52 protein-coding genes and 1 pseudogene (1 of these 53 only partly in view) are annotated in these 57,671 nt (G+C 47.4%); 33 read left to right on the top strand and 20 right to left on the bottom strand.

From position 1 onward, the window contains the following. The 7 genes from H3H32_RS24160 to H3H32_RS24130 all read left to right on the top strand — a co-directional run. A protein-coding gene (locus tag H3H32_RS24160; RefSeq protein WP_182458162.1) for a M20/M25/M40 family metallo-hydrolase crosses the window boundary here: on the top strand, positions 1-745 show its 3' portion. Its footprint begins 188 nt before the window's first position; the window shows 745 of its 933 coding nt (coding positions 189-933); its start codon lies off the left edge, out of view; the stop codon is at positions 743-745. Between the two features lie 61 nt (positions 746-806). After that, on the top strand, positions 807-2,240 hold the full coding sequence (locus H3H32_RS24155; RefSeq protein WP_182458161.1) for an arylsulfatase: 1,434 nt from the start codon (positions 807-809) through the stop codon (positions 2,238-2,240). Positions 2,241-2,309: 69 nt separating this feature from the next. Beyond that, positions 2,310-3,233: an aspartate carbamoyltransferase catalytic subunit gene (locus H3H32_RS24150; RefSeq protein WP_142775283.1), complete on the top strand. Its 924-nt coding sequence runs from the start codon at positions 2,310-2,312 to the stop codon at positions 3,231-3,233. A 53-nt stretch (positions 3,234-3,286) separates the two neighbouring features. After that, on the top strand, positions 3,287-3,475 hold the full coding sequence (locus H3H32_RS24145) for a type II toxin-antitoxin system HicA family toxin (RefSeq protein WP_182458160.1): 189 nt from the start codon (positions 3,287-3,289) through the stop codon (positions 3,473-3,475). Positions 3,476-3,496: 21 nt separating this feature from the next. Then, on the top strand, positions 3,497-3,715 hold the full coding sequence (locus tag H3H32_RS24140) for a type II toxin-antitoxin system HicB family antitoxin (protein WP_182458159.1): 219 nt from the start codon (positions 3,497-3,499) through the stop codon (positions 3,713-3,715). 158 nt (positions 3,716-3,873) lie between these two features. Then, positions 3,874-5,745, top strand: a complete 1,872-nt coding sequence (locus tag H3H32_RS24135) for a CocE/NonD family hydrolase (protein WP_182458158.1) — start codon at positions 3,874-3,876, stop codon at positions 5,743-5,745. Between the two features lie 430 nt (positions 5,746-6,175). Next, the gene (locus H3H32_RS24130; RefSeq protein ID WP_182458157.1) at positions 6,176-7,279 is read left to right on the top strand and encodes a vWA domain-containing protein; all 1,104 of its coding nucleotides are present in this window, start codon (positions 6,176-6,178) and stop codon (positions 7,277-7,279) included. 85 nt (positions 7,280-7,364) lie between these two features. Here H3H32_RS24130 and H3H32_RS24125 read toward each other — a convergent pair whose 3' ends face one another. After that, positions 7,365-8,399 (bottom strand): phytanoyl-CoA dioxygenase family protein, encoded by a 1,035-nt coding sequence (locus H3H32_RS24125; RefSeq protein ID WP_182458156.1) that lies wholly within the window; start codon positions 8,397-8,399, stop codon positions 7,365-7,367. 198 nt (positions 8,400-8,597) lie between these two features. Between H3H32_RS24125 and H3H32_RS24120 the strand changes: the two genes are divergently transcribed. The 10 genes from H3H32_RS24120 to mgtA all read left to right on the top strand — a co-directional run bounded on the left by H3H32_RS24120 (position 8,598) and on the right by mgtA (position 24,790). Continuing rightward, positions 8,598-9,275, top strand: coding sequence for a uracil-DNA glycosylase family protein (locus H3H32_RS24120; RefSeq protein WP_182458155.1), 678 nt, complete (start codon positions 8,598-8,600; stop codon positions 9,273-9,275). A 287-nt stretch (positions 9,276-9,562) separates the two neighbouring features. Further along, the gene (locus H3H32_RS24115; RefSeq protein WP_182458154.1) at positions 9,563-9,970 is read left to right on the top strand and encodes a hypothetical protein; all 408 of its coding nucleotides are present in this window, start codon (positions 9,563-9,565) and stop codon (positions 9,968-9,970) included. Positions 9,971-10,565: 595 nt separating this feature from the next. After that, complete coding sequence (locus H3H32_RS24110) at positions 10,566-11,036, top strand: carboxypeptidase-like regulatory domain-containing protein (RefSeq protein WP_182458153.1); 471 nt, start codon at positions 10,566-10,568, stop codon at positions 11,034-11,036. Continuing rightward, on the top strand, positions 11,017-13,620 hold the full coding sequence (locus tag H3H32_RS24105; RefSeq protein WP_182458152.1) for a SusC/RagA family TonB-linked outer membrane protein: 2,604 nt from the start codon (positions 11,017-11,019) through the stop codon (positions 13,618-13,620). Before H3H32_RS24110 ends, H3H32_RS24105 begins: the two co-directional genes overlap by 20 nt. A gap of 12 nt (positions 13,621-13,632) precedes the next feature. Then, on the top strand, positions 13,633-15,210 hold the full coding sequence (locus tag H3H32_RS24100; protein ID WP_182458151.1) for a RagB/SusD family nutrient uptake outer membrane protein: 1,578 nt from the start codon (positions 13,633-13,635) through the stop codon (positions 15,208-15,210). A 285-nt stretch (positions 15,211-15,495) separates the two neighbouring features. Then, positions 15,496-16,950 (top strand): class I SAM-dependent DNA methyltransferase, encoded by a 1,455-nt coding sequence (locus H3H32_RS24095; protein ID WP_182458150.1) that lies wholly within the window; start codon positions 15,496-15,498, stop codon positions 16,948-16,950. Next, positions 16,947-18,158: a restriction endonuclease subunit S gene (locus H3H32_RS24090; RefSeq protein WP_182458149.1), complete on the top strand. Its 1,212-nt coding sequence runs from the start codon at positions 16,947-16,949 to the stop codon at positions 18,156-18,158. The genes H3H32_RS24095 and H3H32_RS24090 overlap by 4 nt, the downstream gene beginning before the upstream one ends. A 32-nt stretch (positions 18,159-18,190) precedes the next feature. Continuing rightward, on the top strand, positions 18,191-20,515 hold the full coding sequence (gene hsdR / locus H3H32_RS24085; RefSeq protein ID WP_182458148.1) for an EcoAI/FtnUII family type I restriction enzme subunit R: 2,325 nt from the start codon (positions 18,191-18,193) through the stop codon (positions 20,513-20,515). A gap of 734 nt (positions 20,516-21,249) precedes the next feature. Next, positions 21,250-22,068, top strand: coding sequence for a universal stress protein (locus H3H32_RS24080; protein WP_182458147.1), 819 nt, complete (start codon positions 21,250-21,252; stop codon positions 22,066-22,068). Positions 22,069-22,216: 148 nt separating this feature from the next. Next, on the top strand, positions 22,217-24,790 hold the full coding sequence (mgtA, locus tag H3H32_RS24075) for a magnesium-translocating P-type ATPase (protein ID WP_182458146.1): 2,574 nt from the start codon (positions 22,217-22,219) through the stop codon (positions 24,788-24,790). Positions 24,791-24,915: 125 nt separating this feature from the next. Here the strand turns inward: mgtA and glgP are convergent, their stop codons facing one another. After that, entirely contained in the window at positions 24,916-26,583 is a 1,668-nt protein-coding gene (gene glgP / locus H3H32_RS24070) for an alpha-glucan family phosphorylase (protein WP_182458145.1), read from the bottom strand. Between the two features lie 154 nt (positions 26,584-26,737). On the opposite strand from glgP, the gene H3H32_RS24065 reads away from it, so the two are divergent. Continuing rightward, a complete protein-coding gene (locus tag H3H32_RS24065) occupies positions 26,738-28,021 on the top strand; it encodes an acetate/propionate family kinase (RefSeq protein WP_240543477.1) in 1,284 nt (427 codons plus the stop codon). Then, on the top strand, positions 28,018-28,428 hold the full coding sequence (locus tag H3H32_RS24060) for a response regulator (protein WP_182458144.1): 411 nt from the start codon (positions 28,018-28,020) through the stop codon (positions 28,426-28,428). Before H3H32_RS24065 ends, H3H32_RS24060 begins: the two co-directional genes overlap by 4 nt. A gap of 121 nt (positions 28,429-28,549) precedes the next feature. On the opposite strand, the gene adhP is transcribed toward H3H32_RS24060, so the two are convergent. The 4 genes from adhP to H3H32_RS24040 form a co-directional block, all read right to left on the bottom strand. Next, complete coding sequence (adhP, locus tag H3H32_RS24055; protein ID WP_220472559.1) at positions 28,550-29,635, bottom strand: alcohol dehydrogenase AdhP; 1,086 nt, start codon at positions 29,633-29,635, stop codon at positions 28,550-28,552. Between the two features lie 107 nt (positions 29,636-29,742). After that, complete coding sequence (locus H3H32_RS24050) at positions 29,743-30,141, bottom strand: hypothetical protein (protein WP_182458143.1); 399 nt, start codon at positions 30,139-30,141, stop codon at positions 29,743-29,745. Between the two features lie 8 nt (positions 30,142-30,149). Continuing rightward, complete coding sequence (locus tag H3H32_RS24045) at positions 30,150-31,040, bottom strand: universal stress protein (RefSeq protein ID WP_182458142.1); 891 nt, start codon at positions 31,038-31,040, stop codon at positions 30,150-30,152. Positions 31,041-31,056: 16 nt separating this feature from the next. Beyond that, positions 31,057-31,557, bottom strand: a complete 501-nt coding sequence (locus H3H32_RS24040) for a hypothetical protein (protein WP_182458141.1) — start codon at positions 31,555-31,557, stop codon at positions 31,057-31,059. 197 nt (positions 31,558-31,754) lie between these two features. On the opposite strand from H3H32_RS24040, the gene H3H32_RS24035 reads away from it, so the two are divergent. After that, positions 31,755-32,582 (top strand): universal stress protein, encoded by an 828-nt coding sequence (locus H3H32_RS24035; protein ID WP_182458140.1) that lies wholly within the window; start codon positions 31,755-31,757, stop codon positions 32,580-32,582. Positions 32,583-32,681: 99 nt separating this feature from the next. Here H3H32_RS24035 and H3H32_RS24030 read toward each other — a convergent pair whose 3' ends face one another. The 8 genes from H3H32_RS24030 to H3H32_RS23995 all read right to left on the bottom strand — a co-directional run bounded on the left by H3H32_RS24030 (position 32,682) and on the right by H3H32_RS23995 (position 39,943). Then, complete coding sequence (locus tag H3H32_RS24030; protein ID WP_182458139.1) at positions 32,682-33,131, bottom strand: OsmC family protein; 450 nt, start codon at positions 33,129-33,131, stop codon at positions 32,682-32,684. Between the two features lie 28 nt (positions 33,132-33,159). Continuing rightward, positions 33,160-33,375, bottom strand: a complete 216-nt coding sequence (locus H3H32_RS24025; RefSeq protein ID WP_182458138.1) for a YgaP family membrane protein — start codon at positions 33,373-33,375, stop codon at positions 33,160-33,162. A gap of 46 nt (positions 33,376-33,421) precedes the next feature. Continuing rightward, positions 33,422-34,297: a universal stress protein gene (locus H3H32_RS24020; protein WP_182458137.1), complete on the bottom strand. Its 876-nt coding sequence runs from the start codon at positions 34,295-34,297 to the stop codon at positions 33,422-33,424. Positions 34,298-34,411: 114 nt separating this feature from the next. Beyond that, a complete protein-coding gene (locus H3H32_RS24015; protein WP_182458136.1) occupies positions 34,412-35,533 on the bottom strand; it encodes a DUF6544 family protein in 1,122 nt (373 codons plus the stop codon). A 63-nt stretch (positions 35,534-35,596) separates the two neighbouring features. Next, positions 35,597-36,586, bottom strand: coding sequence for a 2-hydroxyacid dehydrogenase (locus tag H3H32_RS24010; protein WP_182458135.1), 990 nt, complete (start codon positions 36,584-36,586; stop codon positions 35,597-35,599). Positions 36,587-36,709: 123 nt separating this feature from the next. Beyond that, positions 36,710-37,165: a pyridoxamine 5'-phosphate oxidase family protein gene (locus H3H32_RS24005; protein ID WP_182458134.1), complete on the bottom strand. Its 456-nt coding sequence runs from the start codon at positions 37,163-37,165 to the stop codon at positions 36,710-36,712. Between the two features lie 146 nt (positions 37,166-37,311). Then, positions 37,312-38,361 carry a response regulator gene (locus H3H32_RS24000; RefSeq protein ID WP_182458133.1) on the bottom strand — a complete coding sequence of 350 codons (1,050 nt, stop codon included), beginning with the start codon at positions 38,359-38,361 and terminating at the stop codon, positions 37,312-37,314. Continuing rightward, positions 38,339-39,943 (bottom strand): sensor histidine kinase, encoded by a 1,605-nt coding sequence (locus H3H32_RS23995; RefSeq protein ID WP_182458132.1) that lies wholly within the window; start codon positions 39,941-39,943, stop codon positions 38,339-38,341. The genes H3H32_RS24000 and H3H32_RS23995 overlap by 23 nt, the downstream gene beginning before the upstream one ends. Positions 39,944-40,208: 265 nt before the next feature. On the opposite strand from H3H32_RS23995, the gene H3H32_RS23990 reads away from it, so the two are divergent. After that, complete coding sequence (locus tag H3H32_RS23990; RefSeq protein WP_182458131.1) at positions 40,209-40,529, top strand: thioredoxin domain-containing protein; 321 nt, start codon at positions 40,209-40,211, stop codon at positions 40,527-40,529. Here H3H32_RS23990 and H3H32_RS23985 read toward each other — a convergent pair. Continuing rightward, a complete protein-coding gene (locus H3H32_RS23985) occupies positions 40,516-43,023 on the bottom strand; it encodes a cation-translocating P-type ATPase (protein WP_182458130.1) in 2,508 nt (835 codons plus the stop codon). The genes H3H32_RS23990 and H3H32_RS23985 overlap by 14 nt on opposite strands. A gap of 231 nt (positions 43,024-43,254) precedes the next feature. Between H3H32_RS23985 and H3H32_RS23980 the strand changes: the two genes are divergently transcribed. Both H3H32_RS23980 and H3H32_RS23975 read left to right on the top strand, forming a co-directional pair. Further along, positions 43,255-45,618 carry a phosphoketolase family protein gene (locus H3H32_RS23980; protein ID WP_182458129.1) on the top strand — a complete coding sequence of 788 codons (2,364 nt, stop codon included), beginning with the start codon at positions 43,255-43,257 and terminating at the stop codon, positions 45,616-45,618. 557 nt (positions 45,619-46,175) lie between these two features. Then, entirely contained in the window at positions 46,176-46,451 is a 276-nt protein-coding gene (locus H3H32_RS23975; protein ID WP_182458128.1) for a hypothetical protein, read from the top strand. A gap of 63 nt (positions 46,452-46,514) precedes the next feature. Here the strand turns inward: H3H32_RS23975 and H3H32_RS23970 are convergent, their stop codons facing one another. Continuing rightward, positions 46,515-47,636, bottom strand: coding sequence for a L,D-transpeptidase family protein (locus H3H32_RS23970; RefSeq protein ID WP_182458127.1), 1,122 nt, complete (start codon positions 47,634-47,636; stop codon positions 46,515-46,517). A gap of 282 nt (positions 47,637-47,918) precedes the next feature. Between H3H32_RS23970 and H3H32_RS37915 the strand changes: the two genes are divergently transcribed. Next, on the top strand, positions 47,919-48,047 hold the full coding sequence (locus H3H32_RS37915; protein ID WP_256432917.1) for a hypothetical protein: 129 nt from the start codon (positions 47,919-47,921) through the stop codon (positions 48,045-48,047). Between the two features lie 4 nt (positions 48,048-48,051). On the opposite strand, the pseudogene H3H32_RS23965 reads toward H3H32_RS37915, so the two are convergent. Next, positions 48,052-48,696, bottom strand: a pseudogene (locus H3H32_RS23965) (IS630 family transposase); the annotation flags it as partial. After that, positions 48,651-49,109 carry a helix-turn-helix domain-containing protein gene (locus H3H32_RS23960; RefSeq protein ID WP_182458126.1) on the bottom strand — a complete coding sequence of 153 codons (459 nt, stop codon included), beginning with the start codon at positions 49,107-49,109 and terminating at the stop codon, positions 48,651-48,653. The pseudogene H3H32_RS23965 and the gene H3H32_RS23960, both read right to left, overlap by 46 nt. A gap of 54 nt (positions 49,110-49,163) precedes the next feature. On the opposite strand from H3H32_RS23960, the gene H3H32_RS23955 reads away from it, so the two are divergent. Together H3H32_RS23955 and H3H32_RS23950 are read left to right on the top strand one after the other, a co-directional pair. Next, positions 49,164-51,248 carry an Ig-like domain-containing protein gene (locus H3H32_RS23955; protein ID WP_182458125.1) on the top strand — a complete coding sequence of 695 codons (2,085 nt, stop codon included), beginning with the start codon at positions 49,164-49,166 and terminating at the stop codon, positions 51,246-51,248. After that, positions 51,245-51,547: a hypothetical protein gene (locus H3H32_RS23950; RefSeq protein ID WP_240543476.1), complete on the top strand. Its 303-nt coding sequence runs from the start codon at positions 51,245-51,247 to the stop codon at positions 51,545-51,547. The genes H3H32_RS23955 and H3H32_RS23950 overlap by 4 nt, the downstream gene beginning before the upstream one ends. A 119-nt stretch (positions 51,548-51,666) precedes the next feature. Here the strand turns inward: H3H32_RS23950 and H3H32_RS23945 are convergent, their stop codons facing one another. Continuing rightward, positions 51,667-51,903: a hypothetical protein gene (locus tag H3H32_RS23945; RefSeq protein WP_182458124.1), complete on the bottom strand. Its 237-nt coding sequence runs from the start codon at positions 51,901-51,903 to the stop codon at positions 51,667-51,669. Beyond that, positions 51,882-52,274: a LytTR family DNA-binding domain-containing protein gene (locus tag H3H32_RS38305; RefSeq protein ID WP_182458123.1), complete on the bottom strand. Its 393-nt coding sequence runs from the start codon at positions 52,272-52,274 to the stop codon at positions 51,882-51,884. The genes H3H32_RS23945 and H3H32_RS38305 overlap by 22 nt, the downstream gene beginning before the upstream one ends. Before the next feature lie 759 nt (positions 52,275-53,033). On the opposite strand from H3H32_RS38305, the gene H3H32_RS23935 reads away from it, so the two are divergent. The 7 genes from H3H32_RS23935 to H3H32_RS23905 all read left to right on the top strand — a co-directional run bounded on the left by H3H32_RS23935 (position 53,034) and on the right by H3H32_RS23905 (position 57,587). Then, positions 53,034-53,420, top strand: a complete 387-nt coding sequence (locus H3H32_RS23935; protein ID WP_182458122.1) for a hypothetical protein — start codon at positions 53,034-53,036, stop codon at positions 53,418-53,420. Positions 53,421-53,700: 280 nt separating this feature from the next. Beyond that, positions 53,701-54,114 carry a hypothetical protein gene (locus H3H32_RS23930; RefSeq protein ID WP_182458121.1) on the top strand — a complete coding sequence of 138 codons (414 nt, stop codon included), beginning with the start codon at positions 53,701-53,703 and terminating at the stop codon, positions 54,112-54,114. 85 nt (positions 54,115-54,199) lie between these two features. Then, entirely contained in the window at positions 54,200-54,718 is a 519-nt protein-coding gene (locus H3H32_RS23925; RefSeq protein ID WP_182458120.1) for a Rieske 2Fe-2S domain-containing protein, read from the top strand. A 27-nt stretch (positions 54,719-54,745) separates the two neighbouring features. Beyond that, positions 54,746-55,189 (top strand): thioredoxin family protein, encoded by a 444-nt coding sequence (locus tag H3H32_RS23920; protein WP_182458119.1) that lies wholly within the window; start codon positions 54,746-54,748, stop codon positions 55,187-55,189. Continuing rightward, positions 55,186-56,139 (top strand): FAD:protein FMN transferase, encoded by a 954-nt coding sequence (locus tag H3H32_RS23915; RefSeq protein ID WP_182458118.1) that lies wholly within the window; start codon positions 55,186-55,188, stop codon positions 56,137-56,139. The genes H3H32_RS23920 and H3H32_RS23915 overlap by 4 nt, the downstream gene beginning before the upstream one ends. 6 nt (positions 56,140-56,145) lie before the next feature. Beyond that, positions 56,146-56,370, top strand: coding sequence for a DUF4266 domain-containing protein (locus tag H3H32_RS23910; protein WP_182458117.1), 225 nt, complete (start codon positions 56,146-56,148; stop codon positions 56,368-56,370). A gap of 11 nt (positions 56,371-56,381) precedes the next feature. Further along, positions 56,382-57,587 (top strand): DUF3570 domain-containing protein, encoded by a 1,206-nt coding sequence (locus tag H3H32_RS23905; protein ID WP_182458116.1) that lies wholly within the window; start codon positions 56,382-56,384, stop codon positions 57,585-57,587. Positions 57,588-57,671 lie beyond the last annotated feature (84 nt).

Genomic DNA, 57,671 nt, shown 5'->3' with positions numbered 1-57,671 from the left:
CCTAAAGCCGCTGGGTACTGATGGCTATTATCAATCGTTTACGGCTAAAGTTCGGCGGGTAGTTGTGCCGGATAGCCTTCGAAAAGCAGCCAATGTGATCGGTTTTTTAGATAACGAAGCGCCTTATACGATTGTCGTTGGAGCCCATTATGACCATCTGGGATTAGGGCGACAGGGGAGTTCGCTGGATTCATTGCCACAAGGCAAAATTCATAACGGGGCCGACGACAACGCGTCGGGTGTGGCTGGCTTGCTAGAGCTGGCTCAGTATTTCGCAAAAAACGGCGTAAAAGAGTCCTACAACATTCTATTCATGGCCTTCGGAGCCGAAGAGTTGGGCTTGCAAGGTTCCCGCTATTTCCTGAATAACCCGACACTACCACTCGACAAGTTAAATTTCATGGTGTGTATGGACATGATTGGTCGCTATAATCCCGAACGAGGTATTGGAATTGGTGGTTACGGCACCAGCGATACCTGGCCAATCGTGTTCAAAGGCGCCGAAAGTTCCATCAAGTTCTTCACCGATCGGGCAGGCAACGGCGGGTCTGATAACGCGGCTTTTTATGCCAAACAAATTCCGGTCTTGTTTTTCCATACAGGCGGCCATCCCGACTATCACAGACCCTCCGACGACCCCGAAAAAATTGACGCAAACGCAGAAGAAGCGATTCTTAAATTGGAAATCAAGCTATTAGAAAAGGCTATGCAACAACCTAAAATGACTTTTACCGCAGTCAAGTAAGGCAAGCGGCAAATAGGCTTTTAGGCAGTAGTAAGTGCCTTTTCTGCTTTACGGATACGTTATGAACAGACTTATTTTGCTTATCATCAGCACACTTGTTGCCCTATATAGCCAGGCACAAACACGTCCTGCCAATCGACCTAATATTGTCTTTATTCTGGCCGATGACCTCGGTTATGGGGACATAGGTATCAACGGGCAAAACCTGATTAAAACTCCAAACATTGACCGGTTGGCTGCCGAAGGCATGCAGTTTCCGCAATTTTATGCAGGTACATCGGTATGCGCGCCGTCGCGGGCTTCTTTGATGACGGGGTTGCATACGGGTCATACGTACATTCGGGGTAATAAAGAGATCAAACCCGAAGGCCAACAACCCATTGCCGATTCGGTTACGACAGTTGCCGAACTTCTGCAACGGGCGGGTTACGCAACGGCAGCCTTCGGGAAGTGGGGACTGGGACCCGTCGGCTCAGAAGGCGACCCGAATAAGCAGGGCTTCGATCAGTTCTATGGCTACAATTGTCAGGGACTGGCGCACCGATATTACCCCGATCATCTCTGGAACAACAGCCAGAAAGTTGTGCTGACGGCGAATGAGAATTTACGTCAGATGAAGGAATACGCGCCAGACCTGATTCAGAAACAGGCACTGGCCTTTCTGGACAATCGGAAGACCAGTCAACCTTTTTTCCTATTCCTGCCCTATATTTTACCTCATGCAGAATTGGTTGTTCCCAATGACAGCATCTTTCAACATTATAAGGGAAAGTTTGCCGAAAAGCCTTATGTAGGAGCCGACTATGGTCCTGATGCGAAAACCGGTGGGTATGCCTCCCAAGCGTATCCACACGCTACGTTTGCCGCCATGGTTGCCCGTCTCGACCTCTACGTTGGTCAGGTGATGGCTAAACTGAAAGCGAAAGGATTGGATAAAAATACCCTTGTGATTTTTACCAGCGACAACGGTCCACACGTTGAAGGCGGAGCTGATCCAACATTCTTTAACAGCAGTGGTGGTTTCCGGGGCGTCAAGCGCGATTTGTACGAAGGAGGTATTCGGGAACCTTTCATTGCTCGCTGGCCTGGCGTTGTTAAAGCCGGTAGTCGGAGCGATTTCGTCGGGGCTTTTTGGGACGTACTCCCCACGTTTACCGAATTGGCTGGCGCGCAAACACCGGGTCGCGTGGATGGGCTTTCGTTTGTACCAGCGCTGACAAGTAAAGGGCCTCAGAAAAAACATGCTTATCTGTATTGGGAGTTTCACGAAAATGGGGGCCGACAAGCCATCCGCCGGGGCGACTGGAAAGCCGTTCGATTACAGGTTTCCAACAACCCAACAGGCCCGGTTGAGTTATACGACCTCTCGAAAGACCCCGCCGAAAGTCACGACGTGGCAGCCAAGAATCCCGAAAAGGCAGAACAGCTCGGTCGGCTTATGAACGAATCGCATGTTGAATCATCGCTGTTTCCGCTTATCCGATTGCGAGAATAAAGTATTGCCCGACTGCTATCTTTAACTGACTAGACCTATCTTTGCCCAATTTATAGTTATACTAGTCTTATGGCCCAATCCCTCAGTGTCCGCCATTTGGTGGGTATCAAAGACCTGACAGAGTCTGACATTCAGCTTATTCTGGAAACGGCCAGTCAGTTTAAAGAAGTCATTAATCGGCCCATCAAGAAAGTCCCTTCGTTACGAGATGTGACGATTGCCAACGTTTTTTTTGAAAATTCGACCCGAACCCGGCTATCTTTTGAGTTAGCCGAGAAACGATTATCGGCCGATGTTGTCAATTTTTCGGCCTCGGGCAGTTCGGTTAAAAAGGGCGAAACTCTGCTGGATACGGTCAACAACATCCTGGCCATGAAGGTCGATATGGTAGTGATGCGCCACAGCAGCCCCGGTGCTCCTCATTACCTGACTAAACACATCAAAGCTAATGTAGTCAACGCAGGCGATGGCACCCACGAACACCCAACTCAGGCCCTTCTCGACTCCTTTTCGATTCGCGAAAAACTGGGCGACGTAGCCGGTAAACGTATAGCCATCATCGGTGACATTACGCACTCGCGGGTGGCTCTTTCCAATATTTTCTGCCTGCAAAAACAGGGAGCCGAAGTGATGGTATGTGGTCCCAAAACGCTCATTCCAAAATACATCGAAGCGCTCGGCGTGAAAGTTGGGCATGATGTGCGGGCAGCTTTAGCCTGGTGCGATGTAGCAAACGTACTTCGCATTCAATTGGAGCGGCAGCAAATCAAATATTTCCCCTCGTTGCGGGAATACTCGCTCTATTTCGGTATCTCGAAACAGATGCTTGATGAACTGGACCGCCCCATTGTATTAATGCACCCAGGCCCTATCAACCGGGGAGTTGAATTGACCTCTGATGCTGCCGATTCATCGCACTCCATCATCCTCGATCAAGTCGAAAATGGCGTGGCCGTCCGGATGGCGGTACTGTATTTGCTGGCGCAGTTGTAAGGTTAATTGATTGATTTTTATCCGTAACTTTATTGAGTCTTCTGCCTATGGCGATGAAAGTCAAAGAGATTATCAAGCTTTTAGAAGAAGATGGATGGTATCTTAAACGGCAAAGTGGAAGCCACCGCGTTTATCGACACCCAACGAAATTAGGTATTGCTGTGGTTCCAGATCATGGTTTAAACAAAGAACTCAAACCAGGTACAGAACAATCTATTTTAAAACAAGCCGGTTTAAAATAGTAACTAATAAGTCATTTCATTATGCAATACGTTGTTATTATTGAAGAAACAGAAGGAGGAGGCTATTCAGCCTACGTGCCCGACTTACCCGTCTGCTTTACGGTAGGTGATACGCTTGATGAAGTGAAGACTAATATTAAATCAGCTATAGAACTATATCTGGAAGAAGCCCGCGAAACAGGAATGGTGTTACCTATGCCTAAAACTATATCAACTCTAATAGAGGTTCAGGCTGCCTAGGCGATTTTTCAGTATTACATACTCTAAAATATACTGTAGCTTATCAAGATCTAACACACGTCTAAAACAAAGCCGGATCGCTGCTAAAAGCGGTCCGGCTTTGTTTTATGCCCATAAATTCGCTACTTCACTGCCTTTCATCTCTACCAAACTAATTAATGAAACACCTTTCCTCTTTCGCAGGACGGCTAGTTGCTCTCGTCTTGTTTGTTGCTCACTATGCCCACGGTCAGGCGCAGGAAGACGTCCTCAGAAAACTACAGGAAATTGCCATCATTGAGCAGAAAATCATGATGCCCATGCGCGATGGCGTTCGGCTGGCAACCGATATTTACCGACCCAAAACCGACAAACCTGTCCCAATTATTTTCTCAAAAACGCCTTACAATTTCAACGCCTGGGGTGATGGTGAACTCCGGCAGAATTCATACGTAGCCGCGCTCGATGCTGTCAAACGGGGCTATGCGTATGTCGTGCAAAATGAGCGGGGCAAGTTCTTTTCCGAAGGTGACTGGGATATTCTCGGTCCACCAACGACTGATGGCTACGATGCTTTTTCCTGGATGTCGAAACAGCCGTGGTCGAATGGAAAAATCGGTACGTTGGGCTGTTCGTCTACTGCCGAATGGCAAATGGCGGTGGCCGCTTTAGATCACCCTGCACACGCGGCTATGGTGCCGATGAGCTATGGTGCGGGTGTGGGTCGTGTCGGGAAGTTTATGGAACAGGGCAACTGGTATCGGGGAGGTGCTCAGCAAATGCTCTTTACAACCTGGTTGTATGGCACACAGGTGGACAATTTTGCCCGCCCACTTTTCCCCAAAACGGCCAGTAGTGAAGACCTGACCCGTGTATCTCGCTTTTACGACTTAGCCCCCGAAATGCCGAAAGTCGATTGGGCGCAGGGCCTGAAGTTCTTGCCGGTTCAGGACATCATCAAAAATGTAAACGGAGCAAAGGGCGTTTACGAGAAAATGATTGTTCGGCAACCCAACGATCCGGAATGGTACAAAGGTGGCCTCTATCACGACAACATGCCTTTCGGCGTTCCCAGTTACTGGTTTGCGTCGTGGTATGATGTCTCAACCGGCCCTAATATCGAATTATTTAACCATGTTCGTAAAAACGCAACCGACCCCAACGTTCGGGATAATCAGTTCCTGGTCATTGCGCCTACGCTGCACTGTGCTTACAAACGAGCCACGGCCAATACGATTGTTGGCGAACGAAGTGTTGGCGATGCCCGTCTGGATTACGATGCGCTCACCTATGGCTGGTTTGATTACTGGCTTAAAGGCGAAGCCAATGATGTATTGAAAAATACACCCCGCGTTCGATACTACACGATGGGGTCGAATAAATGGCAGACATCAGACACTTGGCCACCCGCTACGTCCGAAATGACGACCTATTACCTATCCAGCGCAGGTCACGCCAATAGTTTATATGGCGATGGCAAACTCACGTCAAAGCCAGTGGGTAAAGACGAGAAGCCCGATTTGTTTGCTTACGATCCAGCCTATCCGGTTCCTTCCTATGGTGGTAATGTTTGCTGTACAGGAAGCGCCGTCCAAGGAGGGGCTTTCGATCAACACCAGATGGAAACTCGGCAGGATGTTCTGGTTTATACCACCGAACCTTTCACCAATGGGGTCGAGCTGACAGGGTCTATTGAAACGACGCTTTATGTGTCGTCGGATGCCAAAGACACAGACTTCACCGTCAAGCTAATTGACGTTTACCCTGATGGAAAAGCGTATAATCTGGATGAGACCATTCTGCGCGCCCGCTATCGGGATGGTTTTGATAAAACGGTCTGGATGGAAAAAGGGAAAGTGTATAAACTGACCTTAAGTCCCATGTCGACCAGTAATTATTTTGCACCTGGGCACAGCATTCGGGTTGAAGTATCGAGCAGTAATTTCCCTCGCTTTGACCGGAATATGAATACAGGCGGAGATAACTACAGCGAAACAAAAGGAGTAGTGGCTCACAATCAGGTGTTTCACTCGACGCAATATCCTTCGTAACTTCGATTGCCACTTGTGAAGAAGTAATGGTTTAGTATTGCTCGTTCGAATAGATTTCAGAGACAGACAAGCAGACGAACAAATCCGAGAAACGTACTGTTCTGTCAAGACAACATGTTTTCTACATCCTCGGTCTGTGTCCTCACCTAGAGTATGCACACATCTTTGATATTGGCGTAGCAGCCCCGTAAGGGGTGACCTGTCAATAGTTAGTTGGCTACATAAACAACCCCAAAGCGCCATAGGTGCGACCTTATTGGGTCCATTTAGGTCGCACCTACGGCGCTTTGGGATTGGAATAGGTCTATTTTCTATTAACAGGCCGCACCTATGGTGCTAGCTGGATAGCTTGAAAGATGTATACATACCAGACCGAGGATACAGGATATAAATAGAGTTTTGACCAATACCGATTTCACTCCTTAGCAATATGAAAGGCTTTCAATTTTCCGATTATGTGCCACCCGAACAGAAAGGAGGCAGCAACTTCGATAAACTGCTGAATATTTTTCAGCAACTCTTGTTGCTAACGTCTGGCGATGTAGAGCAAGCCATGTCGTGGATGAGTCAGCTTGATCGGCAATACGGCCTCACTGACGACAAATATGGCATCGGTAATTTCTTCGACGACCTGAAAGAGAAGGGTTATCTGACCGAAGACAATCAGGAAGGCAAAATCGTGATGACGCCCAAGAGCGAGCAAACGATTCGGCGGAGTGCACTCGAAGAAATTTTTGGTAAGCTCGAACGATCAAAGTCAGGTGGCAATCACAAGACACCTTATACGGGTACTGGTGATGAACTCAGCAGCGATCTTCGGTCCTACCAGTTTGGCGACACGCTGGAGCAGATTTCGATGACCGAATCCATCAAAAACGCGCAGATCAATAGTGGTGTAGATGAGTTTCGACTCATGGAACGCGATCTTGAAGTAACGGAGAAAGAGCAGAAAACGCAAACCTCAACCGTACTGATGATCGACATTAGCCACTCGATGATTCTGTACGGCGAAGATCGGATTACGCCCGCCAAGAAAGTAGCCCTGGCACTGGTCGAATTGGTGAAGCAGAAGTATCCAAAGGATACGCTCGATATTGTTGTGTTCGGAAACGATGCGTGGCAAATTCAGGCCAAAGAATTGCCCTATCTTGAAGTGGGTCCATACCATACCAATACGGTTGCCGGTCTGGAACTCGCGATGGATTTACTGCGTCGGCGGAAGAACAAGAACAAACAGATTTTCATGATTACGGATGGGAAACCAACCTGTCTGAAAGAAGGTATCAAATACTACAAGAACTCGTTCGGGCTTGATCGGAAAGTGGTGAGTAAAACCCTGACACTAGCGGCCCAGGCTCGTCGGCTGGAAATCCCTATCACCACGTTCATGATTGCCTCTGACCCATACTTGAAGCAATTTGTACAGGAGTTCACGAAGGTCAATAATGGGCGCGCTTATTACAGTGGTTTGCAGGGGTTAGGCAATATGATGTTCGAAGACTTTCAGCGAAATCGTCGGAAGAATATTAAGTAGTTGGCCTATCGCAAGAGTACAAAACAAAAAGTCGGGCTAAATGTCCGACTTTCTTCTTTATCTATGCCTGTAGTTGAAAACTGGTTTATAACTTTTCGCCCCCTTTAAATATATCTTCCTGATCGGGCATAATTGGATTAGCAAACACGTCGGCACCGTTCATGCTTCGCCGAATAGGTTCAGTTGTGGGACTCTGACGGTGGTGTTTATACGCCTTGATAGAGGAGTAGTGATTAACGAACGATTTGCGTGTTAATGCTGGATTTCGAATCGCATCTCCACCGTGGGCGAGGGCCGCATGCCATATCAAAACATCGCCTTTTTTAATAAGTAATGTCTCCCGTTTCAGGCCAAAATCCTCACATTTCTTATCCAGATAATTCGCGAAATCATTGGGGTTGTATTTCGACTGTCCATTGAAGAAAATACCTGTATTGCCGAAATCAAACTTCTTATTATATTGAGAACCAGGGTAATAGTATAATGGTCCAGAATCAATGTGAATATCTTCCATGGCAATCCAGGAGGCAGCTAGATGGCTGGGTACTTCCGATACTACGTAGGGGAAGTCCTGATGCGTTGCTTGCTGGCTTCCGTATTTAAAAAGCAAGCTCTGCATCGCAATAACCCGATCTGCAAATACAGCCTCCAGGAAGGTAATGATGTTTTCATGGAGCATGATTTTTTTGCCTAGCACAGAGTTATCATGGAAGTCCATAAATTTAATGTAGGGCCCATTAAGCACATCTTTGGGTACCTCATTAATAGGTAGTACTGGCCGTGCAGCATACTCAGGCAAATCGACTCGGACGAGAGTTTTATATTGCTTATGATTCTCGATAAGCTCTTCAACTTCGCTCCAGTACTGATCAATCCAGGCCGGATCAATTGCTTGTTTCAGAATAACATATCCATTTTTCTGCCAAAATTTTAATTTTTCGGCCAGATCATAAGGTACGTTTCTGCCTCGTTCGTATTTGCGAACGAACTGTTCAATGTCAGCTCCCGGTTTATCTAACCAAGGTAGTGTAGCTGGTTCAAATTCTTTTAGTGGTTGTGGGGCTGTTACCTGCTGAATACCTTTTTTAATGGAGGACTTTAGAGCATTAATAACATTCATAGGACTAAGTGTGTTTAATAGTTCTGGTATGAGGGAGGTATAAAAAGTTTATTTGTAATTGGGTGAATTACAGGATTATGGTTACTTGTAACAGCCCCAAATCTTCTACAAAAATATATTTTACCCATTTTCTTACAAGAGTCAGGTAAAGAATTATTCACCTATTATTCTTAAAGAAATTACTGTTCAAAAAGCAACATGCCTACCTTCGCCGAACAAGCAATTCCGTATTATAACACCCTGGTTGCTCCTGCTAATTTGCCAATTGATGTAAGTGCCATTAATCCCTATAAACAACCAGCGGTTCAGCGTATTGTCGAGGAGTTTTACGGCCGGTTTTTCAATGATACTAATCCACGTATTTTCGTGTTGGGCATCAATCCAGGGCGGTTTGGCTCTGGTGTAACGGGCATTTCGTTTACCACTCCTCAAAACTTGCGACGATACTGTGGTATTGAGAATGACTTCCGCGATACGCCCGAATTATCAAGTCGATTTATTTATCAGGTTGTCGAGGCATTTGGTGGAGCAGCGGCATTTTACGGGCAATTTTTCCTGACTTCGCTATTTCCGCTGGCTTTAACAAAAGGCGGGAAAAATTATAATTTTTACGACGACCGAGCAACCACTGAAGCACTTTGGCCTGCTATTACCGAAACCGTTCGAACACAGATTCGCTTTGGGTATAACCGAAACGTAGCGGTTTGTCTGGGCCGGAAAAACGAATCGTACTTACGTAAGCTCAATGACCAGCAGGGCTTTTTCGACCGTATCGTTACCCTCGATCACCCACGTTACATTCTTCAATACAAAACGAAAGATATGCCCATGTACCTGGAACGGTATATCACAACTCTACACGAGTGCGTTGCTTAAACACCAGGATTTAGCCCGGATATTGAGCGATTTTAGCTGACTTTTAGCGAGAATGACGGCCAAGTCTCGCCAGCAATGAACAGGGTGGAAGTACTTTCCTATGAGAAAGTGATTTCACCGACTGCCGCTCAGTAGATAATGGTCTTTTTTTAAAACCTATACATACATTCATCCGTATATATAGGAAAGCTACGCTAACTACGGAGTAAGTACATTAAAGACTCGTTAATAAGCGATTTATCCGATTAATAAACGGGCTTTAGACAATCCAAACCCTCTTTCCAGCAATGCACAATCCTACGCTACCATCTCAGTTTAGAACCTGGAATGCCTTCTATGAATGGCTTTTAGACCAAGGATTCCTTAAAGAGTCGACCGACGTTATTCAACTTGATAATTGTGGTTTAACTCCCCCTATACCACTCGACTTTGATCGGTGTTACTTGGAAAGACAGGTTAATCTGGAACTACGACAGGCGCTCCATGAGGAAACCTTTACGATTGATGAATTATATAAACTGAACAATGCCCTGCGCGTTTATCCTGGCAATGAGAGTTATAAAGAACTGAGACAAAAGATTGAGTCGCTGTTTCAAAAGAAATACCTTTCGAGTGTCCCAAGTCCGACCGAAGTTATTCAGCCACGCCAACAGGCAACGAGTCACCAATTTGAGTTGCTGTGGATTGAAGACTAGCCAGATTTAGATACCTAACATCCCGAATCGACTTGTAACTTAATTGGTTTAACAACTTGCAGATCGATTCGGAAACGGTTAACAGTTGGTCTTTATATTCCATAAATCGCCACAGAATGGGCGTAAACACGCTTGACTGGGTTTAGAAAAGGCATTAAACTATTGTATTTATAGTGGCGTAAGTTTCTCTATTTTAGAGAGTTACCACTAAATGCTATCTGAGCAAAGCAATAAGAATATACTTTTATTATCAAGCACTTAACGGAAATGTTAGGTGCTTTTTTAGTTTTTACGCTTAAGTGCTGGAGCGTAAATGATTCATCTTTCGCATTAGTACGTCCGGCCCCACTGATACTGGAATAGCCAGTCAAATCCCTCCCAAAAAGGCTATAGAAAATCGGCCAAAAATATTTTCGCATTAAAAAGAGGTTAATGCCTCTTTTCTGCGCTCTTACTAAATAAAGGTAACCGACAATTAAATCTCCAAAAAGTGATGGATTCGAAGGCGACAAATTCGTGGCCTTTCCTTCACCAGATGGAAGCGTTGTTGGCTATCAAGATTATCATTTTCCTAAAATTCAATCCTTAATCGTTTATGCACAAAATTCTCGCTAAAAAATGGCAGCGCGTGCTCTGTATGGGCTGCTTCCAGTTAGCTCTGGGTTCGTTTACAGTAAGTTACGGATCGCCTGGAAAGCTAACGAACGTCATTGGCCGAGGCCATCTGAATGTAGTAGAACAACCCACCGATCGGGCCATTTCGGGTACGGTCGCCGATGAGTCAGGGGTTGGTTTGCCGGGGGTATCGGTGTTGGTGAAAGGAACGCAACGAGGTACCGTAACGGATAAAGACGGCGTTTATCGGTTGACCGTTCCCGATGGGGCCGCTACCATAACCTTCAGTTTTGTAGGGTACACCTCTCAGGACGTTGCCATAAGCAATCAGGCAGTTGTCAACATTACGTTGAGGCCCGAAATGAAGTCGCTCGATGAGGTTGTGGTGGTAGGATACGGAACCGCCCGAAAAAAAAGATCTCACCGGCGCTGTGACGTCCGTTACGGCTAAAGATTTCAATAAAGGGAATTTCACTTCGCCTGATCAATTGATTCAGGGGAAGGTTTCGGGGGTACAGATTATCAACAACAGCGGTCAGCCGGGTGGAGCTGCTACGGTCAAAATTCGGGGAAATTCGGCCATTACGGGTAGTGGTCAACCCCTGTATGTAGTCGATGGGGTGCCGTTGGATAACCGCTCGGCCCGTCCTGGATTAAATGCCAATGGTCTGGGCAACACACCCGGTGGCAATCCACTGAACTTTCTGAACCCGGCCGATATTGCCTCGATCGATGTATTGAAAGATGCCTCTGCCACAGCCATTTACGGTTCTCGAGCGGCCTACGGGGTTGTCATTATCAATACCAAACGAGGGCAGACCGGAGCAGCAAAAGTTGATTTTGGATTCAATACGGGTGTTTCGACTATTTTCCGAAGAATAAATGTCCTGAATGCCGAGCAGTATCGAGAAGCCATAAAGTACTATGGAGTAAGCCCGTTAAATGATAAAGGTGGAAATGAGGACCCCTTTGGCTCTATTTTGCGAAAAGGCATCCAACAGAACTATACCGTTGCCATTAGTGGGGGAAATGAAAGCGGAAAGTACCGTATATCAGCGGGTTATCTGAATCAGGAAGGTATTATCAATAAAACGGGTTTCAAAAAATACACGGCGAATTTCTCGGGCAACCTGAAATTTCTGGAGAGCAAACGACTGGGAATAGACATGAACGTAAATTCCAGTCAGTACATCGAAGACATTGCCGCTATTACCAACGATGCCGGTTCGAATGGGAGCCTGATTGGGCACGCTTTACAATGGAACCCAACCGATTCGCTGCGGAAAGCAAATGGTAGTCTCAATATTAAAGCGGGTGCGGTAATCAACCCATTGGCGATGTCGGAGCTGTACAATGACCAATCGAAGGTAACTACCATTTTGGCCAGCATTTCGCCCTATTATAAGATTACAGACTGGCTGGAATATCGGATGCTATATAGTGTCAATTATAGTGCGGGCGGTCGCCGAACGTCGATCAATCAGGATATTAACATCTCCGCGACGCAAGGAAAAGGGTGGGCCAGCATCGGCAATAACGAACTCAGCACCCAGCAATTTACGCACACGCTGAACTTCAATAAAGACATTGCGCCGGACCTTAACCTCAATGCGCTGGTCGGCTTTGAGTATATGACCTTTGCCAACAAGGGCTCGGCTATGAGCGCGCTGGGGCCAGCGTCGGGGTTTGGTAATTACGGCCTGGACTACACTGACTACATCCAGTATTCGAACACAACTGGTCGTACCGTTTCGTCATTTGTTGATCCTACCTCCGAGCTTCAGTCTTATTTTGGTCGGGCAATTGGTAATTACAAAGATCGCTATCTGGTAACAGCTACCCTCCGTGCCGACGGTTCCAGCAAATTTGGTACGAACAATAAGTATGGTTACTTCCCGTCTTTCTCGGCGGCCTGGAACATCAGTAATGAGTCATTTTTCCACGTCAACAGCATCAATTCGCTGAAAATACGCGGTGGCTGGGGAAAAACGGGTAACCAGGAGTTCCCATCAGGCTCTTCGCAGGCTCGCTATTCGTTCACCGATAATGGCGGTCTTGGGCAGACCAATAACCCCAACCCGGACTTAAAATGGCAATCCGATAAGCAGTACAACATTGGTTTTGACGTATCGATGCTGAACAGCCGCATTTCGGCCACCGTCGATTATTTTAATAAAACCACCACCGATCTGCTGTTCCCTAGCCCGCCAATTCAGCCCGCTCCTCCAGGATCAGTTATTCGCTGGATCAATCTGGATGGCCGTATCCAAAACAAGGGTCTGGAAGTGGCCATCGATGGGGCCATTGTCAAAAAGGATAACTTCAGTTGGGATTTGAGCGCCAATGCCACCTTTATTAGCAACAGCGTATCCGGTTTAACTGCGCCCATTTTGACCGGGGCTTTGAATGGGCCAGGGTTGAGTGGCGTTTCGGTAGAAGTGATTCAGAATGGCTTACCCATCAATGCGTTTTATACACGCCGATATCTGGGAATGAATGAATCTACCGGCTTGGCTACCTATGAAGACGCGGGTAATACTTTTTTCTACGTAGGTAATCCAAATCCCAAAACCTTGCTAGGTCTCAGTACGACACTTCGCTACAAAAAACTCTCGCTGATTGCCAACATGAACGGCGCATTCGGGCAGGATATTTACAACAATACCAACAACGCCGTCATTAGTGTGGGGCTGCTTAACGGAGGGCGAAACATCGGCTTATCCTTATTTAGAGAACCTGTTAAGGAGTCGATTGCCAACCCGGTAACACCTTCTTCCCGCTTCATCGAAAAAGGAGATTACCTCAAAATGACGAACGCGACCCTTTCATATTCCATCGGTAACATCGCCAAAGTTATCCGGGGAGCAGCCGTCTATGTGACTGGTCAGAATCTGTTTGTTCTCACCAAATACACGGGCTTTGATCCAGAAGTCAATGTCAACAAAGCCATTAATAGTGTGCCATCGGTAGGCATCGATTATGCCGCGTATCCATCGGCTCGTACCATCACGTTTGGCGTCAATTTCTCGTTATAAACCCTTACGAAAATGTCCTTAAAAAATAACGTAGTTCGTATTTGTACACTTGGTCTGATCGTAAGCCTTGTTGGGTGTACCGATCTGGAAGAGAAGTTCCAGGGCGACCTGACTGCCAGTCAGATCAGTACGTCGACCTCGGCTAATACAGCCGCCCTACTGACCGGGGTTTACAATTCAATCCGGGAGCCTTTCCAAAACAATTCGCAGCTAAACGCGCTCTGCGAAATGACTACCGATGCCATGATGGGCCCAACCCGTGGGCCAGACTGGGACGATAATGGAACCTGGCGCCAGTTGCACCAGCATCGTTGGGACGGTAATCACATCCGTATTATTAACACCTTCAACAACATGAGTGGAGGAATTTTTGCCGCTACCGATATGCTGCGATTCAATCCAACGCCCCAGCAGGCAGCCGAAGCCCGGTTTTTACGGGCCTGGTGTATGTTCTGGTTGCTGGATTTGTACGATCAGGTACCTTATCGGGAGCCGGGAGAGAGTGTGGTACAAGCGTCCAAAGTACGTAAAGGCCTGGACGCCCTGAACTACATTATCAGCGAAGTAACAGCCATACAAGGGAACTTACCGGAAGGACCAGCGGGGCTGGCCAATAAAGATGCCGCCCGTGTGTTTCTGATGAAATTATACCTTAACAAAGGGGCGTATACCAACCGGGCTACGCCAACCTTTGCGGCAGAGGATATGAACAAGGTCATCAGCTTGGCCGACGAGATTATTAACAGCAATAAGTACTCGTTCACGGCTAATTATTACGACAATTTTGCGCCCAACAACACGACGATCGGCAAAGAAAACATCTGGACCCAGGAGAACGTAGGGGGCGTATCGCCAAACGCGAACTTGCGAAACCGATGGGTTACATTCCTGCACCCCAACCAAAGCCCGAATGGAAACAATGGCTGGGTAATTCTGCCGGATTTCTACGATAAATACGAGGCTACCGATAAGCGATTGGGCGCAGCTTATAAAAGTCCGGGTGGTCTGGCTAACCCAGGCAATCGTATCAATACAGGATTCCTGATTGGTCAGCAGTATAATTTAACGACAGACGCTCCTCTAAAAGACAGACCCGGTAATCCCTTGATTTTTTCAAAAGAGGTAAAGATTATCGAAACGGGCGCTAACCTGGAGCTGCCCGGAATCAGACCGATCAAGTACCCGATTGACTATGCCAATGATGGTAGTCGATTGATTGATAATGACTACGTTTACTTCCGGTTACCTGACGTGTTGCTGATGAAAGCGGAAGCTATTTTACGGGGTGGCACGGCCACCAATGCAGGCGCTTACGGTAATACAGCCCTCTCCTTGGTTAATGCCATTCGCACGCACTCCTCACGGGGAGCCACCGCCTTAACGACTATTGACTTGAATACGTTGTTGGACGAGCGAGGTCGGGAGTTGTATATCGAGAATTGGCGACGGCAGGATCTGATCCGGTTCGGCAAGTTTTTGCAACCGTTTTACGAGAAGAATTACACGAGCGATCCGAAGTATCTGTTATTCCCAATCCCAATTCAGCAAATGGCGGTTAATTCGAATATAACCCAGAATCCGGGTTACTAGTGTAAGAAACTGTTGGTAAGCGCTGAACAACATAAGCAGGTCAGTAAAGGGCCACAACGCCTTTTGCTGGCCTGCTTGCTTATGTTGTGTGGAGATAATCCATAGAAACTAGAACAAGATACTACTCAGGTTGGGGCTCAGAAAGGGCTATCTGCCGATGCACTGGCTTGCTCAGGTTTGCGACCGTCTCAAAAGCTAAAATCGACTCCTCTTTTCCCAACTTAAAACGTCATGGATTCCGTATGTTTGTACATGGGCGACGAATAACGCGTTAATAAATACACCATGTTTGAACAGACGTTTAAGAATATTGACGACATCCTGCACAAGGATGCCGGTTGTGGCAGTGAGTTGGATTATGTGGAGCAAACTTCCTGGGTGCTGTTCCTAAAATACCTCGACGATTTAGAAAAAGACAAACAAACGGCCGCCGAACTGAAAGGCATTGACTATACGCCCATCATTGCGCCCGAATACAAATGGACTGCATGGGCGGCTCCTAAAACTCCACTGGGCCTGATTGACCACCAGGTAGCCATGACTGGCGACGACCTGAAAGACTTTGTGGACGATAAACTCTTTCCCTATCTCAAGAAATTTAAGGTCGATGCCGAACACGCCGACACCATTGAATACAAGATTGGGGAGATCTTCAGCGAACTCAAAAACCGGTTGCAGAGTGGCTACAACCTGCGTGAGGTTATTAACCGTATCGACCTGTTGCGTTTTCGGACACATGCCGAAAAGCACGAGATGAGCCACCTCTATGAGGACAAGATCAAAAACATGGGCAATGCGGGCCGAAACGGGGGCGAATACTATACACCCCGCCCGCTCATAAAAACCATTGTGAAGGTGGTTGCCCCCGAAATTGGCCAGAAAATTTACGATGGCGCATCGGGTTCGGCGGGTTTTCTGGTAGAAGCGTTTGACTATTTAAAAGCGGGTAAAAACTTATCGACCAAAGACCTCGAAACGCTACAGAAAAGCACGTTCTACGGCAAGGAGAAAAAGTCACTGGCCTACATTATTGGCACCATGAACATGATTCTGCATGGTGTAGAGGCTCCAAACATCATTCATACCAATACGCTGGCCGAAAACCTGGCCGATATTCAGGAGCGCGACCGCTACGATATTGTGCTGGCCAATCCGCCTTTTGGTGGCAAGGAACGGGCCGAAGTGCAGCAGAATTTCCCGATCAAAACGGGCGAAACGGCCTCGCTGTTTATGCAGCATTTTATCAAGATCATGAAAGCCGGAGGCCGGGCGGGCATTGTGATTAAAAACACCTTCCTCTCCAATACTGATAATGCCTCGGTGAGCCTGCGTAAACTGTTGCTCGAAAGCTGCAACCTGCATACGGTGCTCGATTTGCCCGGCGGCACCTTTACCGGCGCAGGTGTGAAAACGGTCGTGCTGTTTTTTGAAAAAGGGGCACCCACCCGCAACGTCTGGTTTTACCAGCTTAACCTCGACCGTAATCTAGGCAAAACAAACGCCCTCAACGAGCGCGACCTGGCCGACTTTGTAGCCCTCCAAAAAACCAAAGCCAACTCCGACAACTCCTGGACGCTCAACATAGCCGACATTAACCCCGCTACCTACGACCTCTCGGCCAAGAACCCGCACAAAAAAGAGGAAGTTGCGTTACGAGAACCCCAGGAAATCCTGGCCGAAATGCGGGCTTTAGATGAAGAAAGTGCAGACATTTTAAACGGCATCTGGGAACTGGTATGAAGACGGATTGGGAAGTAAAGACGCTGGGAAATGTCATTCAAAAGACAGAAAATATAAATCCTGCTCAAAGTCCAGATAAAGAATTTGATTATATAGATGTATCCAGTGTTGATAATGAAACTTTTTCGATTGTCAGTACTAGTAGACTAACAGGAAAAGAAGCCCCTAGTAGGGCAAGGAAACTTGTCAGGACAAATGACATAATATTTGCTACTGTAAGACCAACGCTAAAACGTATCGCCATTATTCCGGATAAATTTAATGGTCAAGTGTGTAGTACTGGTTACTTTGTTTTGAGAGCTAATGAATACATCGACTACAAACTCATCTTTTATTTTCTTCAGACAGATGGCTTTAATGCAGAAATGCAGAAATTACAGAAGGGCGCAAGCTATCCGGCTGTAACCGATGGAGAAGTAAGAGGACAAACAATTTCATACCCCAAATCCCTCCCCGAACAACAACGCATCGTAGCCATTCTGGATGAGGCTTTTGCGGCTATTGACAAGGCCAAAGAAAATGCCGAAAAGAACCTGCAAAACGCTCGCGAGTTGTTTGAATCCTATTTGCAGTCGGTTTTTGCCAATCCGGGTGAGGAGTGGGTAGAGAAGAGTTTAGGAGAAGTTTGTAGTATTTCATCAAAACTAATTGATCCTCGAAATACTGAATTTCTTAACGTACTTCACGTGGGCGGTGCAAATATAGAATCATTGACAGGGAGGTTGATCGAGTTGAAAACTGCCCAAGAAGAAGGGCTCATATCAGGAAAATTTTTGTTTGATGAATCAATGGTTCTCTATAGTAAAATCCGGCCATATTTAATGAAAGTTGCTAAGCCTGATTTTTGTGGATTATGTAGTGCTGATATATATCCGCTATCGCCATTTAAGGATAAAATGATTCGTGATTACCTTTTTTACCTGCTTCTTTCACATGATTTTACTCAATATGCTATTAAAGGGTCTGCAAGGGCTGGTATGCCTAAAGTAAATCGCGAACATCTATTCGAATATAAGTTCTATATAGGTTCAATAACGGATCAAACCAGTATCGTCGCCAAACTTGATGCCCTTTCCGCCGAAACCAAAAAACTCGAAGCCATTTATCAGCAGAAATTGACGGATTTAGATGAATTGAAAAAAGCGATTCTGCAAAAAGCGTTTCAGGGCGAGCTGACCAACACTGCCGCTACTGCCCTGGCGCTATAAACCAGCACCTACCTAAGCCACACCTTCCTACCATGAACGAAACCGAAACCAGGGCCGAATTGATCGACCCAAAACTAACCGCCAGCGGCTGGGGTGTAGTCCCCAACACCAAAGTCCTGCGCGAATTCATTATTACCAACGGGAAAATCCAGACCGGGGGCGGCCGGGGCAAACAGCTCAAAGCCGATTATGTACTGATGTACAAGGGCATTAAGCTGGCCGTAATAGAAGCCAAAAGCAACGAGCTGCCTGTAGGTGAGGGCGTGGCGCAGGCCAAAAACTACGCCCAGATGCTCGGTCTGGAAACTACCTACGCAGCCAACGGGAAGGAGATTTACCGGATCGACATGAAAACCGGTCAGGAAGGGCTGGTAGCCAATTTCCCCACACCCGATCAACTCTGGAACAAAACCTTCGATAATCCCAACCACTGGCGCGATCTGTTCAATGCCGTACCCTTTGAGGATGTCGGCGGCACCAAAGGAGCGCGGTATTATCAGGAACGGGCAGTTAACAATGTAATGTCGGCCATTGCCAAAAACGAGCAGCGTATATTGCTCACGTTGGCTACGGGTACCGGCAAAACGTTTATTGCGTTTCAGATTGCCTGGAAGCTCTTCAAAACCCGCTGGAGTCTCCGGCGCGATGAATCCCGCAGGCCCCGCATCCTGTTTCTGGCCGACCGCAACATCCTGGCCGATCAGGCATTCAACGCGTTTTCGGCCTTCCCCGACGATGCGCTGATCCGGATCAGTCCGCTTGAAATCCGGCGCAGAGGGAGTGTACCCACCAACGGGAACATCTTCTTTACCATTTTCCAGACGTTCATGAGCGGAACCGACGCCAGCGGTAATCCGACGCCCTACTTCGGGGCCTATCCACCCGATTACTTCGACTTCATTATTATCGATGAGTGTCACCGGGGCGGAGCCAACGACGAAAGCACCTGGCGGGCCATTCTGGAATACTTTGAACCCGCCGTTCAACTGGGTTTGACGGCCACGCCCAAACGTGATGTTAACACCGATACGTACCGCTACTTTGGCGAGCCGGTTTACATTTATTCGCTCAAAGAAGGTATCAACGACGGCTTCCTGACGCCCTTCAAGGTCAAACGCATCCAGACCACCCTCGACGAATACACCTACGTATCGGACGATAAGGTGATTGAAGGGCAGGTAGAGGCTGGAAAGAAGTACAAAGAGAGTGACTTTAATCGCACCATCGAGATTACCGAACGCGAAGCCAAGCGAGTTCAACTCTACCTAACCGAAGCCGACCAGCGGGAAAAAGCCATTGTTTTTTGTGCCAACCAGCCCCACGCGGGCATGATCCGCGACCTGATCAACCAGCAGAAAACCAGCCGTGATCCAAACTACTGCGTGCGCGTCACGGCCGATGATGGTCCACTGGGCGAGCAATACCTGCGTGAGTTTCAGGATAACGAAAAGACCATCCCAACCATCCTGACCACCTCGCAGAAACTATCGACTGGGGTTGACGCCCGCAACATCCGTAACATCGTGTTGCTGCGCCCCGTCAATTCCATGGTTGAATTCAAGCAGATTATTGGCCGGGGTACGCGACTGTTTGATGGCAAAGAGTTCTTCACCATTTACGACTATGTGGGTGCCTACGAGCACTTTATAGACCCCGAATGGGATGGCCCACCCGATGAGCCGGAACCTAAGCCCGAGCCCAAACCTTACCCAATTCCACCACCGTCGGGTGGCCCCAAAGACCCACCAGGAGGAGGAGACGACTATAAACCAAAACTGAAGATAAAACTTCGGGATGGAAAAGAACGGGAGATTCAGCACATGATGTCTACCTCGTTCTGGAGTGCGGATGGCCGCATCATTTCGGCGCAGGAGTTTTTAGAAGCTTTATACGGCACGCTTCCTGATTTCTTTACCGATGAAGAGGAGCTTCGGTCCATCTGGTCGAACCCAATGACCCGAAAAACCCTGCTGGCTAATCTGGCCGAAGCAGGTTATGGCAAAGATGAGCTAATTGCGTTGCAGCGGCTTATCCAGGCCGAGAACAGTGATTTATTCGACGTACTGGAATACATTTCCTTTGCCCGAAAACCAATTAGCCGTGCCGATCGTGTAGCCGAAGCCGAGTCTACCATCTTTGCCTTACTGACTCCTCAACAAAAGGAATTCCTGGAGTTTGTATTAGACAAATACGTAGAGAGCGGTGTAGATGAACTGGATCAGGAAAAGCTACCGAGCCTGTTGGAATTGAAATACCACTCTCTGAACGATGCTGCCGAGCGTCTGGGCAGCGTAGCCGCCATTCGTTCCACGTTTATCGACTTTCAGAAACACCTGTACGAGCAGAAAGCCGCGTAGTGGAGTTTTAACTGGATTATCTGGTCATCAATTTATTGATAGGCTTCTTAACCTGATAGTTTTTTGTGTAAAAGAACGATTAACAGGTTTATATTAACGTGAATTATGACCAATTTACAACTAGCATGATACTAGTTTTTTGTCATCCCGACGCCGGGAGGGATGACAAAAAACAATACTATAAATAACTAATAATCAATTGATAAACCCAGATTTTATCCATAATTCACGTTAGATTAGATTTTAGATCGGGTATAACCGCAAACTGGCTAAACGTGGTGTTTGAAATAGTAGTCTGAGCTTTGTTGGGGAGCTTTTTCAGGCCAGCATCTGAGTAGTAAAGGTTTATATATTTTCGTATTCTCTAAAACCAATCAAAGTGGAATTTTTTAACGTGTTTTCAATTTCAAAATTCAGATAGGAAAGGATTCTTTAATGAAGGATTAGGCTGCTTGTAAACTAAAGTTTTGTGAATCTCTTCTTGGTAATTCTATGAGTCTTTGATTATCTGCCTCTAGCGTCTTACTCGTAACGCTTGCAATGGCTTTGCTTTCAGTTAAGATAACGTTGTCGACACAGGCAGTTGGCTGACTAGAATCACCCGCTCCCCTAAGGCAACTCAGCCCCAGACTTTTACTAGCCGTGTATTTTTGACCTGTCAACTTGTTGCGATAGCGCCTAAAAAAGTCCTTCGCGATTACTCCGATTTTCAAAAATCTATAGCTAGCTGCTTTATGAAAACCATTCTTCTTGCCACCGATTTTTCAGCTAATGCCAAACAGGCGGCTTATTTCGCGGCCAATTTGGCCAAAGAGAATAAAGCTCAACTCATTCTATTTCATGCGTTTCATCTCTGGCCTGATAATCCTGCTAAAGAAGGCGACTTCCCTTTATCAATCAAGGCAATGCAGGAGAGCAATGAAAAGGCCTTGAATCATCTGGCTAATGAGATTCAGAACAAAGTTCATCCTGATAAACCGATACAGTGTATCGTGCGGGAGGGACATACGATGAATGCCATTCGTGAGGCAACAAAAACTGTACACGCCGATTTATTAGTCATGTCGACTGTAGGAACGGCACCTGCCAGTGCCCAGTTAATGGGGAGCATTGCCACCGGTATGGTGTCCGAAACGAACGTGCCACTTTTGCTGATTCCGCCAGGAGTTGGTTACGCCCAACTTAAAAACATTGTCCTTTGTATCGATCTGAACCAGCCACCTGATTCAGTGGCTATGGAAACCGCACTTACACTAACCCGAACGTTTGGTTGTGTTATTAACGTGCTATGCGTTAGCGAGTTTCCTGCTGATGAGGAGCTAAAAGAGCGAGCGGAAAATATCCGGCGATTGTTGATTCCTCAACCCCATACGTTGAGTATTGTGACCGGCGATGAGCTATACGATACATTACTTCAGTTTGCTCATACGAACAAAGCTGATCTGATTATGATGCTGCCTCAGTATAGAAACTGGTTCCAGAAATTATTCTCGGAAGGCGAAACGCAGCGGATAGCTCGACTGACAGACATCCCGTTATTGGCCGTTGTTTAGTCAAAATGAGTGAATGATACTATGCCAAAAGACCTGAGACTGATAATGAATTGCACAACAGGTGCGTAGATGGAGGAACGTGAGTTTAAATGAACCAGTCCGGGTTTCCTGGACTGGTTATTAGTTTACGAACCGATTGATTGAACAAATGACCAGCGTCGATACATTACCGATCGAAGTCACCCAACTGGAAACGTATTGGGCCATGCGACCTAATACCTTGCTAGCTAAGTTACAGACAACAGAGTCAGGGTTGCAAACGGAGCAAGTTGAGCCGATTCGCCAGAAAACGGGTTCGAACCAACTCCAAACGAAAAGTCAGGTATCGGCCATTGGCTTACTGCTGCGTCAATTCAAAAGCCCGATCTCGCTGATTCTGTTGGGGGCTTCGGTGCTTTCATGGAGCCTGGGTGATACGACGGATGCTGGTATCATTTTCGCTATCATTTTTCTGAGTGGGCTATTGAGTTTCTGGCAGGAAAAAAGTGCGTCGAACGCCATGCGGGAATTGCTAGCCATTGTAACGGTAAAAACGACGGTATTCCGAGATGGGACCCAAATCGACATTCCTGTTGAAGAACTTGTGCCGGGCGACGTGGTAAGCCTGCGGGCCGGTGATCTTATTCCTGCTGATTGTTATTTGCTGAATGCCAACGAATTATTCGTTAATGAAGCCGCGCTGACGGGCGAAACCTACCCCGTCGATAAACATCCTGACGTACTCACTGCCGATTTACCCATTGCCAAACGGCATAACGCACTGTTCATGGGTTCTCACGTGGTGAGTGGAAGTGGTCGGGCGGTTATTGTTCAAACCGGACAGCAAACCGAACTTGGTCATATTGCCCAGCGAATCAGCAGTATGCCACCTGAAACGGATTTTGAGCGGGGTATTCGGCAATTCGGCTACTTACTTATGGAAATTACGCTTCTGTTGGTCATTCTCATATTTGCCATTAATGTGGGACTGCATAAGCCCGTATTGAACGCCTTTCTGTTTTCATTGGCGATTGCCGTTGGCCTGACACCACAACTATTACCGGCCATTATCAGCATCAACCTGGCTAAAGGAGCCAGCCGAATGGCCAAACAGCAGGTAATTGTCAAGCGACTCTCGTCCATCGAAAACATTGGGAGCATGAACGTTCTCTGTTCAGATAAAACGGGAACCTTAACGGAAGGGCATGTTCGGGTAGACCGGATTATAGACAGCAAAGGGCACCCCTCAACACGTGCACAATTAATGGCCAGCATCAATGCGCAGCTTCAACAGGGATTTCGCAATCCAATTGATGAGGCCATTCTGGCATTCAACCAAACGGATGTATCACTCTATGCGCGTGTCGATGAAATTCCCTATGATTTTATCCGAAAACGGCTCACCATTCTGACGGAAATTGAGGGGCAGACGGTGATGACCACCAAGGGAGCTTTGCAAAACATTCTGGATGTATGCCAATTTGTGGATGCGGGAGCAGGCTCTATTGTACCACTGGCCGACTGCCTGGCAGCGATTGAAGCACTGTATGAGCAACTTAGTGGTCAGGGATTTCGAACGTTGGGCCTCGCCACCAAACTAACCAATGGGAAACGCGACATCGAAAAACGGGATGAGGTCGGCATGACCTTCCTGGGATTCATTACCTTAGTTGATCCGCCCAAAGTCGGGATTGCCCAAACGTTGACTGACCTGAAAAGGCTTGGCATTCAACTAAAAATGATTACCGGCGATAATGGGCTGGTAGCCAAATGCGTCGCGCGTCAAATGGGAATCGACTGTCCCGAGGTACTAACTGGATCATCCTTGCAGCAACTGAGTACAGAAGCCTTACGAAAAAAAGTGACTGACGTTCATGTATTTGCCGAAGTTGAGCCGAATCAAAAAGAAAGCATAATCCTGGCGCTACAAAAATCGGGTTATGTGGTTGGGTACATGGGCGATGGCATTAATGACGCCAGTGCTCTGCACGCAGCCGATGTCGGCATTTCGGTCGATTCTGCCGTAGACGTGGCCAAAGAATCGGCAGACATTGTACTGCTTCAACAAAACTTAAACGTATTGATCGACGGGATTCGGGAAGGTCGCCGGACATTTGCCAACACCATGAAATACATTTTCATGGCCACCAGTGCCAACTTCGGTAACATGTTCAGCATGGCGGGAGCGTCGTTATTTTTGCCGTTCCTGCCGCTGTTACCCACGCAGATTCTGTTAACGAACCTGCTCACCGACCTCCCAGAAATGACCATTGGCTCCGACCATGTTGATGCTGAAGGTGTCAGAAAGCCTACCCAGTGGGATCTGGGGTTTATTCGGCGGTTTATGATAAGCTTTGGCCTTCTCAGCTCTCTATTCGACTATATCAGTTTTGGCGTATTGATCTGGCTATTCAAAACCAATGAGAGTTTGTTCCAGACGGGTTGGTTTGTCGAGTCGGTTCTGTCAGCGTCAACCATCGTACTGGTCGTTCGTACACGCCGGGCGTTTTATCGTGCCAAACCGGGTAAATGGCTGGCCATCGCCACAGGTTTTGTCGCCATTGTCGTCGTGCTATTGCCACTGACGTCTCTCGGTCGCCTGTTTGGTTTCAGCCCACTGCCTATTCCCTTATATGGAGCGGTACTGGGTATCGTTGGCGTTTATGTTGTATCGGCAGAACTACTGAAGCACTGGTTTTACCGACATTTTTCGGCCAGACAGAATCGGCAACATCAATCCTAATTAACGCGAATTATGGAGGATTTACGAATAGAATTATACTAGTTTTATGTCATCCCGACATCAGGAGGGATCTTCGGTAAATAACCAGTTGCCGAAGATCCCTCCTGACGTCGGGATGACAAAAATTAAACCGCCACGGCTTCTCCCCGCGAATAAATGGCCTGCGGAAGTGAGTACAGTTTCTCGTAATAATCGCTGGCCATCCGATTCGAATCGAAGTAAGGTACAACGTCCTGAATACTGTTTGCCATAAGCCGTGCCCACTCCTGAGGCTGCTCATAATACATTGGTAAGATGACTGTCTCCAATAACGTATATAGGTTATCGGCATCGAAGGCATCCTGCTCATGCACTGGCCCGCTCAGGTCAGCCTCAGGTAATACAAAACTATTCTGCCCATTACGGGCAAATTCAGGAATCCAACCGTCGTTCGTCGAGCAGTTAATGGCTCCATTCATAGCGGCCGTCATACCGCTGGTGCCCGATGCTTCGCGCGTCAGGCGCGGGGTATTCAACCATAGATCCGCTCCTTGTTTGAGAAGTTTAGAGAGATAGAGTTCGTAGCCAATCAGCACGGCACAATTGGCGTATTGTTTGGAAACATGCACCAGTCGATCGAACGTACCGATACTGGAATAATCGAACGGATAGGGCTTTCCTGCCCAGATAATTTGCAGGGGATAGCGTGAATTGGTGAGTAGCCGATCAAATCGAGCCAAATCGGTTAGTAGCAAATCCGCCCGTTTGTAGCCCGCAAACCGACGTGCCCAGACCAGTGTAAATACCTCGGGCTTGAACAGGTCGCCCGTCTGATTCGCAACCAATTCGAACAAGGCTTTTTTATTGATTCGCTTTCGGGTTTGGAGGGTAGTATCGTCGTTCGTCGCTGCTGCCTGGTTTAATGCAGGGTCACCCCAAAAGGTTTGATTCTGGGCGTTTGTGATCGCTAGTATTGGGCAAATAGCCGAAACCCCTTGCCACATTTGCTCACTGACCTGCTGATGTTTCTTCGAGACGGCATTCGCTCTTCCCGCCATCCGAAGTGCGCCTAATGCCCAGTTAAACAAATCATCGTTGATGCCCGTAAGTTGACGAACGGTTTCTAACGGCAATTCATCAAAAAAGCCCATCCGATCTAATAAGCGAATATCCGTTCGTGGATTACCAGCCTCTTCGGGTGTGTGCGTTGTAAACACCAGTCGTTCCCGAACGGCTTCCAGGCTTCCTAACTGATTGTATAAGTAAAACCCGAGGGGCAAGGGGTGGCTCTCGTTCATGTGGTACACATCGGGAGTAATGTGTAACTGTTCCAGCAATTTAGCTCCGCCAATGCCCAACAGAATACTCGACGCAATACGGGTTTCCGGATTCGGGTCGTAGAGTTTATGACAGATCGTTTGCGCCAGGTAGTCGTTCTCGGGCAAATCTGTTGATAAAAAATAGGTAGGTACAGTCTCAAAAACCGTTGGCGGCAGGTAATAAGCCGTGACCCAGACGGGCGCGTGGTTGACCAGAATCTGAAATTTCAGATTGGTTGGTTCCAGAAAACTATAGTGCTTTTCCATGAATAGCACATCCATCGTCTGATCCGCCTTACGCACCTGATCATAATAGCCATACTTCCACAGAATGCCCACGGCTACGATCGGTTGATGCAGCTCATAGGCGCTTCGCATGTGGGAGCCGGCCAGAAAACCAAGGCCACCTGAATAGGTTTTAAGAGCCTGCACGTAGGCAAACTCCATCGAAAAATAAGCGATTTGTCGAGAGAAGGGGGCAACCGTAGAATCCATACGAGAAGAGAATGGGTGTGTATGCGTTTCGGAGTCGAAGATCGGTGTTCGTCACCGTTATCGATCTGAGAGGAAGCAGGTAGCCCGTTGATTTTTATCAGAACGAGTGATACCAAACAGTTGTTTGAATGAGTCGTATCATAGCTGTTGATACATGTATTTCTCAGCTTTACAAACGAAACGTAGCCCGCCTGACCAATGGCTGTATTTCCTGATTATGGATGAAGGTTTTCAAAAGGTAACCAGCTTAGCACTTATTCTGAACAGTGGGTCGTCAAGTTTAAAATTTGCCGTTTATACCCCTGATGAACAACTGTGTCTGGCGGGCAAATTAACCCGTATCGGTTTGCCGAATGGGCAGTTTCAGGTAACCGACCAATCGAATCAGACGCATGTTAGTCAACACGATTTGCCAGACCATGCCACTGCCCTCACAACGCTCTTCAACTGGCTTTCTACACAAACGAACGTCAAACTTAGCGCGGTAGGACACCGGTTGGTGCATGGAGGATCGCATCGAACACCGCAACGGGTCACCCCAGAACTGTTGACCGATTTAAGGCTATTGATTCCTCTGGCACCTGACCATTTGCCCGCAGAAATTAGTTTGATTGAAACGGTTAGTCAACTATACCCTGATCTGCCCCAAGTGGTTTGCTTTGATACGTCCTTTCATAGGACTATGCCTGATACCGCAACCCGGTTACCGCTACCCCGACAACTGGCCGATGAAGGTCTTATCCGCTACGGATTCCACGGATTGTCTTATGAGTATGTAGTAAATCAATTGGCAAAAGAGGCTGGCCCAGTAGCGGCTCAGGGACGTGTTTTAATTGCACACCTGGGAAATGGTGCCAGTATGGCCGCTGTTTATCAGGGAAAAAGTCTGGACACAACGATGGGCTTTACACCAACTGGCGGTTTAATGATGGGTACCCGAACGGGCGACCTCGACCCTGGTGTTTTGTTATATCTAATCAGGAATAGGCAGATGGATGCATCCACGCTGAGCCATTTGCTGAATGATGAATCGGGCCTACAGGGTGTTTCGGGCATAAGCTCCGACATGCAGGAACTGCTTCAACAGGAAAGTCATAATCAGGCGGCAGCTCAGGCCATTGACCTGTTTTGTTATCTGGCCCGAAAACAACTGGGAGCGATGGCTACCGTACTGAATGGTGTTGATACACTGATCTTTACGGGTGGCATTGGCGAAAATGCGCCTGCTATTCGGGCCCGCATTTGTGATCAACTTGATTTCCTTGGAATCAAAATTAACCCAGAACGGAACACATCGAGTGCGGCTATTATCTCGCCAGAAGGGCATACGCCTATAGTGCGTGTTATTCCCACGAATGAAGAAATTATCATTGCCCGCTATACCTGGCAACTCCTTTCGCTTACTAACCCAACTTCACTTAATTCCTCTTTGCCATGAACCAGACACGAATACTCATAACCGATGATGACGACGATGATCGTTTGTTTTTGCGAAAGGCAATAGAACGACGCATAAAAGAAGCCATTGTCTATGAAGCACTGGACGGAGCCGATGCCTTAAGGCAACTTGCAACACCGTTAAACCGTCCGAATTTCGATCTGGTACTTCTGGATATCAATATGCCCTTAATGAATGGATTTGAGGTGCTGGATCAGATTCGCGCATCACCTGATTTAAAATACATGCCAACGGTTATGCTGTCGACCAGCAACCATCCCGAGCAAATTCATTCAGCCTATAAAAAGGGGGTAAATGCCTATCTCAAAAAGCCAATTACCTATGCTGACTATGATGCGCTGGTCGTGGCTATTGAAACTTGTTTTCTAAAAGTTGCTTCGGAGTAAGTGAGCTGCTTCGTGTTTATTTTAGGACTTTCGCTTAAAGCCGAACCCCGGTTCTGTTGAACTGTATAATTAACCGGGGCACGGCTTTGAACGAAAGTTCTATAGTCTTACTCGCATCTTTTTAGGCGATTACGTCAGCCAGTGTGTAGTTAAGCTGTGTTTGGTGCTCTTCTTTAGTGTCAGAAATACGGAGCACAACCCGTCCATCTATTTTACCGGCCGTCATATCGGCTAGTACCTGATTGATATTCTCCAGTCGATCGGAATGATAATGAACCTTTACTTTTCCATCGGCAGCCAGCGCCAAACTCTCGACCAGATCCTGCCGCGTACCCACAATCGATCCCCGTATTGTTTTTCGGGTCAATACCAGATCGAAGATATTCATGTCAAAATCACCCGGTGGTAACCCAACCAGCGCCATAGTCCCATGCCGACGAAGCATACCAACGCCCTGCGCAAAAGCAGAGCGGGATACGGCTGTAACCAGTACGCCGTGTGCCCCTTTGATGCGTTGCTGGATCGCGACAACGGGGTCTTCAGTAGCGGCATTAATCAGCAGATCTGCCCCCACACTTTTCGCCAAGGCTAATTTATCGTCCTGAATATCGACGGCTGCTACTTTCATACCCATCGCTTTGGCGTATTGAATCGCCATATGCCCTAACCCGCCAATGCCGGAAATAACGACCCACTGGCCGGGCTTGACTTCGGTTTCTTTCAACCCTTTGTAAACCGTAACACCTGCACACAAAATGGGAGCGGCTTCCTCGAAGGATAAGGAATCTGGTAAATGACCGACATAATTTGGATCGGCCAGTACATATTCGGCATAGCTGCCCTGTACCGAGTAGCCGGTATTTTGCTGGCTCTCGCAGAGGGTTTCCCAGCCCGTATGACAATGTTCACAATGGCCACAGGCCGTATACAGCCAGGGAACCCCAACCCGGTCCCCAACCTGTACATGGGTTACGCCCTCACCAATAGCGACTACGGTACCCACACCCTCGTGGCCCGGAATCAGAGGTAGGTTCGCCTTAACCGGCCAGTCGCCATTGATCGCGTGCAGGTCGGTGTGGCAAACTCCGCAGGCCGCCACTTTTACTAAAATGCGCCCCGGTGTAACGGTTGGCACGGGAACTTCTTCAATCTGGAGAGGCTGACCGTAACTCCGGGCAACAGCCGCTTTCATTGTCGATGGTATCATAGGTTGATTGATTAAGGATATCGAAAAACGAAGTATCCAATACGCGTTAACGGTTATTGGGTAAGTAAGGCAAAAGTAGATGCCGGGCTTTTTGTGATGATTGCGAATCAGAATGTCGGTTGAGCCGTTATATATTGCCGGATTTCCGTTTTAAAGACTCGGAAATCGGCGTGAAAACTATCCATCTCTGTCTGGACATACTGGTGGGTGAGCCGTGAATCGGTATCCAAAACGTGGTCGACGCGGACACCGGCAGCTATTTGTTCATCAAGCTGCTGCATTTCTTCCTGTAACCGCTTGATGAGTCGTCGAAAATGATGGAGCTGGGCCAGTTCGGTCTTCCAGGCTTCGTCGCGTGCGGATGGGGCAGGCTCTGTATCCGCGTGTAGGGAGTTGAGAAGTACTTCCCAAAAATTCACTTCCTGAAGTGCAATATCCAGTTCACTCTGCCACACCCGGTGTAGTAAGTGAACATCGATTAACTGACGGTATTTTTCGGTTCTCATGGTCTGATTTACAAAAAAGTAGCAAACGGAATTTTATCCAGTGCGGATGATTCATTTAGGCTAATCGACTGATGATTAATGTCGTACAGGCTCAGCAACGGCACTGAAGGATGGAACGCTACAGACCGGCTGACACTTTTGTGAAGCAGCACATCAAAAAAGCTTTTGTGGTGCGGAAGCATCACCAGCAAATCGACGGTATGCGTTTTTACATACGCATCAATGCCGTGTAATACGTTGTCGTCATGGATGGTATAGGTATCGGTCAAAACACTTTCCAAAGCCCTGAGAACATATTGGCGGCTAAGCTCTGACGCTGGTGCCTTGGTACCTAGCGGATTTTCGATGGTCAGTAGGGTTAACCAGGCGGCTTTCCGGTTGGCCAATTCGCTCAGCAATCGAAGTGACTGTACGTCAACGATTGATCGGTAATCGGTTGCCAGAACAAGTCGGTCAACTGGCCGAATCGGGGCGTCGTCCGGCACAACCAGAACATTGGTTTTGGCTTCCCGAACCATTTCGGTGGCCACGCTTCCCAATAGCTCACTCCAACCCGATCCGGTGGCTCCCAGCACGACCAGATCAAATTTAGTCGTCTCTTTGGCCAGCAACTGGTTCACGACTCCGGTTGGTTCGCCCATTCTCAGTAGCGTACGATAGGTATGATAAATTGGCTCTGGGGCCTGAGCCAGTTCCTGCTGGAGATGATTCAAGGATGCTTCCGCTGTTTGCCAACGTTCTGCCAGTAGCGTTGCCCCTGCAAATTCCATTTCCGGCTCCAGGGGGCATACGTGAAGTAAACAGAAATCGACGGCTGTATCCCCAAATAAGGCCTGTGTGTAAGCAATGGCATGCCGCGAAGCAGCCGAAAAATCAGTTAATAACAGAATTGTATACATGCGGGAAAGAGGTTTATTAATCAATGGGCAAAAAGACACGTTCATGCCTGCGAACTTTCCTAATGGCAGGTTGGGGAACTCGCTGATAAAGCTGGAAAAAGGCCATTGCCAGGAAAAGCGACGCCGGGAAAGCCGACCCCAAGCCGAGTGGGGCAATGGCCAGGCAGAAAACCACACCACCTAAGCAACCCATACGGAACCAGTCGCCTTTCAGAAACATAGAAACGGCAATCAGCACTTGCGCAACACCGATACTAAGCACAATAGGCGTGGTGAACGTATCGAACAGGCCCAGGATAAATCGCCTGTATAACGGGATGGCATAATCTGCGAAACTCTGATAGACCCAGGGCGTTTCGAGGGCATTTCGACTATTGACAAACGCAGCTAAACCAAAGAGCACAAAGAATAGTACCCGAGTGGTTGTCGGCCAGCGATAACTGCCAATCAGTTGCACGACTGAGAAGATATTCGTGACGACATAGGCGATGGTTAGAAAATGGTCAAGTGTTTCCATGAGTGACAGGAATTTTGACGTTGCTCAAGACTATTAGGGCCGTTAATCTGCATCAAAGCTAGGCATCCTATCTCCTTGAAGCCCAGAGGTAACTCAGGCTGAACTATGATATAAATCAGCAGTTTAAAGGTCGCATATCAGTGTATAGGCTTGTTTGCGGGACTTACTTTGTTTCGTTCATTTTAACCGGCATAGTCATGAAAACGATTGTTGTTCCCACCGACCTGAGTCCCGAATCCGATGCGGCTTTATCCGTTGCTGTTGATTTAGCCAGAACATACCCAGCCAGAATCCTCCTGCTGCATTCCGTGGTCTATCCTTTACCAATGCCTGCTTATGCAGAAGCCGCAACGATTACGGTGAACCGTACGGTAGAAGAAATTCAGGAGATCGAACAAACAGCAAAAACAGCACTGGAGCGGATGGCATCGAACAGTGCGTATAAAGGAGTGACTATACTCCCAACTTTATTGACGAATGGGCAGGGGCTTGTCGACAATGTTGCCGACCAGCCGGCTGACCTAATTGTAATGAGTTCGGAGGGAGCATCTGGTCTGGAAGAGTGGCTGATTGGCTCGAATGCAGAAAGTATTGTTCGGTATGCGCATTGTCCGGTACTGATTATCAAGAAGCCTGTTGCCCATTTTCGGCCCGAGAATATTGTCTGCGCCATTGACCTTGATGACCGACTAAAAACCACTCAGCACTATCCATTTCAGCTGGGCGAACAGGGGTTACACCAGTTTTTGTATGTACTGACGCCCACCGACAATCGGGTTCCGGAAGGAATACGCGACTGGGTAAATGAGTTAGCCAAGGCTAAAGGAATTACGGAATTCGATTGTGCGATACATCAGGCCAGCACTGTGGCAGAGGGGATTGTTGAGTATGCGGACGAGGTAAATGCGGATTTGATTTTAGTATTCACGCATGGCTACAAAGGGTTACGGCATCTATTAGCAGGTAGCGTTGCCGAAGATGTTCTGAATCATTCAACGAAGCCAGTTTTAGTGATGCGCGTGTGAGGCAAAAAAGATAATAATGCCCTGCTCTATGTTGGAGCGGAGTTGGCGCGACAAACGAACCCCCGGATACGTAGGTCTTACGTATCCGGGGGTTCTGGTTTAATCATAGTCCTTAACGATTACCCGAATATCGGCTTTACTGGTGACGACTGAACGGATAGAATTTGCGATCAAACAGGCTTTTTCGGCTTTCTGAAGTACCCGTTCACCTTTCTCTATATCGCTGTCATCGACAAGCACTAACTTGGGGTAAAGCTGTATCTCGCTGATCTGTAGCTTACTGTCTTTATTTTCCAGTTTACCAACTGCCCGACAGTCGAAATCATCAAAGTCGAGTTTTGAATTTTCGGCAATCGCCAGAAACGTAGTCATAAAACAACTCGACACCGCAGCAACCAGCAAATGTTCGGGCGACCAGACGCCAGGGATGCCTTTCGGAAACTCAGGTGGCGTAGCCACATCAATAGATTCGGTCAGTGTAGGCGAACTAAGCTGACCTAAACGAGCATATTGCCAACCCAGGTTCACTTCATAATAATGTGGTTCCATTGAAATATAGGTTGAAAAAGTAAGTTCGTTAATTCAGGTGTTTTCGTACTCGGTTTGTTCGAATACCAAAAGGCAGGTAAAGCGGACAAAATCGAGTAAAGCTAGTTAACACAAATACGCCAGCGAAGACTAATGCTACAATGCCCCAGGTGCCGGTCAACGTACCAGTTGCAAAGAGCCCAATCAATCCAATAGCCACAACAAACCGGATGATCCTATCCGCAGAACCCATATTGCTTTTCATAATTGCCTGTATTTAAGTGTCTTAGGTGAATTAGATTGCGTACGAATCAAAGTAGAACTTCGCCTTTAAGGCTGCGCTCTATAATGTCCTCCGATGATCGTTCCTTATCTGCCAGAACGGCCAGTGGAATCATGGGTTTGTAAGCTAACTGGCGCGTGAGGCTGCGATTGAGCAACACATCCAGAAGGGAACGGTGGTGGCAGACGGTTACCAGCAGGTCTACATAATGCGAATCGATAAAATCCTCGATACCCACCCGCAAACCAACGTGCGATTCAATCGCTTCATTACTGTTAAGATCTGCAAACTGGGCCCGATAGGCATCCCGCACGGCTTTACTAGGTGCGCTGGTTAGCGTGTCATCGGCCAGAATAGTCAGGAAGGTAAGCTCGGCCTGATGCTGGCTTACTAATTCGGATAATACTTTTCGGGCGCTTTCCCCAATCGGCTGGTAGTCGGTGGCAAACACTACGTTCGATAAGGGGCCAGGTGGCTCGGAGAACGGAATAACCAGGACGTTGCATAGGTTAGCTCGTACCAGTGCGGTTGCCAGGCTACCAACAGTAATGGCATTCCCGCTTCCAGTTGTCCCAATCACTACCCAACCAAAACGCTCCATCTGGATGAGTCGTTTGATTGCAGTTTCGGGATCAGTAGGTACGGCTATCGTGCGCACCCGGCGCTTTTCTTTCGTACTTGGTAGCCTTTGTTTAATTTCATTTTCTAACTCCAGTAGGTTGGTCTCCACCTGCTCAAGTAAGCTGGCGTAAACAGCTACAACATCTGAAGCCACGGTCAACGATGTACCAAAGGCATTTAGCAAGACAAATTCGACAGGTGTATTACTGAAATAACGAAGGGCGCATCGAATAGCGTTTTTCGAGGTTTCTGAAAAATCAGTTGGGAGCAGTATCTTTTTCATGGAGGTCAGCTGAATAGGTTGAGTACAAACTAACCTGGTTTGCGCCTTAAGTCCCATGACCGTGATTAGCCACTTCCCTGATTTCGCACATAGCTGAATACCAGGCGTATGTACTCAATAGAGCATTTGTTTGTTGTAATCTATATCGGTAATCTCCCATTGGTAATACGTGAAATCACCAGCATCTAATTTCCACATAACATCTCCCTTAACGGGAATGCGTATGCCATTCATAATTTTCCAGCCTCGAACTGGAATATACCAGCTCTCTAATCTGCTCGCAGCATCAGCCTCTTTATACCGTTTGGCAGTCACACTGATCAGTCGATACTGGTCATCGAAAGAAAAAAGGGCTGACGCCGTGACGCCTTTATACGTAATTGTAGCTACTGCACTCGTAGCGTCGAAGCATTCCCAGGTGATGAACGGGCTAAGGGCGGCCGATGGATACCAGCACATCTCACTCAAATAACGGAGCAGCTCTCCCTGGTCAAATTTTGAATTGGCCGCATTGACCAGGGGAAGAAAAGACAAGGCATTTATCCGCATGTTACCTTTACCATTGATGTATTGATCCAGACCTGCCAATGGCAAAAAGGGTAGCAGTTTTACATCTGCTTTCCAGACAAATCCCGGCTTATCTACATTAATGTACTGTTCTGCTTTGGTAGGCATCCATTGGCCATCGGGGCTTGTGCGCATGAATCCCTGCTGACGGAGTCGTACCAGATGAATTCGCTCTTCACCAACGACTCCGCTTGCTATCAACCATTCCCGAACGGGTGTGGGTAGGCCGGTAAGCATTGGTTTGGTAATGACCGATCGATCTGAACTTTCGGGAGTCATCAGTTGCCAGGCCTGCTGATCTGCAAATTGCTCGAATCGGTTATGGGCATTCGTTAGCCCAATGCCGAACAGAATGAATACATTGATTAGGGTTCCTGCCTTCGCGTCTGGCCAGTAGAGAATAATGAGTACTTGTGAAAAGGCGACGCAAACCAGTGTAACAGTTATCCACCAGTTATTCTGAAACCAGACCAAGACCGTAGACCACAGCAAACACAAACCCGTTAGTAACCAGAAAAAGCCTAGAAGTTTTGACGTACCAGTTGACAATGGAATTATTGTCTTTTCACTCATCTGGGTTCCAAGCGCAATAACCCACTGATTTACAAAACCCAGCATATGGATCAAGCCGTGAATGAGTAACAGCGAAATAAACAGGGCGCGTAGCATGCCGTAATCAGGTTTAGTGGGAATTGCACGAAGAGTTAATGACTTTGCCAATCAGTCAGGCTATTAGTACAGGGACGCTTTGGTAAATAGAATGGTCTGCTGGCTTTCGTAGAAAGTAAATTGGTTGAGTAAGTTTCGAGCCGTCTGACGGAGCGCTTCTTCAGTCAGGAATGCCTGGTGTGCGGTCAGCAGAACGTTCGGATGATTTCGTAATCGGTTTAACAGCTCATCCGTAATCGGTTTGTTCGTGTAGTCGTAATGAAAATAGGCACGTTCCCACTCATACACATCAGCGGCATAACCGGCCAGTTGGCCAGCGTCAAGGGCATCCAGTATAGCCATTGTATCCACCAGACGACCCCGAGCCGTATTAATCAGTACCGTAGTCGGTTTGAGCGCAGACAAGGTATGGCTGTTAATGAGGTGATCGGTGAGAGGGGTTAGGGGGCAATGCAGGGACAGGATATCGACTTGCGGCAACAGGTCAGATAAAATACCGTATTGAATGCCTGCTTCTATATGCCTGGGGTCTGGCCGAATATCATAAGCCAGTACGTTGCAGCCGAAACCCAGCATAATTCGTGCAAAAACGCTCCCGATCCGGCCAGTACCAATAACACCCACCGTTTTACCATGCAGATCAGTACCGATCAGGCCATCAAGAGAAAAATTACCTGTACGAACGCGGGAATTTGCTTCGGGTAAGTGGCGGATTAGTCCAAGCAATAAGGCTACGGCCTGTTCAGCAACTGCGTACGGCGAATGGCCGGGCAAGCGTAAAAGCGTAATACCAAATTCAGCCATTGCCTGCGAATCAACAGTATCCTGCCCGACACAGCGCATGCCAATAACCGATACATGGAGCTTTTTCAGGATTTTCAGAACTGGTCGGCTGAGGTCATCTTTAACAGAGGCACAAACGGCCCGATGACCAATGGCTAATGCTGCCGTTTCCAGGGTTAATGGCTGAGGGATGTACGTGATACAGTGATTGGAAGCTAACTCGTACCAGGGCTCTTCAACAGGGAGCGCACTGAAAAAAGCGATTTTCATAACTAGACGAATCTAAATTTGACCGCAACAAAACTGGGTTTCCAGCGAGCAAAACCCTATGATATCGGTCAGGTCATCCTATGATTTGTCAGCATAATTTACAATCCACTCACCGTCTCCCAATCAATTTTGATCGGGAGAGTACTCGTAACAACGTCCGGTTTTGCGGCCAATTCGAATTCGATAGACAACGGGATACACAACTTTATTACCAGTTGGAGAATCTACGCCGGGATAGCCAAATCGTTCGTCGGCAAAGACGGGAATTTTACGCTGGCGAAGCAGAAAAAGGGCATCATCCCGGTCTTCATCCTTTAGCTCTTCAAAAATCCCTTCTATAACCACACTTCGCCAAAGGGTGGGGGTAACAACTTCGTCAATCTCGAAGGCGACATGTGGATTCTCGTGCAGAAGTTGCGTTTTGGTGCCCTGTCGGGTAAGTCCATAAATAAAATGCCCGTCGTAATAATACGCGACGGGTTCAATGAGAACACGGTCATTGGCAGCACAGCCAATGCGACCAAAGTACTGATTGGTCAGCATTGATTCGACTACATCCGGAGAAAGTTCGCTTAGCATACCTTAAGGAGCGGGCTGGCTAATCAAAACCGCTACGCTAAAAATAGGGCGATATTTAGCCGAAAGGAATGCTGATTGTCAGTCAGAACGATGATCCTCGGCAGGCTACTCTTCACAAATTTGGGAAAGGTATCGTTTCCCGCTCATTACCAGTTAGCCCGGCGTAGTTTTTCTGGTTTTAGTAGTCGAATCGCACCCATTGGCGGAAATATCTCAATCAAACCATCCTGTTTAAACTCACTCAGCGTGCGTATGAGCGATTCGGTAGCCGTTCCCGTCAGGGCGGCCAGATCATCGCGCGAAAGTTGGATGATGGTGTCGGGCTGTTGCTCGTTCAACCGAAGCAGCGTATCGGCGACTCGACGTCGGAGCGAATTATAGGCCATACCGAGGAGTTGATGTTCACGTTCACCAACGCGGCCCGCCAACAACTTAATAAATTGCTGACTCACCTCCGGATTGACCGACACGAGTTGGAGGAAATCCTCTTTGGGAATGTATACCAATTCCGAATCCTCCAGGGTAATGGCAGAGTCCGTATAGTCTCCGTCTTCAAAGAGCGCAAAATAGCCAAAGAATTCCCCTGTGTTGTAGATACCCGTGATGAGTTCTTTCCCATCCGTTGTATTCCGGACCGTCTTGACCTTGCCGGACTTAAGGAAATACAGCCGAGTCGGTTCATCTCCCTCTGAATACACATATTGTTTTTTGCGTACGGAATGAGCTTTCCGATCTGCCGACAAACTGTTTAAACCGCCAATGGCCTGTGCGTCGTCAAGGAACTGATTTAACCCGTTTTGTTGCAGATCGTAAGAAGGGCGCAACGTAGCGAATCGATTTAATCGGCTTTCAATGGCGCTGAGTAATTCCGATTCCTCAAACGGTTTGGTTAGATAATCGTCAGCACCGAGTTCCATTCCTTTGCGGAAATCGACCCGTTCCGTTTTGGCAGTTAAAAATATAAACGGTACCCCGGCCAATTGCGGGTTTTTAGTGAAGATCTGCAATACCCCATAGCCGTCCAAAACCGGCATCATAATGTCACAAATGACTAGGTCAGGTTTTGTTTCCAGCGCCTTTTTAACGCCCTCCTTTCCGTTTTCGGCCGTAAGTAGTTTATAACTGGCTAGCTCCAGAATTTCGGCGGTTGTTTCGCGAATTGCTTCGTTGTCTTCAATCAAGAGGATGGTTTTCATAGGGGAAGGTGATCGTTACAGTTGTGCCTTTATTGAGTTCGCTTTGCAGGGTAATCGTTCCTCGCATGAGTTCAACGTATTTAGCCACTATGTGAAGCCCCAGGCCCGTACCCGCTATGTTAGCTGCGTTTTTGGCCCGGAAAAATTGCTCAAACAGGTGCTGTTGATCATCAATGGAAATCCCAATGCCCTGATCTTTTATAATCAGCATGATCCGCTGTTCATCAGTAGTAGCTAAAATCCGGATAATCGATTCTTCGCCCGAGTATTTTATCGCGTTAGAGAGAAGATTGACGATTATCTTACGAAGTAAGGATGGGTCGAGCCAAATGAGATATGGGCAGTGGATATCCGTTGCAATCATCTGTCCGGCTTTCAGAAGACTTTGCATATCGCCAATGACCTCATCCACCAGTTGAGAAAGATCGACTAAAGTTGGGTTTGCGATAACTTTTCCTTCTTCGAGCTTGCCAACGGATAAAAATTCTTCTAGAATTTCATTCAAATGTTTGACCGACATACGAATCCGGTGCAAATGATTCTGGCGTTTCGGCTGCTGATCTGTGTCTGGGTATTTCTCAATCAGGGTAGTTGAGTTCAGAATGGCTGTCAATGGAGTGCGAAACTCGTGGGATGCCATTGACACAAATCGGGATTTTAATTCACCCAATTCACGCTCGGCTTTGAGCGACTGGGCTAACTCTTCTTTTGACGTTTCTAATTGCCTCAGTGTATTCATTAAGGCATGCGTACGATTGATTACTTTTTGTTCGAGTTCGGCGTTCAATCGTTCCAGCTGATCTTTTTGGTCTAATACCTGTTTCTCTACCCCCTTTTTGAGGGTAATGTCGATAATGTAAGCCACTGCGTACATTGTATTATCGAGCCGGAAATAACTCAGGCTCACTTCGACCGGAAACAGCGACCCATCCTTACGCTGCGCATACAGATCTCGGTTATGGCCCATTGGCCGGGCCTGCGGATGGTCAATAAAGGATTGGCGAAGTTTCTGGTGGTATTGACTGATGCTTTGAGGAACCAGCTGATCAATGGGCAACTCTATTAATTGATTTACGCCATACCCGAATAACTGTCCAGCAACCTGATTGGCCGACACGATTTTCCCCTGCTGATCGCACACAATAATGCCGATTGTTGCGTTCGTAAAAACGGCTTCATACCGCCGAACGCTATGATCTAACTCTTGTTCAGCACGGTGTAAACGATCCAGGTTGGTAATTCGGATAAGGGCCAGCTGACCATCGGCAAATGGCTCCACAATGAGTCGGCCCCAGAATGTTTCGCCAGTATACCGCGCTATTTCGGTCTCCTCTTCATAATATCCCTGCTGAAGGATTTGGGTAATAGCCTGGGCCCGCTGTTCGGGTGTAAGCTGTTTTTTTCGGAAAGAGAACTGGGGCTGATCGATCAACAATTGTTCCGACGGATAGCCAAGCATCTTTACACCAATCTGATTAATCCGAACGTAGCAATCCTTCTGAAAATCATATACTCCCAAAAAGTCGACGCCCTGTTCAAATAGAACATTTAGCAAGCCGCTGGCATACGGTTCTCTATGCATAGAATTGGTTCTGAAATGCGCTAATATGATCGATTTTTCAGGTGAGTTCTAAAAATAATGTTGATTGAAAAATTAGCAAAATCTACAGAAAACTATTGACAGTCAAAAGGTTGTCTAAGTTTTGGTGCAAAAAACGCTATGCAGGGTTTAATCGAACAGGACTAAGATTAGCCAAACCTATGACTGGAATCATACTCAATTCTACAAAGTATGCCCACCTTCATTTTCAAATCTAATGTCCACTTTTTGGAAAAAATGAATCAAAATGGTAACGAAGCTCAATTACTCAAAAGAGCGTAAGCAAGAGGTCCTGCTTCCTGTATTACTCTGTTTTATGCCAGTGGATGCTCACCAGCACCTTATGGTAAACAACTTGATGGAGCAGCTACAACCAAAGATTACCGGCCGAATTCAGGTGCTTAAGATTGAAGAAATCGTGCATCCAGGTGTAGCGCAAAGTTTTTCCGTCAATCAACTGCCCTGTTTTGTATTGGTTTGGCAGGGTATTGAGCTTTGGCGGCAAGTAGGGTTTCCAACAGGTAACTTACTGGAATTACTGGAGGATTGCTTAGCTAAAACGAATTAATTGCCTCACGCTTCCTCCACTTGTACCCTTCAACCCAAATTACACTGGCGAAACCAGATAGCATACACTGGCCCAATTGAGCTGCATTTAATGATGAGAACTGCATAAACGAGCGAATCGCTGGAATAAACAAAATGGCAGTCAGCAGAACTAGGGTTATGCCAATGATATTCCATAGAAACGGGTTTGGCTTTTTCAGCGTACTCAGAAGGGATTCTTGATTTGATCGACTTACCAGGGTTAGCCAGAGATTACTCATAATTAAGCTTGCAAACGTCTTGGTTCGAACAACGTCAATCGGTAGCCCCTGCTGCATGCTCTGATAATAAACCCCAAGTGTGAACAGGGCAATTACCAATCCCTGAATCAGACTCAAGCTTAATTCCTTGCCGGTAAAAAAAGTGCTGTTGATGGGCCGTGGTGGCTGATGCATCAATCCTTTCTCCGCAGGTTCTTGCTCAAAGCCAATGGAGCAGGTTGGCCCCATAATCAGCTCCAGTAAAATAACATGAATAGGACTAAACAGATTGGTAAACGGCCAGTTGGCCAGCAATGGAACCGTGACGGTCAGAATGATTGGAATGTGAATGGATATGATGTAGGCAATTGCTTTTTTAAGATTCTGGTAAATTCTACGGCCGAGCGCAATGGCATTAACCATGCTAGCCAGATTATCATTGGTCAGGATAAGTGAGGCCGCTTGTCGGGCTAACTCCGTGCCTCGCTGACCCATAGCCACACCGATATGAGCGGCTTTTAAGGCTGGCCCATCGTTGACGCCGTCGCCCGTCATAGCAACGACTTGCCCGGTAGCCTTAAGTGCCTGAATCACTCGGAGTTTGGCGTCGGGCGACATGCGGGCGAATACACTGGTTAGGCCAACTTGTTGCTGGAGCATGACGTCGGACAAGGCCATCACTTCCGCCCCGGTCAATATGCGCCTATCAACCAGTAAGCCAACTTGCCTGGCAATAGAGATGGCCGTTTCCGGGAAGTCGCCGGTAATTAGTTTAACGGCAATGCCTGCTTGCTTAAACTGACTGATAACTCGTTTGGCATTGGATTTAGGCGGATTTTCAAAGGCTATCAAGCCTTTAAACTGCCAGTTGAAATCATCCTGATTTTTGGGGAACGAAGAACCTGTCCATTCACTGCCAGCGACACCAACAACCCGGTAACCCTGAGCAGATAATTGACGGGCTTGCTGAAGGATAGTGTCTGCTTCCTGGGCATCCAGTGAACAACTAGTAACGATTCGTTCGACTGCGCCTTTGCCTGCAATTAACCTTGGACCCGATTGCTGTTCATAAACATGGGTCATCATAGGGGGCGATCCTGCTAAAGGATATTCATGAACAATCGGCCGCTTCATGGGCTCACCAGATAGTTTATATTTGTGATAAACCACCAGAATTGCTTTTTCCATTGGGTCGAATGGCTCTGGCTCACTTGCCCATCGGGCATAGGTTACTACATCAAGTGCTGCCGACGATAAACTAGAAGAAATAGAGACAATACGATGCTCGGAGCCCACATAGAGTTGGGTCAGGATCATACCTTCCTGTGTAATCGTTCCGGTTTTGTCAACGCAGATCACCGAGGCAGACCCTAAACTTTCTACGGTTTGGGGTTGCTTGGTTAAAACACCCAAATGAGCCAGACGGAAAGCCCCGAGTGCCATAAAGCTGCTGAATGCCACCGGAATCTCTTCCGGCAGGATAGTCATTGCCATAGTTAGGCCAACCAGTAAAGAGCTCATCCAGTCGCCAGATCGGGCAAAATTGATCGTCCAGACCAGTAAAAATGCACCTAGTCCAATAAACGCCATCCGATTTACAAACTGATGAATTTGTTGTTGAAGCGGTGTTTGTTCGGGCGTAATTGTTTGAAGAACATGGCCTAACTTACCAATTTCGGTGCTGCCCCCAACGGCATTAACCAACAGAAAGGCCCTCCCTGATGTTAAGGTTGTTCCTTTAAAAAATTGATCTCCTATTTCAGCCTTAAACACTGGAACCGACTCTCCAGTCAACGTGCTTTCGTCAACCGAGCAGTCATTTGCCTGTAGTAAACGGCTATCAGCAGGAACGGTTTGCCCTTCTGTCAATAGAATAACATCGCCTACAACCAACTGCTCAGTCGGTAACGCTTCGAGCTTACCATTACGCATTACTTGCACCGTAGGCGCTGTTAGTTGTTGAAGCGCTTCCAGGGCGCGATCACTTCGTATGGATTCGAGAATCGAAAGCCCCGATACTAATGCCATTGCCAGCCCCAGGGCAATGCCCTCGTACCATTCGCCTAAAAAAAAGTACAGACTACAGGCCAGTGCCAGTAAAATGAACATGGGTTCAGTGCCAATCCGAATGAGCAATTGCCAGTCGTATTCCTTGTCAGCCAAGGCGTTAGAACCAAATCGTTCTCGGGCTTGATCAACTTCTGGAGCTGTCAGTCCAATCAGGTTTGCAGGTAGAGGTAGTTCAGAGGAGATCATGGGTAGTGTAGTAGCTATGGTATAACAAAACTGCATTTCCTGACCTGCCAATGGACTGATTTTTATCAGCTTTTTCGATGATTTTCGTCAGCGATCGTCCTGGAAACGTTAACGGGTTGCTGACAATACTCATGTACTTATCTGTTGATAGTCAAGTACTAAGGATACTTAGGGTCGCAAATTTGTAATGGGCGTACGTCCAGACTCTAGTCTCTAACTAACACCTTACTAATGAACCCGGTCGTCGATTTTTCTATCCCTGAGCCGACTTATCAGCGGCTTGCCAATGTGCACCGTTACTGGCTGGCCACCAACTACCTGGGGGCTGCCCAGCTTTATCTTCGCGATAATTTTTTACTGGAACGCCCGCTAAAATCGACTGATATTAAACCACGACTGCTTGGTCACTGGGGTACCCAGCCAGGGCTGAATCTGCTATATGCCCATTTAAATCGACTCATTCAGGATACCGATGCCAGCATACTACTCGTAACCGGCCCCGGACATGGCGCCCCGGCCATTCTGGCAAATTTGTATCTGGAAGGAACCCTGGGCGAATACGATCCTACCTATCAAGTCGGGCTTAACGGCATGAGCCAGTTGATCCGTCAGTTTTCGTGGCCTTACGGCCTACCAAGCCATCTGGTTCCGGGAACGCCCGGTCAGATTCAGGAGGGAGGGGAGCTTGGCTACTGTCTTTCGCATGCATTTGGAGCCGCCCTCGATAATCCAGACCTGATCGTTGCCTGCGTGGTGGGCGATGGAGAAGCCGAAACAGGCCCGCTGGCTGCTTCCTGGCATTCGAATAAATACCTGAATCCCGCTACATCGGGAGCCGTCCTGCCCATTTTACATGCCAATGGGTATAAATTGTCGGGCCCCACGATTTACGGACGGATGAGCCATGAGGAGCTAACCAATTTGTTTACAGGTTATGGCTATCAGGTTCGTATCATTGGTGGTAGCGATCCGATGCAGGTACATGCAGCGATGTGGCAGGCGATGAACTGGGCCTATGGTGAAATTCGGACGATTCAGCAAAACGCCAGGGCGGGTTTGTTGATGGGCGTGCCAGCCTGGCCAATGTTGATTCTGCAAACACCCAAAGGGTGGACTTGCCCGCTGACCGTTGATGGACAGCCGATTGAGAATACATCCCATGCACACCAATTGCCCGTAGCCGATCCCGCCGGGAAGCCATCTCAACTTGCTACCTTGGAATCCTGGCTGCGGAGTTATCGCCCCCAGGATTTATTTGATGGCATGGGACAACCTTTTTCAAGTGTCACAAGCAACTGCCCAATGGGTTCCCGGCGAATTGGGATGAATGCCCACGCAAATGGCGGGCAGTTACTGGTTCCCCTCGAATTACCTAACTATTTCGACTACGCAGTGAAGGTTCCATCGCCAGGTACTGTATCTGTTGAAGGAACGCACCAATTGGCCATTTACCTACGGGATGTATTTTGCCTGAATGAATCGGCTCAAAACTTTCGGATCGTCTGCCCCGACGAGACGACATCGAACCGCATGACTCCGCTGTTTCAAGCGACGCAACGAGCCTGGATGGGGCCAATGGTCGAGACGGACGAGTTCCTTTCTCCTGATGGTCAGGTGATGGAAATTCTGAGTGAACACACCTGCGAAGGCTGGCTGGAGGGTTATCTGCTTACGGGGCGTCATGGGTTGTTTGGCTGTTACGAAGCGTTTATCCCACTTGTCGATTCAATGCTAAATCAGTATGCCAAGTGGTTAAAGGTAAGTAAAGAAACATCCTGGCGTAAACCGCTGGCTTCGTTGAACTACCTGCTCACCTCCCACGTCTGGCGGCAGGATCATAACGGCTACACCCACCAGGTTCCCAGTTTCATTAATTCGGTTGTGGCCAAGAAAAGCTCCGTTGCGCGGGTATACCTGCCGCCCGATGCCAACTGTCTGCTCGCTGTAACTGACCATTGCCTTCGTAGCCGCGATTACATTAATTTGATTGTTGCTTCCAAAGCGTGCCAGGCCCAATGGTTATCCATTGACGCTGCCCGTGATCACTGTAGTCGAGGCTTGTCCGTCTGGGATTGGGCGGGCAATGCCGGTGATCAACAACCGGATGTGGTACTGGCCTGCGCCGGTGATGTTCCGACGAATGAGACAATTGCCGCTGCCGCAATTTTGAAAGAACGCTTACCCGATCTTCGGGTACGGGTACTAAACATTGTTGATTTGCTGACAATCATGTCGCCAGAGGATCACCCACATGGTTTTCCGGAAGCCGCCTTTAGTCAACTCTTTACAACTGACCGGCCCGTGATTTTTGCGTTTCACGGCTATCCAATGCTCATTCACGAACTGCTCCACCATCGAACAAATCCCAATCGGTTTCACGTGCGGGGCTATATGGAGGAAGGTCGCACGACTACGCCTTTTGATATGCTTGTACTCAACAACATGAGTCGTTACCAATTGGTGATGGCCGCGCTTCAGCATACTAATAACCTGCCTGGTACGCAAGCGCTGGTGCAATGGTGTCAGGATAAACTTACTCAACACGCAGCCTATATTCGCCGGGAGGGACTGGATATGCCAGAGGTGCGAAGTTGATTAGGTTCGCATCTGTACATAACGACCAATGTAAGTAATCAAGCATAAATAGCTTAGGTTATTTTGAAAAGGCGTTTTTGTCCTGCTGACGAAGGAAGCATCTTCGGGTGATGCTATTTATCCGGCTACCAAAGATGCTTCCTTCGTCAGCAGGACAAAAAATAATCTACTGTATTTTAGTCGACCTACTTATCATCATTTAGGTAAATTTATATTTCAAATGATATAAATCATATTAACCGCTAATCCTGGTCATAGCTTGATAACGCCATGCGTACAAGATTTACCAGCCCTACTTAGTTAATGCAAACTAAGTAACGTGAATTATGGCTAGAATCTGAAATTATCAACTGATTGTCAGTTATTTATAATGCTAGTTTTTTGTCATCCCGATCTCAGGAGGGATCTTCGGTAAATAACCAGTTGCCGAAGATCCCTCCTGAGGTCGGGATGACAAAAAACTAGTATAATTCTATTCGTAAATCCTCTATAGTTCACGTTAAGTAGATCTGGTAAATCTTGCTTAGTATCAACTTCATCTGTTTATCAATAAGCAAATGGCTACCCTAACCCAACCTTTTAACCGATTGCTGGAACATTACCTTTACAGCGTAGCTAATCAATGTATTCATTGCGCTGACAACCAAACGCAGGCTCAATTGATCAATTTAATCAGTCGCGTCAATATGGAAACTAGTCTGGTCGGAGATGAGCTATTAATGACCCCGACCGACCTTACAGACGTGGAGCAGGAGGTCAGGCGAGTAGCGGGAATATCTGTACTTTCCATTAAAAATCGTTTTCCCAGAAATCGCAAAAAAGAGGACAAATAATAAAAGGAAGTTAGTGAAATTGTCTTTTTGCTTTACTTCTTCGAGGTAATGTATCGCTATTAATTATAGGTCGATTTTCCACCAGCCATACACATCCTTGTTTACAACAATGGCACCGCTCTCATCCATATCAAGAAGATTGTAGACAACAATAACTGGAATGGGGTGGGGAAGCACCAACGTTTTAGGGTTGACTTGTTTCTGGCAACTGGTCAGAAATGATTTATCGAAACGTGAAGTGCCTAGTAGCAGATTGGCCAGTTCGACGGGTTTCTCGACCCGGATACACCCATGACTTAGCGTTCGTTTTTCGCTTGCAAATAAGGAGCGTTGATTGGTATCATGAAGATAAATATCAAAAGGACTGGTCAACGTAAATTTTAGGACACCTAACGCATTATCGCATCCCGTCGATTGCCGGAATCTGTAGGGGAAGTTGCTGGCAGTAAGGGTTGACCAGGGGATGATGTTCGGATCAACCAATCTCCCCTGGTCGTCGATCACCTGTAAGTTCATATCGGCCAATGCGACAGACGGATTTTTTTTGATTTGGGGTAGAAGTTCCTTCGTCGCAATGGAGCGGGGCACATTCCAGTAGGGATAGGTTATGATATTGGTGACCTGGGCGGTAAAGGATGGCGTTGGCGTGCTGGGTTTACCTACAATAACCTTGCTGCTGAGGAGTGTTTCCCCCTGGCGATCAATGACGCGCAACGTAGCAGAAGGAATGTTCACAATAACGCGCTTGTCGGCCGGAAAACGATTGAGCCAACGATAAAAATTAAGCGTCGATTTTACCTGCTCAATCGTCAGTGAGTCAGCCATATAATCGTCGGTCAAACAGCGTATACAATACGCTTTCAGCTCTCTGTATTTTCGGTCATGCGATTCCAGCGAATCCAGTAGTGGGCACCAGTCCTCTCCAGCCAGAAACTGCTTTGTGAGTTGATTCACCCGGCCTGTATCCAGCCGTTCGACTAGTCCCTGATAGCTCATTCGACGGATGGGCTTCCCGTAAATGATTTGGGTAAAATAAGCCTTTAGGCATGTTGCATCAGGGGTTGTGCAAAGACCATCGACCCCAATGTCGCTGGCATATTGACGCAATCGAACCCAGTCGCCCTCTGTCTGACCATTGGCAAACGAGGGTATTACTAAGAGACTAAAAATCAGGTAGCGAATCATCTTGATAGGGAGAAGTTTGAGTAGACAAAACTCTAGCAAACGCCCCGCTTTGGGCCTGACCTTAGTTACTCAACAGGCTGAAGTTTATCAACTAGCAGGCTGCCTGACCTCATTGAAAGAGAGTTCATCGACGGCATAATTTTGTTGGCCTGACGATGATATAACCGGCATCGCTAGTCCATGCCAGATTCGTTGACATTTCACGTCACCTCTCAGATGAATGCCCGGAATGCGTGGTAGTTGAGCCGCTTTTGCTTCATCAAGAACCTATACGTAAGAACCATGAAACACTATCTATTTTTAGGACTGATTTCGTGCTGGATCGCGATCCTGGCTTCTACTGAAGTACAGGCGAAACCTATCTGGAAATTCAGCGTAGTCGTAGCGGTAGAGAAGCAAACGGCAGATTAAGTAATCAGGCAGAATTAAATGGAATTATATTTTTGACTTGTAGCTCGGTAAAATCAATGTGGTAATCTTGGCCGAAGGCTTTGATGATGGCAAAGATGGCCTTTTTCAAGTGCCCCCATGATAGGTAGTTCACTTTCGTCAGCCAGCGGTACTTCATCATCCGCCATAGAATTTCGATGGGGTTCAGATGCGGACTGTAGGCCGGTAGAAAGAATAGATAAACGTCTTGCTCTTCCCACTCCGCTAGGTGGTCGTAAACCAATTGGCAGCGATGGATTGGGCCGTTATCAAGAACGATGACGATGGGTTTGGGCCGTGGCTGACTCACAAAATGAGTGAGTGACTCGACCACGAAAGCACCCGTTAAAGGCTTTTCGCTGTGATAAATTGTTAGGTGGTTATCTAATCGTAACAACCCCAGCAGGTTGAGCCGTTTGGTTGTTGTGCGGGCTGGTAGTAACCGGGGTTGGTGTTTTTTCTGCCATCCATAAGGCACATAGGGTTGCTGAGCGAAACCGGTTTCATCGGCAAAGTAGAGGTCAATCAGACCACAGACCCACAGGGTGAGTAAAATTTGCCAGCGAGCCAGCCCGTCGGCATAGCTTACCGGGTTCTGGTTGGCTTTGGTGCTTCGGCGTAAGCGATGGTAGGTGTAGTCGTTTTTTTTAGAAAACGTTTGACCGTATCGCGGCTCATAGGCTGGCCCAAGGCGGTCTGTAGGTGGGCTTGAATGCGGCCAGCATCCTGATAATGGGCGTCAACAGCCTTACTCAGTGCCTGTTGGTGGACGGTGTTGGTAATGGAGAGAATGGGTTTGCGGCCTTGTCCTTTCTGACGCATGAGCCCCACCAATCCGTCTTGCTCAAAAGCGGTCACCCAGTTGCTGACGCTTTGGGGGCAGACTTCCAATGCGACAGCAATGGTCTTGAGGACCCAACCCTTGTGGTTCCATAGCAGGGCTTGGCAGCCGCGCCGAAACTCATGCTTGGGATGGTTCTTAAGCCCTTCTTGTAAGGTGAGTTGCTCTAAATCAGTAAGTTGGATATGGCGTTTGCGTCCCATACCACCAAGTTAAAAAACTTAATCTAATTTTGCTTAATTACTTATTATCAAGCTATGCTCTCCAAACCTATTGATCAGATTGTGGGCGATCAGATGGCAACCGTTACGGCTAATTTCAATAGTTCACCCAATTTCAACGGCATCTACAACTTCGAGGTCGACTCGATCTATGTCTTTGATGGCCCAGCCCAGACGGAGGTTTTTCGGGCTCACCCTCATTTTCAGTACTGCGTTGTCATTGATGGTAAGTTTACGACGCCTACCGTAGGAGGGGGCTGGTATGGCAGCTATCAGACCATTTATCACAGCTGGGACTGGAACGTCAATTTCGACAGTGGGCCTTTCGGGCCGGGTGCCACCGACGGACTAACGCATGAATTTGGCCATTCCCGAGGAGCAATTGATATTTACGGATTACGGGTCGAGGGCGCAAAAAATCCCGTCAATGGGCAAACGTTTGAGCCAGTTAATTCGATTATGAATTTTCCCTACGGTAACATCGTCTGGGATGAATACACCACCAGTTTATTAAACTCAACTGCCGATGGCCCCATCACGGGGGAGGCCTGGATTACGAGTCCATTTCCGAGCAAAATCGAGCTGAAAGCTGTCACGGCGCAAGGCTTGACCTTAGACAATGTACGACTGGAAGTATATCCAGTAGATTGGTTTTCGTATGCTGTTGGGCCTTCACCCGTCTGGCAAAAGTCGACGGATGCAAATGGGATTATGGAGTTTTCCTCCAACCCATTTCAGCCAGCCTCTAGTGGTTACCCCTGGACCATGCGGTACAGTAATTTTCTGATCAAAGCTACCTACAATTCCACTACGGTCTATACATGGATGCCCCTGTACGATGTACAGAATGCCTATTTTCAAAACGGGCCCAATTCAATCTATACCGCTGAATTAGTATTTCCTGCCAGTACACCCGTTCTAAAATTAACGGATGTCAACTCCTCAACTGTTTGCTCACCGGGCACCGTAATCGCATCCTTATCGGCAACGGGCGCTTTCCAGCCAGACAATACGTTCAATTTATATTTGGTAGACAACTTTAATTCGAGTCCAGTTATCGGGAGCGTTCAGAGTACCAGTAGCATAACTATTTTCGGAACGATACCCTACGGGATACATTCAGGTGCCCATTCCTATTCACTGGTTATTGCGAGTACAAATCCAGTGCTGCGTACCAGTGCCTATCCAATTACGATCAATGCAACGCCTATGGCTCCGTTGGTAGATTATTCTGTTAATCTCTGTCAGCATAGTATACCCCAGCCGCTGCAAGCGACTGGTCAGAATCTGCTCTGGTATACGAATCCATCAGGCGGAAAGGGTTCTACCTCAGCGCCTATCCCCAGTACGAGTGAGCAAAGTTTGAAAACCTATTTCGTTAGCCAAACCATCGGCGGTTGCGAAAGCCAAAAGGCCATGATGACTGTAACCGTATATCCAACGCCTACAGCCAGCTTAACAGCCACAGGTCCGCTCACGGCGAGCCTGACCAGTGCCACGCTTATTGCTACAGGGGGCTACTCTTATACCTTCTCTGGGCCTGGCATTCTTAGTCAGGATCATAACTCAGGTATCGCCTTGGCCAACGTTTCGGGAACCTACTCGGTCACCGTTAGCGGATGGGCAGGCTGTATAGCAACCGCAAATGTGGCATTGGCTGGGACTGATTTAACACCTACTTTAGTCTTGCCTCAGGCTAATTTTCCATCGAGTGGCAGTCAGGGTAATTTTGTAGTTAACCTCTTTGAAGTGGCGGGTTTGCCGACCTCACTCGGTAACGTTGCCATCACCATTACGGCTCCTGTTGGTTATTCACTCACTTTTGACCCAGCTCAAACATCTATTAACGTAACTGGAGGAGAAACTAATCCTATAGCAGTGAAAAATACGAACTGGATACAAACTAACTCGTTGGCTAGTCGGCAAATTTCCTTGATGCTAAAATCTGATCAATTAATACCAGCGGGAGGTCAGATAAATATAGGATTTACCTTAACCCGCACCACGGCCAATTCGGGTAGTGTCTCCAACATCACCGTTAATATTAGTGATGACGCGACAATGCTGTATGATGGCAATCCGTTTAACAACGTTTACGCCCGTATTATCAATAGCTTATGAAGATACAAGTGATTATTAATCAATCGAACGTTCGTTCATTCATCGTAAAAGCCATGACCTTTGAACCTGCTTCCCAACTGTTGGCATTTGTTCTGCCAATGTCGTTTCTAAAAGGCGATCTCATTTTCCATCGGGGTAATCCGGCGCAGGAGGATATTCATATTCCCATTACGCCCACATTGAAACCAAGGCAGGTCGTTTCAACGGCCCAACTGGCTAAAGGTATTTGGCAGGTTTGCCTTAACTGGTCCGATGGACGCTTGCAATACCTGGAGGAAAAAGTAATTAATATCGATTGACAAATAGGCGTTTGTAAAGCTTTGCGCAATCTGTGGTCCTTCAGCTTATCTACCTGTTTACCAGGAACTTTACAATAGTAAAATCCCTGATTTCAACTGTGACCATTGGTCCGACTAATTCAGAAAAAAGGTGGCTTGTGTGATTGGTCATCTGAACTCAATTTACCGCGAATAAAACGCAGCGATAAAACACCATAAACTACCAGGGCAGCCGTCTCATAAAATGCCTCTACATGGTTCCGTTCATAAACGCCCGTTTTCACATCTAGTGCCCAGTCAGTCAGGGCATAACAAAAGCCAGCAAAACCTGCCAGGCCAGCCAGAATAATTCCTGCTAATATGAGTGAGTCACGCATGTTGATGACAATAAATTTGCTTTTTGGTATTGAATTATTTTATGCCATACCTGCTCAAAACGTCTCCGCGAAACCTTGGCTTTATGTTCATTGAACAGACAAATCTCTACGGGTTGAGGGCCATTGAGTTCAATTTTCCGTACAAAATTCGGGTTAATCATTTCCGATTTATGAACCCGTATAAAGTCAGGCAACTGATCCTCGAACCATTTGAGTGTGAGGGCGATTAGCAGAGGTCTGGGTTGCGTACTAAGATGAACCCAGCTATAATTGCCGTATCCTTCAAGGCGAATAATGGCCTTTGAGCATATGGGTAAGCGATGACCAGGCAGCTTGATTAAGTCAACCGGGTGATTGTCTACATTCTTCATGAATAAATAATTAGTGATGGTAGGATTGGAAAGCCATACCTAATCCATACGAAAAGATTCGCTGAACTAGACAAATGCAGGCATAATCTGTCAACAAACAGACTACCTGGCAACGTTGAACCCATCGTCGACTATGAGTACGTTACGGCCAGTTTGTTCACACATCAAGTGCGGGCTATGCTAGAAAGGAGTCCTGCCTAGATGAAGGATCTAGTTTTTTTGCGTTTAAGCAGCAGAGAAGGGGAGTTCAGGCTATTGACGTCCTGAAAAAAGGAGCTACTGTGTAAGCTCTGTGGAGAGATTTGCGTTTGAACGCATGGCAGAAAGCCAAAAGAATTTAATGCGAAGGTGGGCTGTCCGGAGAAAGCCGATTGCTGGGAGCTTTTCTGTCGATCCTGGATTGAGGGAGAGGTCTGTCCCAAAGTCAGGGCAGACTTGCCAAAAGCATCACGAAAACGATTCATACTAGTTAAGATTTTGAATGATCATTAGACTAAAAAGCGGTGTAGTGGTTGGAAAATAGGAGGAAAGTAACTTCCCCTTTTTCCGGCAAGTATGATGATAAATATAATGATAAACTGACTGTATTAAAAAATGTTTAATGTGAAACTTGAGTGCTTGTATCCTCCTTCTGTCAGTGCCTTAAGTGCGTTATTTTCATCATATCAATTCTGTCTATTTCTAAATTAGTAGCTAGGCTAGGCTGAGTCGAACATTCTGATAATCTTTACAGTATAGCCTACATCAGAGGCAGGTTTTATGAAATCGATTGTTGCTTTTTTGCTGGCCGGACTGGTACTGGGAAGTAGTTTACTGCCCGGTTTTGGTGTCGATCAATCAGCCAGATTGGTCGATCTGGTTGAGCATTATCAGGAACATCGACAGACGGAACCCGAGCTCGGTTTCCTTGATTTTATGGTGATGCATTATGGGGTCAACTCCGAGCATCAGAAGCATCCCAATCATTCGCACCAAAACCTGCCTTCCAGTAGTCACTCAATGCCTGTATATACAGCACAGGCTATTCGGCTGCTGTTGGTATCTTCTGCTTCTGTATTGATTGCCGCAAAAGCTGATTTCGTTCGGAAGGCTGATCTGTATGACTTTCTGGCGACTTTCGCCCTCATTAATCCCCCCAGAGCCTAAGCTGGTTATGCCTCTGGCCGAAGTGGGTCTGTACGAATTTGAGCTAGACTCACTTTCCCTACCAACTCCTTTTCAGCGGATGTCCTGGCTAGTTGGATGGGTAGCTGGCCTACTTGCAGCCTGTTAACCTCTTTGTGTACTGACGCTTTGAATCAGTGGATTTAGGGTCTACTTGTCCAGCTAGTGACCAGTGCATCAATAAGATGGCCACTAATAATTACCCTCATTCATTTTGGGCATTGTGCATCTAATTCTCCCGGAGAATCTTTATCGACCTGTTATGAAACCAATTAGGTATTTCTCTCATAAGCAGACTGTCTGGTATAATGTAGTGGATTACGTCCGCCTACTAATTGATACGAAGACAATTTGGGCTATAAGGCCTGCTGATCCCGGCAAGCGGAAACGTCAGCCAAAATCAGCCGAACAAATTATTCTCGCTCGCCTAAACCGCTTGAGTTCGGTTTATCAATTGCGGGTAAATCAGGAAGTATATGCCGACTGGGTAATCTTTGAACACTTGTATCGATTACTTAAGCCCTTCATGGTCAGGACAGATGATTGGGCAAATCCGGATGGATTAATTTGGCAAACGCAACAATTTATTGATCGTTCGAAACGATTGGGCCAGTCCGTCGACCCCTCCGCCATCGCGCCTTATTTCAACGAAATACATCCTGGCAAGCTTGATTGATAAAATAAATCAACGTTTGCCACGCTTTTAGACTACACAACGTATTGTAGTATAAATACTTAATTTATTACCCCACTGTAGAAACATGACTCGGTACGACTTTTTAAAATCTATGGGCTTTACGGGGGCTGCTTTGATGGCAGCGTTGACCTCCTGTATCCATGAAGAAGATACCGTTGTGAATGCGCTTTCGTTGCCGGGTACTACTGCCCCCACGAGTACCACTACGTCTCCTATAGCGAGTACAGTAACGTCAAGCACGACGGTAGCAAGCAATGGAACGGACCTGAGTACCATTACCAATCGGTTGCTAACGATAGACCTGACTTCATCGGCGGCTTCGGCCCTGAAAACCGTCGGGGGCTATCTGGTGCAGAGTGGGATAGTCGTGGCTCAAACCAGTAGCGGGGTCTATGTAGCGGTGACCCAAACCTGTAGTCATGAGCCTAAAAAGGCCATTATTTTTAATAAAACAGAATTTTACTGCACCGTACACGGAGCGCGTTATGACCTGACGGGCAAAGGAAAAAACAGCTTTGGCAGCAAAGGCATTGCGGTTTACAAGACCGCTACCGACGGAAAAACCCTGGTTGTTTACAGTTAATCAATGACTTTTCATTCGTAAAATCCTATGAAATTCGTACTCATATCCCTACTCGTTAGTCTGTTAACAACGGCTCCGAACTGGCAGCTTAATTTTGAGCAGGCAAAAACCGAAGCAGCGCAATCGCACAAATTCATTTTACTGAATTTTTCCGGGTCCGACTGGTGTGGGCCCTGTATCAAACTCAAAAAAAACATATTCGAATCGTCAGAATTCGGGCAGTTTGCCTCGGAGCACTTAGTGCTGGTTCGGGCGGATTTCCCTCGCCTGTCTAAAAATCAACTCGATGCTCGCCAGACTACTCATAATGAGGCACTTGCTGAGACTTACAATCGGCAGGGGAAATTTCCACTTACGGTGTTACTCGATGCGTCGGGGCACGTTCTGAAAGAGTGGGAAGGGTATCCTCAATCGCTGACTGTGTCCTCGTTTCTGGAGACGATACAGACCGTTTCGGCATCTGTAAAATGAGTGAGTTGCCTGCCATCCACCAACGGGTCGAGCGATTGATGGGCAACCGGTTCGAATTAAGCGTTGTCAGTTCAGATACCCATTGGGCCAACGAACGTCTTGAGGAGGCCATTGCCGAGATCCGCCGGATCGAACAGTTATTAACTACCTACCAGAGCGATAGTCAAACGAATCAGATTAATGCACAGGCGGGCATTCGCCCCGTGCGGGTTGATCTGGAGGTATTTTCATTAATCGAGCGATCCCTAAGGCTATCGGCGCTAACGCAGGGTGCGTTCGATATTACATACGGGTCGATTGATAAACGCTTGTGGAATTTCGATACCACACTGACTGCTTTACCCGACCCTAAGCTCGCCCGGCAACTGGTTCGACTGATCAATTATCGACATGTTATACTCGATGCGGATCAGCAGACAGTTTTTTTAAAAGAGAAAGGCATGCGTATTGGGTTTGGAGGCATCGGTAAAGGCTATGCCGCTGAGCAGGCCAAGCGTATTTTGTGTCAGAACGGCGTTGAAAATGGGATCGTCAATGCCGCCGGTGATTTGACTACCTGGGGAAATCAACCCAACGGACAAGCCTGGACCATTGGCATTGCTGACCCCAATGGCGCAAATCGACAGGCATTTTCCTATTTAGGAATCAGTAACATGGCCATCGCTACCTCGGGCAGTTATGAGAAATATGCCCTGATCAATGGCAAACGACACGCCCATACCATCGACCCCAAAACGGGTTATCCCGTATCGGGCATTAAAAGTGTGACCATTATTGCGCCCAATGCTGAACTGGCCGATGCGTTGGCTACGCCCGTGATGGTGATGGGTGTGCGGGTGGGTTTAGACCTGATTAACCAGATGCGCCACATCGCCTGTATCATTATCGACGATTTCGATGCCCTCTATACGTCCACTAATATTCGAATTACAACACCTACTGTAGCCTAACTACCAATGAAAAAACTAACTGCCTCCAAGGCTCTGATAGCTAGCCTGATAGTGCTCGGTCTATCGGGTTGCGTATCGGTGAAAGAATATCAGAAAAGTCGGATCAATGACGCCGAAATGGAATTGTCGGCCCGAAAGTCGGAGAAGTTTGAGCAGAATTTCTACCTCTACCGCGAAGGTGCGGCTGGTGCGAATGGTGGAAAAAGCGGGGGAGGCTGCGGCTGTAACTAAGCATTCGACTGATGAAAAAAATCTGTTTATCTGTTAGTGTTTTGCTTGGTTTACTTCGGGCGGGTTATGGCCAATCGGTTACTCCGCCTGCCTATGAAACCCGTAAACTCAAGCTTGAGGAGATTAATTTAGTATCGAGTTATTACCAACAGGACGGCAATAATTCGGCAGTAACAGGTGGTATTGGCACCGAACACCTCACGGATTTTGCCCAATCGATCGATCTGGTACTGAAAACGACTGACCGAAAGAACCGTCAGCATACGCTCGCCTTCGATTTCAACATCGACCATTATACGTCGGCCTCATCCGATAATATCGATCCATTAACGGTGTCGTCGGCTTCTCGAAGTGATACCCATATCTACCCATCGGTTGCCTGGAGCGTACATAACGACGACCGACGGACAACGCAGGGAGTGGCGTTGTCTTATTCGACAGAATATGATTACAAATCCTACGGACTTAACCTCAGTTTTGCCAAAGCTTCGGCAGACAATAACCGGGAAATAAGCCTGAAAGCAGGTGCTTTTTTTGATACCTGGAAGGTCATTCTTCCCCCCGAACTCAGGCCGGAAGGTTATGGCTCGGGCGCTCATGGAGACCGCGATCCCATCGATTATAAACCCCGTAATTCCTATAACGTAAGTCTGTCGCTCTCTCAGATTATCAATAAGCGTTTACAAGTACTGCTCACCGTTGAACCGGCCTTTCAGCAGGGACTGTTGAGTACGCCTTTCCATCGGATTTACTTTCAGGATGGGGGCGAAACGGTGGAGCGTTTGCCCGGTAATCGACTGAAGCTGCCAATTGGCTTTCGCCTGCACTATTTCCTGGGGGATCGAATCGTTGTCCGAACCTTTTACCGCTATTACATTGACGACTGGGGTATGCAGGCCCATACTGTCAATCTCGAAACGCCCATTAAACTAACGTCTTTTGTATCGGCAAGCCCGTTCTATCGGTTCAGTCATCAATCTGCCGTGCGCTATTTTGCGCCTTATGGTCAGCACAAGCAAACCGATCAATATTACACCAGCGACTATGATATTTCTGGCTTCAACAGTCAATTTCTGGGACTAGGTATTCGTCTGGCACCGCCGGGTGGCTTATTCGGTACAGGGCATTGGCAAAGCGTCGAGTTACGCTACGGTCATTACATACGGAGTACGGGCATGGTCGCAAATAGTATTACGTTCCTGGCCAAGCTGAAATAAAGACGAGGTATCAATCCAGAAAAACGTACTACCACGAAAGAAAAAAGCCGCTTAACATCTCTGTTAAGCGGCTTTTTTCTTTCG

Origin of the sequence: Spirosoma foliorum, from assembly GCF_014117325.1 — a bacterium.
In the GTDB taxonomy this organism is placed as follows: domain Bacteria; phylum Bacteroidota; class Bacteroidia; order Cytophagales; family Spirosomataceae; genus Spirosoma; species Spirosoma foliorum.
The sequence above is the reverse complement of the archived record's forward strand: the minus strand, read 5'-3'. Positions and strand labels throughout refer to the sequence as shown.

Excerpts from the sequence above, each read along its gene's own strand:
- H3H32_RS23955 (WP_182458125.1), top strand. The coding sequence starts at position 49,164 with ATGCTCTCCAAACCTATTGATCAGATTGTGGGCGATCAGATGGCAACC.
- H3H32_RS24120 (WP_182458155.1), top strand. The coding sequence starts at position 8,598 with ATGCCTACCTTCGCCGAACAAGCAATTCCGTATTATAACACCCTGGTT.
- H3H32_RS24000 (WP_182458133.1), bottom strand. The coding sequence starts at position 38,361 with ATGAAAACCATCCTCTTGATTGAAGACAACGAAGCAATTCGCGAAACA.
- H3H32_RS23960 (WP_182458126.1), bottom strand. The coding sequence starts at position 49,109 with ATGGGACGCAAACGCCATATCCAACTTACTGATTTAGAGCAACTCACC.
- H3H32_RS23920 (WP_182458119.1), top strand. The coding sequence starts at position 54,746 with ATGAAATTCGTACTCATATCCCTACTCGTTAGTCTGTTAACAACGGCT.
- H3H32_RS24140 (WP_182458159.1), top strand. The coding sequence starts at position 3,497 with ATGCAATACGTTGTTATTATTGAAGAAACAGAAGGAGGAGGCTATTCA.
- H3H32_RS24150 (WP_142775283.1), top strand. The coding sequence starts at position 2,310 with ATGGCCCAATCCCTCAGTGTCCGCCATTTGGTGGGTATCAAAGACCTG.
- H3H32_RS24040 (WP_182458141.1), bottom strand. The coding sequence starts at position 31,557 with ATGGAAACACTTGACCATTTTCTAACCATCGCCTATGTCGTCACGAAT.
- H3H32_RS24130 (WP_182458157.1), top strand. The coding sequence starts at position 6,176 with ATGAAAGGCTTTCAATTTTCCGATTATGTGCCACCCGAACAGAAAGGA.
- H3H32_RS24050 (WP_182458143.1), bottom strand. The coding sequence starts at position 30,141 with ATGAGAACCGAAAAATACCGTCAGTTAATCGATGTTCACTTACTACAC.
- H3H32_RS24045 (WP_182458142.1), bottom strand. The coding sequence starts at position 31,040 with ATGTATACAATTCTGTTATTAACTGATTTTTCGGCTGCTTCGCGGCAT.
- adhP (WP_220472559.1), bottom strand. The coding sequence starts at position 29,635 with ATGATACCATCGACAATGAAAGCGGCTGTTGCCCGGAGTTACGGTCAG.
- glgP (WP_182458145.1), bottom strand. The coding sequence starts at position 26,583 with ATGGATTCTACGGTTGCCCCCTTCTCTCGACAAATCGCTTATTTTTCG.
- H3H32_RS23925 (WP_182458120.1), top strand. The coding sequence starts at position 54,200 with ATGACTCGGTACGACTTTTTAAAATCTATGGGCTTTACGGGGGCTGCT.
- H3H32_RS23970 (WP_182458127.1), bottom strand. The coding sequence starts at position 47,636 with ATGATTCGCTACCTGATTTTTAGTCTCTTAGTAATACCCTCGTTTGCC.
- H3H32_RS23930 (WP_182458121.1), top strand. The coding sequence starts at position 53,701 with ATGAAACCAATTAGGTATTTCTCTCATAAGCAGACTGTCTGGTATAAT.
- H3H32_RS24060 (WP_182458144.1), top strand. The coding sequence starts at position 28,018 with ATGAACCAGACACGAATACTCATAACCGATGATGACGACGATGATCGT.
- H3H32_RS24110 (WP_182458153.1), top strand. The coding sequence starts at position 10,566 with ATGCACAAAATTCTCGCTAAAAAATGGCAGCGCGTGCTCTGTATGGGC.
- H3H32_RS24135 (WP_182458158.1), top strand. The coding sequence starts at position 3,874 with ATGAAACACCTTTCCTCTTTCGCAGGACGGCTAGTTGCTCTCGTCTTG.
- H3H32_RS23945 (WP_182458124.1), bottom strand. The coding sequence starts at position 51,903 with ATGCGTGACTCACTCATATTAGCAGGAATTATTCTGGCTGGCCTGGCA.
- H3H32_RS23975 (WP_182458128.1), top strand. The coding sequence starts at position 46,176 with ATGGCTACCCTAACCCAACCTTTTAACCGATTGCTGGAACATTACCTT.
- mgtA (WP_182458146.1), top strand. The coding sequence starts at position 22,217 with ATGACCAGCGTCGATACATTACCGATCGAAGTCACCCAACTGGAAACG.
- H3H32_RS23935 (WP_182458122.1), top strand. The coding sequence starts at position 53,034 with ATGAAATCGATTGTTGCTTTTTTGCTGGCCGGACTGGTACTGGGAAGT.
- H3H32_RS24155 (WP_182458161.1), top strand. The coding sequence starts at position 807 with ATGAACAGACTTATTTTGCTTATCATCAGCACACTTGTTGCCCTATAT.
- H3H32_RS38305 (WP_182458123.1), bottom strand. The coding sequence starts at position 52,274 with ATGAAGAATGTAGACAATCACCCGGTTGACTTAATCAAGCTGCCTGGT.
- H3H32_RS23990 (WP_182458131.1), top strand. The coding sequence starts at position 40,209 with ATGGTAACGAAGCTCAATTACTCAAAAGAGCGTAAGCAAGAGGTCCTG.
- H3H32_RS37915 (WP_256432917.1), top strand. The coding sequence starts at position 47,919 with ATGAAACACTATCTATTTTTAGGACTGATTTCGTGCTGGATCGCGATC.
- H3H32_RS24025 (WP_182458138.1), bottom strand. The coding sequence starts at position 33,375 with ATGAAAAGCAATATGGGTTCTGCGGATAGGATCATCCGGTTTGTTGTG.
- H3H32_RS24015 (WP_182458136.1), bottom strand. The coding sequence starts at position 35,533 with ATGCTACGCGCCCTGTTTATTTCGCTGTTACTCATTCACGGCTTGATC.
- H3H32_RS24020 (WP_182458137.1), bottom strand. The coding sequence starts at position 34,297 with ATGAAAAAGATACTGCTCCCAACTGATTTTTCAGAAACCTCGAAAAAC.
- H3H32_RS24090 (WP_182458149.1), top strand. The coding sequence starts at position 16,947 with ATGAAGACGGATTGGGAAGTAAAGACGCTGGGAAATGTCATTCAAAAG.
- H3H32_RS23915 (WP_182458118.1), top strand. The coding sequence starts at position 55,186 with ATGAGTGAGTTGCCTGCCATCCACCAACGGGTCGAGCGATTGATGGGC.
- H3H32_RS24010 (WP_182458135.1), bottom strand. The coding sequence starts at position 36,586 with ATGAAAATCGCTTTTTTCAGTGCGCTCCCTGTTGAAGAGCCCTGGTAC.
- H3H32_RS24100 (WP_182458151.1), top strand. The coding sequence starts at position 13,633 with ATGTCCTTAAAAAATAACGTAGTTCGTATTTGTACACTTGGTCTGATC.
- H3H32_RS23910 (WP_182458117.1), top strand. The coding sequence starts at position 56,146 with ATGAAAAAACTAACTGCCTCCAAGGCTCTGATAGCTAGCCTGATAGTG.
- H3H32_RS24005 (WP_182458134.1), bottom strand. The coding sequence starts at position 37,165 with ATGCTAAGCGAACTTTCTCCGGATGTAGTCGAATCAATGCTGACCAAT.
- H3H32_RS24080 (WP_182458147.1), top strand. The coding sequence starts at position 21,250 with ATGAAAACCATTCTTCTTGCCACCGATTTTTCAGCTAATGCCAAACAG.
- H3H32_RS23985 (WP_182458130.1), bottom strand. The coding sequence starts at position 43,023 with ATGATCTCCTCTGAACTACCTCTACCTGCAAACCTGATTGGACTGACA.
- H3H32_RS24115 (WP_182458154.1), top strand. The coding sequence starts at position 9,563 with ATGCACAATCCTACGCTACCATCTCAGTTTAGAACCTGGAATGCCTTC.
- H3H32_RS23995 (WP_182458132.1), bottom strand. The coding sequence starts at position 39,943 with ATGCATAGAGAACCGTATGCCAGCGGCTTGCTAAATGTTCTATTTGAA.
- H3H32_RS24035 (WP_182458140.1), top strand. The coding sequence starts at position 31,755 with ATGAAAACGATTGTTGTTCCCACCGACCTGAGTCCCGAATCCGATGCG.
- H3H32_RS24145 (WP_182458160.1), top strand. The coding sequence starts at position 3,287 with ATGAAAGTCAAAGAGATTATCAAGCTTTTAGAAGAAGATGGATGGTAT.
- H3H32_RS23905 (WP_182458116.1), top strand. The coding sequence starts at position 56,382 with ATGAAAAAAATCTGTTTATCTGTTAGTGTTTTGCTTGGTTTACTTCGG.
- H3H32_RS24095 (WP_182458150.1), top strand. The coding sequence starts at position 15,496 with ATGTTTGAACAGACGTTTAAGAATATTGACGACATCCTGCACAAGGAT.
- H3H32_RS23950 (WP_240543476.1), top strand. The coding sequence starts at position 51,245 with ATGAAGATACAAGTGATTATTAATCAATCGAACGTTCGTTCATTCATC.
- H3H32_RS23980 (WP_182458129.1), top strand. The coding sequence starts at position 43,255 with ATGAACCCGGTCGTCGATTTTTCTATCCCTGAGCCGACTTATCAGCGG.
- H3H32_RS24065 (WP_240543477.1), top strand. The coding sequence starts at position 26,738 with ATGTATTTCTCAGCTTTACAAACGAAACGTAGCCCGCCTGACCAATGG.
- H3H32_RS24030 (WP_182458139.1), bottom strand. The coding sequence starts at position 33,131 with ATGGAACCACATTATTATGAAGTGAACCTGGGTTGGCAATATGCTCGT.
- H3H32_RS24125 (WP_182458156.1), bottom strand. The coding sequence starts at position 8,399 with ATGAATGTTATTAATGCTCTAAAGTCCTCCATTAAAAAAGGTATTCAG.
- hsdR (WP_182458148.1), top strand. The coding sequence starts at position 18,191 with ATGAACGAAACCGAAACCAGGGCCGAATTGATCGACCCAAAACTAACC.